Source organism: Marinobacter sp. CHS3-4, from assembly GCF_030053415.1.
Classification (GTDB): Bacteria; Pseudomonadota; Gammaproteobacteria; order Pseudomonadales; family Oleiphilaceae; genus Marinobacter.
Window position 1 is genome coordinate 1,207,448 of record NZ_JASGBJ010000002.1, and the last position, 42,230, is coordinate 1,249,677.

Annotated in this window: 40 protein-coding genes, 1 rRNA gene and 1 other RNA gene (1 of these 42 cut by a window edge); 5 read left to right on the plus strand and 37 right to left on the minus strand. The window is 56.0% G+C overall.

Going from position 1 to position 42,230, the window contains the following annotated elements:
* Positions 1-688: the 3' end of a 1-deoxy-D-xylulose-5-phosphate synthase gene (gene dxs, locus QLQ17_RS13485; RefSeq protein ID WP_283210094.1), read on the plus strand. Its footprint begins 1,247 nt before the window's first position; the window shows 688 of its 1,935 coding nt (coding positions 1,248-1,935); its start codon lies beyond the left edge, outside the window; it ends in the stop codon at positions 686-688.
* Here the strand turns inward: dxs and ribA are convergent.
* From ribA to QLQ17_RS13515, 6 genes are all read right to left on the minus strand, one after another.
* On the minus strand, positions 681-1,295 hold the full coding sequence (ribA, locus tag QLQ17_RS13490; RefSeq protein ID WP_283210095.1) for a GTP cyclohydrolase II: 615 nt from the start codon (positions 1,293-1,295) through the stop codon (positions 681-683). The two genes, dxs and ribA, sit on opposite strands and share 8 nt — an antisense overlap.
* 107 nt (positions 1,296-1,402) lie before the next feature.
* Complete coding sequence (gene moaC / locus QLQ17_RS13495; RefSeq protein WP_283210096.1) at positions 1,403-1,891, minus strand: cyclic pyranopterin monophosphate synthase MoaC; 489 nt, start codon at positions 1,889-1,891, stop codon at positions 1,403-1,405.
* 33 nt (positions 1,892-1,924) lie between these two features.
* Entirely contained in the window at positions 1,925-2,899 is a 975-nt protein-coding gene (locus QLQ17_RS13500; protein WP_283210097.1) for a Nudix family hydrolase, read from the minus strand.
* A 2-nt stretch (positions 2,900-2,901) separates the two neighbouring features.
* Entirely contained in the window at positions 2,902-4,119 is a 1,218-nt protein-coding gene (argJ, locus tag QLQ17_RS13505; RefSeq protein WP_283210098.1) for a bifunctional glutamate N-acetyltransferase/amino-acid acetyltransferase ArgJ, read from the minus strand.
* 2 nt (positions 4,120-4,121) lie between these two features.
* The gene (gene secA / locus QLQ17_RS13510) at positions 4,122-6,872 is read right to left on the minus strand and encodes a preprotein translocase subunit SecA (RefSeq protein WP_283210099.1); all 2,751 of its coding nucleotides are present in this window, start codon (positions 6,870-6,872) and stop codon (positions 4,122-4,124) included.
* A gap of 175 nt (positions 6,873-7,047) precedes the next feature.
* Positions 7,048-7,983 carry a peptidoglycan DD-metalloendopeptidase family protein gene (locus QLQ17_RS13515; RefSeq protein ID WP_283210100.1) on the minus strand — a complete coding sequence of 312 codons (936 nt, stop codon included), beginning with the start codon at positions 7,981-7,983 and terminating at the stop codon, positions 7,048-7,050.
* 337 nt (positions 7,984-8,320) lie between these two features.
* Between QLQ17_RS13515 and QLQ17_RS13520 the strand changes: the two genes are divergently transcribed.
* Complete coding sequence (locus QLQ17_RS13520; protein ID WP_283210101.1) at positions 8,321-8,767, plus strand: DciA family protein; 447 nt, start codon at positions 8,321-8,323, stop codon at positions 8,765-8,767.
* 11 nt (positions 8,768-8,778) lie between these two features.
* Here the strand turns inward: QLQ17_RS13520 and lpxC are convergent, their stop codons facing one another.
* The 18 genes from lpxC to rsmI form a co-directional block, all read right to left on the minus strand.
* Positions 8,779-9,693, minus strand: coding sequence for a UDP-3-O-acyl-N-acetylglucosamine deacetylase (lpxC, locus tag QLQ17_RS13525; protein ID WP_283210102.1), 915 nt, complete (start codon positions 9,691-9,693; stop codon positions 8,779-8,781).
* A 194-nt stretch (positions 9,694-9,887) separates the two neighbouring features.
* Complete coding sequence (gene ftsZ, locus QLQ17_RS13530; RefSeq protein WP_283210103.1) at positions 9,888-11,045, minus strand: cell division protein FtsZ; 1,158 nt, start codon at positions 11,043-11,045, stop codon at positions 9,888-9,890.
* Between the two features lie 130 nt (positions 11,046-11,175).
* Positions 11,176-12,411, minus strand: a complete 1,236-nt coding sequence (gene ftsA, locus QLQ17_RS13535) for a cell division protein FtsA (protein ID WP_283210104.1) — start codon at positions 12,409-12,411, stop codon at positions 11,176-11,178.
* 36 nt (positions 12,412-12,447) lie between these two features.
* Positions 12,448-13,287 carry a cell division protein FtsQ/DivIB gene (locus QLQ17_RS13540; RefSeq protein ID WP_283210105.1) on the minus strand — a complete coding sequence of 280 codons (840 nt, stop codon included), beginning with the start codon at positions 13,285-13,287 and terminating at the stop codon, positions 12,448-12,450.
* Positions 13,280-14,269 carry a D-alanine--D-alanine ligase gene (locus QLQ17_RS13545; RefSeq protein ID WP_283210106.1) on the minus strand — a complete coding sequence of 330 codons (990 nt, stop codon included), beginning with the start codon at positions 14,267-14,269 and terminating at the stop codon, positions 13,280-13,282. The genes QLQ17_RS13540 and QLQ17_RS13545 overlap by 8 nt, the downstream gene beginning before the upstream one ends.
* Positions 14,262-15,707, minus strand: coding sequence for a UDP-N-acetylmuramate--L-alanine ligase (murC, locus tag QLQ17_RS13550; protein ID WP_283210107.1), 1,446 nt, complete (start codon positions 15,705-15,707; stop codon positions 14,262-14,264). The genes QLQ17_RS13545 and murC overlap by 8 nt, the downstream gene beginning before the upstream one ends.
* Positions 15,700-16,785: an undecaprenyldiphospho-muramoylpentapeptide beta-N-acetylglucosaminyltransferase gene (gene murG / locus QLQ17_RS13555; protein ID WP_283210108.1), complete on the minus strand. Its 1,086-nt coding sequence runs from the start codon at positions 16,783-16,785 to the stop codon at positions 15,700-15,702. The genes murC and murG overlap by 8 nt, the downstream gene beginning before the upstream one ends.
* Positions 16,778-17,980 carry a putative lipid II flippase FtsW gene (ftsW, locus tag QLQ17_RS13560; protein WP_283210109.1) on the minus strand — a complete coding sequence of 401 codons (1,203 nt, stop codon included), beginning with the start codon at positions 17,978-17,980 and terminating at the stop codon, positions 16,778-16,780. The genes murG and ftsW overlap by 8 nt, the downstream gene beginning before the upstream one ends.
* On the minus strand, positions 17,980-19,320 hold the full coding sequence (gene murD, locus QLQ17_RS13565; RefSeq protein ID WP_283210110.1) for a UDP-N-acetylmuramoyl-L-alanine--D-glutamate ligase: 1,341 nt from the start codon (positions 19,318-19,320) through the stop codon (positions 17,980-17,982). Before murD ends, ftsW begins: the two co-directional genes overlap by 1 nt.
* A 16-nt stretch (positions 19,321-19,336) precedes the next feature.
* Positions 19,337-20,422, minus strand: coding sequence for a phospho-N-acetylmuramoyl-pentapeptide-transferase (gene mraY, locus QLQ17_RS13570; RefSeq protein ID WP_283210111.1), 1,086 nt, complete (start codon positions 20,420-20,422; stop codon positions 19,337-19,339).
* The gene (locus tag QLQ17_RS13575; RefSeq protein WP_283210112.1) at positions 20,407-21,798 is read right to left on the minus strand and encodes a UDP-N-acetylmuramoyl-tripeptide--D-alanyl-D-alanine ligase; all 1,392 of its coding nucleotides are present in this window, start codon (positions 21,796-21,798) and stop codon (positions 20,407-20,409) included. Before QLQ17_RS13575 ends, mraY begins: the two co-directional genes overlap by 16 nt.
* On the minus strand, positions 21,795-23,279 hold the full coding sequence (locus QLQ17_RS13580) for a UDP-N-acetylmuramoyl-L-alanyl-D-glutamate--2,6-diaminopimelate ligase (RefSeq protein WP_283210113.1): 1,485 nt from the start codon (positions 23,277-23,279) through the stop codon (positions 21,795-21,797). The genes QLQ17_RS13575 and QLQ17_RS13580 overlap by 4 nt, the downstream gene beginning before the upstream one ends.
* A 4-nt stretch (positions 23,280-23,283) precedes the next feature.
* Positions 23,284-24,996 (minus strand): peptidoglycan D,D-transpeptidase FtsI family protein, encoded by a 1,713-nt coding sequence (locus QLQ17_RS13585; RefSeq protein WP_283210114.1) that lies wholly within the window; start codon positions 24,994-24,996, stop codon positions 23,284-23,286.
* Positions 24,997-25,049: 53 nt separating this feature from the next.
* Positions 25,050-25,457, minus strand: a complete 408-nt coding sequence (ftsL, locus tag QLQ17_RS13590) for a cell division protein FtsL (protein ID WP_283210115.1) — start codon at positions 25,455-25,457, stop codon at positions 25,050-25,052.
* Between the two features lie 36 nt (positions 25,458-25,493).
* A complete protein-coding gene (gene rsmH / locus QLQ17_RS13595) occupies positions 25,494-26,459 on the minus strand; it encodes a 16S rRNA (cytosine(1402)-N(4))-methyltransferase RsmH (RefSeq protein WP_283210116.1) in 966 nt (321 codons plus the stop codon).
* A complete protein-coding gene (gene mraZ / locus QLQ17_RS13600; protein WP_283210117.1) occupies positions 26,456-26,908 on the minus strand; it encodes a division/cell wall cluster transcriptional repressor MraZ in 453 nt (150 codons plus the stop codon). The genes rsmH and mraZ overlap by 4 nt, the downstream gene beginning before the upstream one ends.
* A gap of 313 nt (positions 26,909-27,221) precedes the next feature.
* Positions 27,222-27,575: RNase P RNA component class A (gene rnpB / locus QLQ17_RS13605), an RNA gene on the minus strand.
* A gap of 60 nt (positions 27,576-27,635) precedes the next feature.
* Positions 27,636-28,487: a 16S rRNA (cytidine(1402)-2'-O)-methyltransferase gene (gene rsmI / locus QLQ17_RS13610; protein WP_283210118.1), complete on the minus strand. Its 852-nt coding sequence runs from the start codon at positions 28,485-28,487 to the stop codon at positions 27,636-27,638.
* 143 nt (positions 28,488-28,630) lie between these two features.
* Here rsmI and QLQ17_RS13615 point away from each other — a divergent pair, with 143 nt between their 5' ends.
* The 3 genes from QLQ17_RS13615 to QLQ17_RS13625 are packed head-to-tail and all read left to right on the plus strand — an operon-like array spanning position 28,631 to position 31,506.
* Positions 28,631-30,520 (plus strand): penicillin-binding protein activator, encoded by a 1,890-nt coding sequence (locus QLQ17_RS13615; protein WP_283210119.1) that lies wholly within the window; start codon positions 28,631-28,633, stop codon positions 30,518-30,520.
* Positions 30,521-30,534: 14 nt separating this feature from the next.
* A complete protein-coding gene (locus QLQ17_RS13620) occupies positions 30,535-30,912 on the plus strand; it encodes a YraN family protein (protein WP_283210120.1) in 378 nt (125 codons plus the stop codon).
* Positions 30,913-30,915: 3 nt separating this feature from the next.
* A complete protein-coding gene (locus tag QLQ17_RS13625) occupies positions 30,916-31,506 on the plus strand; it encodes an SIS domain-containing protein (protein WP_283210121.1) in 591 nt (196 codons plus the stop codon).
* 41 nt (positions 31,507-31,547) lie between these two features.
* On the opposite strand, the gene QLQ17_RS13630 is transcribed toward QLQ17_RS13625, so the two are convergent.
* The 13 genes from QLQ17_RS13630 to rrf all read right to left on the minus strand — a co-directional run.
* On the minus strand, positions 31,548-31,964 hold the full coding sequence (locus QLQ17_RS13630; protein WP_283210171.1) for a ClpXP protease specificity-enhancing factor: 417 nt from the start codon (positions 31,962-31,964) through the stop codon (positions 31,548-31,550).
* Positions 31,965-32,018: 54 nt separating this feature from the next.
* Positions 32,019-32,648 (minus strand): glutathione S-transferase N-terminal domain-containing protein, encoded by a 630-nt coding sequence (locus QLQ17_RS13635; protein ID WP_283210122.1) that lies wholly within the window; start codon positions 32,646-32,648, stop codon positions 32,019-32,021.
* 108 nt (positions 32,649-32,756) lie between these two features.
* On the minus strand, positions 32,757-33,512 hold the full coding sequence (locus QLQ17_RS13640; RefSeq protein ID WP_283210123.1) for a cytochrome c1: 756 nt from the start codon (positions 33,510-33,512) through the stop codon (positions 32,757-32,759).
* Positions 33,512-34,744 (minus strand): cytochrome b, encoded by a 1,233-nt coding sequence (locus tag QLQ17_RS13645; RefSeq protein WP_283210124.1) that lies wholly within the window; start codon positions 34,742-34,744, stop codon positions 33,512-33,514. The genes QLQ17_RS13640 and QLQ17_RS13645 overlap by 1 nt, the downstream gene beginning before the upstream one ends.
* A complete protein-coding gene (gene petA / locus QLQ17_RS13650; protein WP_283210125.1) occupies positions 34,744-35,340 on the minus strand; it encodes a ubiquinol-cytochrome c reductase iron-sulfur subunit in 597 nt (198 codons plus the stop codon). Before petA ends, QLQ17_RS13645 begins: the two co-directional genes overlap by 1 nt.
* Positions 35,341-35,574: 234 nt before the next feature.
* Positions 35,575-35,967: a 30S ribosomal protein S9 gene (gene rpsI, locus QLQ17_RS13655; protein ID WP_283210126.1), complete on the minus strand. Its 393-nt coding sequence runs from the start codon at positions 35,965-35,967 to the stop codon at positions 35,575-35,577.
* 12 nt (positions 35,968-35,979) lie between these two features.
* Complete coding sequence (gene rplM, locus QLQ17_RS13660) at positions 35,980-36,408, minus strand: 50S ribosomal protein L13 (RefSeq protein WP_283210127.1); 429 nt, start codon at positions 36,406-36,408, stop codon at positions 35,980-35,982.
* A gap of 215 nt (positions 36,409-36,623) precedes the next feature.
* Positions 36,624-37,412 (minus strand): TatD family hydrolase, encoded by a 789-nt coding sequence (locus tag QLQ17_RS13665; RefSeq protein WP_283210128.1) that lies wholly within the window; start codon positions 37,410-37,412, stop codon positions 36,624-36,626.
* Positions 37,413-37,439: 27 nt separating this feature from the next.
* A complete protein-coding gene (gene prfC, locus QLQ17_RS13670; protein WP_283210129.1) occupies positions 37,440-39,020 on the minus strand; it encodes a peptide chain release factor 3 in 1,581 nt (526 codons plus the stop codon).
* Positions 39,021-39,130: 110 nt separating this feature from the next.
* Positions 39,131-39,619, minus strand: a complete 489-nt coding sequence (gene rimI / locus QLQ17_RS13675; RefSeq protein WP_283210130.1) for a ribosomal protein S18-alanine N-acetyltransferase — start codon at positions 39,617-39,619, stop codon at positions 39,131-39,133.
* A 5-nt stretch (positions 39,620-39,624) separates the two neighbouring features.
* Complete coding sequence (locus QLQ17_RS13680) at positions 39,625-40,365, minus strand: hypothetical protein (protein WP_283210131.1); 741 nt, start codon at positions 40,363-40,365, stop codon at positions 39,625-39,627.
* Between the two features lie 82 nt (positions 40,366-40,447).
* Entirely contained in the window at positions 40,448-41,998 is a 1,551-nt protein-coding gene (locus tag QLQ17_RS13685) for a 2-isopropylmalate synthase (RefSeq protein WP_283210132.1), read from the minus strand.
* 120 nt (positions 41,999-42,118) lie between these two features.
* Positions 42,119-42,230: ribosomal RNA gene (gene rrf, locus QLQ17_RS13690) — 5S ribosomal RNA — on the minus strand; the annotation flags it as partial.

Sequence of the window (42,230 nt, forward strand, 5' to 3'; positions counted from 1 at the left end):
ACACGATGTCGCCATCCAGAACCTGGATGTACTGTTTGCTATCGATCGGGCCGGTCTGGTGGGCGAAGACGGCCCTACGCATGCCGGCGCATTCGACATCAGCTATCTGCGCTGCATCCCCAACATGGTGGTGATGACGCCTTCGGACGAAAATGAAACCCGCCAACTGCTGCAAACCGGGATGCTTTACGACGGCCCCGCGTCTGTTCGTTACCCTCGCGGAACCGGCCCCGGCGCGAAAATTGAACAGGAACTTACCCCCCTGCCCATCGGCAAAGGACGCCGGGTCAAAGAGGGCGCAGGCATTGCGATTCTGAACTTTGGCACTCTGCTAACCCCCGCATTGGAGGCAGCACAGTCACTCGGTGCCACCGTCGCGGATATGCGCTTCGTCAAGCCGCTGGATGAGGCGTTGATTCTCGAGCTGGCAGAGCAACATGACTTGCTCGTCACGCTGGAAGAAAATGCCATTGCCGGCGGCGCTGGCAGCGCGGTAACCGAGTTCCTTAATAGCCGCAACCTGCTTCAGCCAGTACTTCAACTTGGCCTTCCGGATACTTTCGTGGATCACGGCAAGCATGGCGAGCTGTTGTCAGAAGTAGGGCTGGATGTGGAAGGGATCCAGCGAGCCATTAAAACTCGCTGGGATCAGACCAAGCAGACCGACTTGCTGGCTGCCGTCAAATAGCCGGGTCGTCGTCCTGGTGGGTCTCGAGCCAGTGGCCCAGTTTACTTTGCTTGGTGTTCAGGTAATGCTCGTTGTGAGGATTTCGGCCCACGTGTAGAGGCACGCGTTCGGAGATCGTGATGCCCAGATCGGTCAACGCGTCTACTTTCCGGGGATTGTTGGTCATCAATTTCAGGCTACGGATATTCAAGTGCTCGAGCATGTCGCGGCACATGCTGTAATCCCGCAAATCTGCCGCAAATCCCAGTCGTTCATTGGCTTCAACCGTATCTGCGCCCTGATCCTGCAGGTTGTAAGCGCGGATCTTGTTCAGCAGGCCAATACCCCGACCCTCCTGACGCAGGTACATCAGAATGCCCCGACCTTCCCGTGCGATGCTGCGTAACGCTTCTTCAAGCTGATAGCCACAGTCACAGCGCATGCTGTACAGCGCATCACCGGTCAGGCATTCAGAATGGGTGCGAGCCAGCATCGGCTCAGGGTCGTCCAGATTTCCCAGTGTCAGGGCGATGTGTTCTTTACCAGTGTCCGGCTCTTCAAAGCCGTGCATGTCGAAGACACCGAAGGGCGTCGGTAGCCGACAGGTCTGGACATAACGAACAGCCACAGTATTTCCTCGTGGTTCAGTCAAACGGGCCGCGCATTCTATCATGGTGGCCTCGTCGTGGCGTAGTTTCTGCACCGCCCGATCCTCTGGTTATTGGTTTCAAAGGATTACGAAGTGGAGTCGGAAGCAGACCAGTGGCCGCTGCGCCCCCCGGATTTTTCCAGCAGGCGAATATCTCCAATCACCATGCCACGATCAACCGCCTTACACATATCATAAAGCGTGAGAGCGGCCACACTGACCGCGGTCAGTGCTTCCATTTCAACGCCGGTCTGGCCAGAAAGCTTACAGCGCGAACGGATAACGACGGTTTTATTATCCTGCCCCGGCGCCAGCTCCACCTTCACCGAAGACAGATTGAGTGAATGGCACAGGGGTATCAGCTCATGAGTTTTCTTGGCCGCCATGATGCCTGCGATCCTTGCCACCGCAAGCACGTCCCCTTTTGGGTGTCCGCCCTCGACGATCATCGCCAGGGTTTCCGGTGCCATCGTCACCACCCCTTCGGCCTGAGCCTCACGCTCGGTGACTGCCTTCGAACCGACGTCTACCATTCGGGCTTCGCCGCGGGCATCAAGGTGCGTGAGTTTGCTCATAGTGCTCTCCCGATTTCAGGATTCAGTCAGTCATTATTGTTGGGCTGCCACTGAAGGCCACCAGAAACCTATGCCGGCGATTCCCTGTGCGCCCAACGAAACAATGTCACGTTCATCTCCGATATTTAAACCGCCCAGGCCATAAATGACGATGGCAGACTGGGCAATCAGATCCCTGAACACCTCCGTCCCCAGTGCCGGAGCCCCCGGGTGTGACTCTGTGGGTCTGACAGGTCCCAGGGTAATAAAGTCCGCATCGAGCTTCATGGCATGCTCAATCTCATCGGCACTGTGACAGGATACGGCCAGCCAGTGATTGCTTCCAATGGGTCTTTGACGATGGCGCTGGGCCTCGCGCCAGGGCATGTGCACACCCGCCGCATCCGGAAAGCTTTCCAGCAGTGCCGGCTTTCCATGGAGCATCCAATTGACGTTCTGATGTCCCGCCTCACCCGAAAGCACTCGAGCTGCCACTTCCTGGTAGGAAGCCGCATCCAGCTCCGGCGCGCGAAGCAGGCACAGCGCCGACGACTTGCCGGGTACGCCGCGTTTGATTCTGGCGACATAATCATCGGCATCCCTCGCGCTGCCCGTGATGGCATATCGGCGCGGTAACCGGGCTGCTCGGATAATAGGACGGTTGGCGGCAGGAAATTCCTCATCCAGCAATAGCGAAGGAGATCGCCACTCCACCGACTGACCTTCCTTGCCCTCTGGCTCACCGGAGTGGGAGAAAGCCTCCCACACATCGAGAAACACGCGCTTGTCGCCATAATCATGGCGAATTCCGATGAGCGGGGTTAAATCAGCCGCAGACACGGTGAGCCCCGTTTCCTCGAGCGTTTCTCGCACCAGAGCCTGCTGAACCGTTTCACCGGGTTCAAGCTTGCCGCCAGGAAACTCCAGAAGCCCCCCCTGATGGAGGTGGTCCGGCCGGCGGGCAATCAGCACCTTGTCTCCCCGCCGAATGACACCAACGGCAACATGAACCTCTGCTACCGGCGCCATGCTCAGGTACGGTATTCCGCGTTGATGGTGACGTAATCGTGAGAAAAATCGCAGGTCCAGACGGTCTCACTGACGTCGCCGCGCTTGAGGTCAATGTGGATGGTAATGTCCTCACGGTCCATCACCGCCTGCCCACGCTGTTCACGGTAGTCATCCGCCCTGCCACCATTTCGAACAAGGCAGACATCACCCAGATAGATTTCAAGCGCCTGAAGATCCAGGTCTTCGATGCCGGCACGACCAACCGCTGCCAGAATACGCCCCCAGTTCGGATCAGAGGCAAACAGAGCGGTCTTGACCAATGGCGAGTGTGCGACGGTGTAGGCGACGTCTAATGCTTCCTTTACGCTTCCAGCGTGGCTCACTTCAATAGAGACAAATTTGGTGGCCCCTTCAGCGTCGCGAACGATGGCGTGCGCCAGCTCAAGATACACTTCCTGAAGCGCGACCTTCAGTTCGGCGGCGTGAGGGCTATCGGCGTGGATTTCAGATCCACCGTACTGCCCGGTCGACATCAACATGCAGGCATCGTTGGTGGAGGTATCTCCATCAACGGTAATGCGATTGAACGAACGCTCCCCAAGCTCCGAAGCCCACTGATTCAAAAGCGCCGGGGACAGCTTGGCGTCTGTCGCAATGAAGCCCAGCATAGTGGCCATATTTGGCCGAATCATGCCGGCGCCCTTGCTGATACCGGAAATGGTGACCAGATGTTCACCCAGACGAAGCTGACGGGTTGAGCCTTTGGGGCGCGTATCCGTGGTCATGATTCCGGATGCCGCTTCTTCCCAGCGATCCTCGCCCAGATTCGCCAGAAGCTCCGGCATGGCGGAGATAATCTTATCTGTGGGTAGAGGTTCGCCGATGACGCCAGTAGAGAAAGGAAGGACGGCCTCTGGCGGAACGCCCGCTTCTTTCGCGAGAGCTTCGCAACAGGCATTGGCATCTGACATGCCCTGGCGACCGGTACCGGCATTGGCGTTACCGGTGTTGATGATCAGGTAGCGAGGCTGCCCGGCGCCAAGATGTTGCCGGGCAACGTGCACAGGCGCAGCGCAAAACTGGTTCTGGGTAAAAATGCCCGCCACCTGACTGCCGGGCGCCAGCTCAAACACCACCAGGTCTTTACGCCCTGGCTTCTTAATACCGGCGCTGGCGATACCGATAGCCACACCGCGAACAGAATGGAAAGTCGGCAGAGCGCCGGGGCCTACTGCCATGATCAGCTAACCTTGCCGTGACACTGCTTGTATTTTTTACCAGAGCCGCAGGGGCAAGGCTCATTGCGCCCCACTTTGCGCCCATCACGGACGTAGGTATCTGGCGTGCTCTGGGGCTGGGAACCACTGCGTTGCGCGCCTTCATCGGCTTTTTCAGCCGTTGCACTGGTCTCGTCGTGACGAAGCTTGGCCTGGGCGAGCTCGCGCTCGAGTTCTTCCTTGCGGCGACGTTCGACCTCTTCCATTTCTTCCCGACTCTGCACTCGAACGCGGGACAGCACCCTGACCACGTCGCGCTTCATGGTCTCCAGCATATCTTCAAACAGGTTAAACGCTTCGCGCTTGTATTCCTGCTTGGGGTTTTTCTGGGCATAGCCACGCAGGTGGATACCACGACGCAGGTGGTCCATGTTTGACAGGTGCTCTTTCCAGAGCGTGTCCAGAACCTGAAGAAATACCTGCTTTTCAAACTTGCGCATGGACTCGGCGCCAGCCAGCTCTTCCTTGCCCTGATAGTCGGCGACGATGGCTTCCAGAATGCGTTGGCGCAGGCTCTCCTCGTAAAGCTTGGAATCTTCCTCCAGCCATTTCTGGATCGGCAGGTCGATCGCCAGCTCGGACTGCAGCTGGTTTTCCAACCCTGCCACGTCCCACTGCTCGGGCATGCTCTGGGGCGGAATAAACTCACTGATCAGCTGGTCAACCACGTCCTCACGGATGGTCTGAACCATGTCCGATACATCGTCGGAGGACATCACTTCGTTGCGCTGGTCGTAAATAACCGAGCGCTGGTCATTCGCGACATCGTCGTATTCGAGCAGTGTCTTACGCATGTCGAAGTTACGACCTTCCACCTTGCGCTGGGACTTTTCGATGGCGTTGGTGACCATGCGATGCTCAATAGCTTCGCCTTTTTTCATGCCCATGGCCTGCATCAGGCTCTTCACCCGATCCGGCGCAAAAATACGCATGAGATTGTCTTCCAGCGACAGGAAGAATCTTGAAGAACCCGGGTCACCCTGACGACCTGCGCGGCCCCGGAGCTGATTATCGATCCGGCGGGATTCGTGACGCTCGGTGCCGATGATATGCAAACCGCCAGCTTCCAGAACCTGGTTATGCCGCTCGGTCCACTCGGCTTTGATGCGGGCAACCTCTTCCTCGGAAGGGTTTTCCATATCCGCAACTTCAAACTCCCAGTTACCGCCCAGCACGATATCCGTGCCCCGGCCCGCCATATTCGTGGCAATGGTAACCGCGCCAGGACGGCCTGCCTGAGCAATGATGTGAGCTTCGCTTTCGTGCTGTTTCGCGTTCAGGATCTTGTGGTCGATACGAGCTTTTTTCAGCAGCATCGACAGCAGCTCGGACGCCTCGATTGACGCCGTGCCCACAAGAATCGGGCGGCCTTCGGCAGTGACGTCTTTGATTTCGTCAATAATGGCGTGGAACTTTTCTTCCTGTGTCAGGTAGATCAGATCGTTGTAATCAATACGCTGGATCGGCTTGTTGGGCGGAATCACCACCACGTCCAGGCCATAAATCTGGCGAAATTCGAAGGCCTCGGTGTCAGCGGTACCGGTCATACCGGCAAGCTTGTCGTAAAGGCGGAAATAATTCTGGAAGGTGGTAGACGCCAGAGTCTGGCTTTCCGCCTGGATTCGCACCCCTTCTTTGGCCTCAATGGCCTGATGCAGGCCTTCACTCCAGCGACGGCCGGGCATGGTGCGGCCGGTGTGTTCGTCAACGATGACGACCTGATCGCCCTGGACAATGTAATCCACATCTTTCTGGAACAGGTGGTGGGCGCGAAGCGCTGAATGAACGTGATGCAACAGGCTAAGGTTTGCCGCCGAATACAGGCTTTCATCCTCGCGTAGCAACTCCATGCTGCGCAACAGATCTTCAACCCGCTCGTGGCCGGCTTCAGTCAGTTCAGCCTGGCGAGATTTTTCATCAATGGTGAAATCACCGTCCGGCTCACCTTCCTCATCCTCTTTCACTTCGCCCTTGGTCAGCTTCGGCACCAACTCATTAATGGCCTTGTAGAGTTTGGAGCTGTCTTCTGCCGCACCGGAAATGATCAGCGGTGTCCGGGCCTCGTCGATCAGGATGGAGTCGACTTCATCGACGATGGCGAAATGCAGACCCCGCTGGACCTTGTCTTCCGTGCTGAAGGCCATGTTGTCACGAAGGTAGTCGAAACCGAATTCGTTGTTGGTACCGTAGGTAATATCTGCCTGATAAGCTGCGCGCTTCTCTTCGGGCGGCTGACCGGAGGCCACAACCCCGACCTGCAGGCCCAGGAAGCGGTAAAGCTTGCCCATCCACTCTGCGTCACGACGAGCCAGGTAATCGTTGACGGTAACCAGATGCACGCCCTTGCCGGTCAGAGCGTTGAGGTAGACGGCCAGGGTCGCCACCAGAGTTTTGCCTTCGCCGGTCTTCATTTCGGCAATACGGCCTTCGTGCAGGGTAATACCACCTATCATCTGCACATCGTAGTGGCGCATCCCCATGACGCGGCGAGCACCCTCACGCGCTGTGGCGAAGGCTTCCGGAAGCAGTTGGTCCAGCGTTTCGCCTTCTTCATAGCGACGTCGGAATTCGGCGGTTTTACCCTGCAATTCGGTGTCTGACAGATTGCCGTACTGTTCTTCAAGTTCGTTGATGCGCGAGACGGTTTTGCGCATACGCTTGATTTCCCTGGCGTTCTTACTGCCAAACATCTTAGTTGCAAGCTTCGTGAACATAGACCACTGCTTCTTTGATTAATCGGAGGAAGCGGCATTCTAACCTTATTTCGCAAGAGTACAAAAGTCAGGCTTCTCAGAAGCCTGACTCAGTCAAGGCGCTAAATCAGGGGAATGCAGCGGGGCCGGATGGCCCCAGAGACAAAGGGCAAGAAAAGATCGAGAAATAGACAGATCAGCGGCTGGCGCGACGGATGTAGGTCTCAGGGTTTTTGGACTTGCCGTTTTCCAGCACTTCAAAATGAACGTGCGGACCAGTAGAGCGCCCTGTGCTGCCCATGGCAGCCACAACCTGACCCTTCTGGATTACATCCCCAACGTTTACGTCAATGCTCTTGGCATGGGCGTAACGGGTCAGCAGGCCATCGCCGTGGTCAACTTCCACGAGGTTGCCGTAACCATAGCGTTCGCCGGCAAATGTCACGACACCTGCCGCTACTGAAATGATGTCACTGCCTTCACGCCCGGCAAGGTCCACACCATCGTGCCAGGTCCGCTTGCCCGTAAAGGGATCTGAGCGGTACCCGTACTTGGAAGACAGCCAACCCCAGGTGATGGGCCGACCTTCAACATAAAGCTCGTCTTCCAGCTTCTTCTGGGACGATACGATATCCAGCATGCGCAGCTGGTGCTCCCGGTCTTCAATACGGAGAGCCAGGCTGTCTATCATGTCAGTCAACTGAGGCGCAGTGAAAGACTCGCCGGAAATACCGTCTTCCGGGCCACCAACGGCAGCAGGCTGACTGAAATCAAATTCATCACTGGCCACAACGCCAGTTTCAACGAAACGCTGCCCCAGGGCATCCAGACGAAGCAAACGGCTCTGCATCTCACCCAATCGCAACGTCAACGCATCCACCTGCTGACGAACGTTCTGGCGAACCTGCTCAAGTTCGGCTTTCTGGGAATCAAGTTTTGATTGCCACTGGGAAACGAGCTCTGCCTCAGACGGAGACTGCTCTTTCACGTCGCTCACCGCCATCGAATAGCCAGACCACACAGCGGTTGCCAGCAAAGCAATGAAGAACAGAGACACACCGATAGCAATTGGTGCGTTGATGGGTAATGCGCGTGATTTCCCGTGGCGCTTGCCAACAAGAATAATGTTCATAGAGCTATCTGATGTCATGAGGGGCGCAACCTTGTCCTGTAGTGTTGCGCCCTGAGTTATCTGACCGGCCCTGCTTTGGGCATCCTTTGCCAGATTGCGGAGTTCCTCTCCGACTACTCAATCATGGGCAGCAGTGACCGCGTCCGAAAACGCGCGTGCCATCCTTTGCAACGACTACGTCCATCTAAAGTAGCAGCCGCCCGTAGACATGCACGCGCCGGACAATGTAAAACGAGTGTAATACAGGCGTCGCTGCTTAACCGTATTGAAGTGTAACCAATCGTAACCGTTGCCGTCGAGAACTACCTACCGGCTATTACGACTCTCAGAGACTGGCATGAAGAAAAAGAGCGATCTTGAATTAACACCGGATAGCTTCAGTCCCGCCAGCACGCTGCGGGAACTGATGGCCAAAGCTGACCAGCATTCACTGGCAGAACAACAGGTTATCGAGGCATTACCGCCCAATCTTGCCAAAGGTAGCCGTTTCGTGAGCTGCAAGGAAGGAGAGCTTGTGATCGCGGCAGAAAGCGCCGCAAAAGCCAGCCAGATTCGTTTCCGACAGCACGAAATCATGGCAGCCATAAGAGAAAACGAACTGTTCCGGTTTGTCTGGAAACTGAAGGTAAAGGTGGTACCGCCCCGCTATCAGGACAAACCCACAGCAAAAATCACCCCGCTCAGTAACGAAAATGCCCGGCTCCTCAAAGAGGAAGCCGGGCACACGAAGGATCAACAATTACGCGAGGTTCTCGAAAAACTCGCAAGCCACGTCAGGGACTGAAGTTTCCCGCTTCAGCCCGCCGCCAGCACAGGTTTCATATAGGAAATGGGAGCAGTGGCCTCGTCATCGAAGGTAACCACTTCCCAGGAATCCTCTTCCGCCCGCAGCTTACGCAGCAGCTTGTTGTTCAGGTCGTGACCGGATTTGATGCCGCGGAACTCGCCAATCAGGCTGTTGCCAAGCTGGTAAAGATCGCCAATGGCGTCCAGAACCTTGTGCTTAACAAACTCGTCGTCGTAGCGAAGACCGTCCTCGTTAAGGATCTTGTAGTCGTCAACGACAATGGCGTTATCCACACTGCCCCCCAGGGCCAGATTCATCGCCCGCAACTGCTCGATGTCTTTCATGAAGCCGAACGTGCGAGCACGGCTGACTTCTTTCACAAACGATGTGCTTGAGAAATCAACCGTCGCCGTCTGAGCACGACCCTTGAACACCGGGTGATCAAAGTCGATGCCAAAACTCACCTTGAAGCCTTCAAAAGGCAGCAGGGTGGCTTTCTTGCCATCTTCTTCGATCGTTACTTCACGCTTGATGCGGATGAATTTCTTGGCTGCTTCCTGCTCGGCAATGCCCGCCGACTGAAGCAGGAACACAAACGGACCTGCAGACCCATCCATGATGGGCACTTCTGCGGCGCTGAGTTCCACGTAGCAGTTATCAATCCCGAGACCAGCCATGGCTGACAACAAATGCTCGACTGTCGCCACCCGGACACCATCCTTCAACAGTGTCGTCGAGAGCATGGTCTCACCCACGTTTTCGGCACGTGCCTGGATCTCGACCACCGGATCAAGGTCAGTACGGCGGAAAACAATTCCGGTCTCTACCGGAGCAGGTTTCAACGTCAGGTATACTTTTTCACCTGAGTGAAGACCCACACCGGTGGCCCGGATGGTGTTTTTAAGTGTCCGTTGTCTGATCATTGGTACATATTTCCGTCACAAATAAGCGATATAAACTGGGCAAAGATATGCCCCGAGAATATCAGAAAGCCAGACTGAATACCATTTAACCAATTTTTAGAAAAGTCTTGGCCACGGCATTCGCCAACTGAAATTAGGTTACATTCGTTATTTAGTCGGACAACCATGCCTGACTAAACGATTGCAAGACTCTATCAGTCGGCCTGACGACGGAGGAATGCGGGAATATCGAGATAGTCCACACCTTGTTCCTCACTTTCCTTACTCTGGTCAATCGCTACGTTACCGTGTGAAACGGCGCGACGACGCAGTACTGCCGGGCGATCCAGCTGGTTGTAATCCGTGGTGCCATCCAGCGTCCGGGTGTTATCCACCACCTTGGTTGGCTTCTCACGATCACCACCCAGTCCAGTGGCAACAACGGTTACTTTCAGCTCATCCGTCATTTCCGGATCAATCACCGTACCGACCACAACAGTTGCAGAGTCGGAGGCGAACTCACGCACAATGTCGCCAACCTCGGAGAACTCGCCCAGGTTGAGGTCCATACCCGCAGTAATGTTGACCAGGATGCCCTTGGCGCCCTGCAGGTTGATGTCTTCCAACAGTGGGCTGCGCACGGCGGCTTCGGCGGCTTCCCGCGCACGGTTCTCGCCAGTGGCGCGAGCGGTGCCCATCATTGCATTGCCCATTTCCGACATTACGGTTTTCACGTCGGCGAAGTCGACGTTGATCATGCCGTTCCGGGTGATCAGATCCGCGATACCCTGAACCGCACCCAGCAGAACGTCGTTGGCTGAGCCGAACGCATCCAGCAGGCTGGTCTTCTTGCCCATGACCGCCAACAGTTTTTCGTTCGGAATAGTGATCAGCGAGTCGACAGTTTCTTCAAGCTCCTTGAGGCCTTCTTCGGCCACGCTCATGCGCTTGCCGCCTTCGAACATAAACGGTTTGGTAACGACGGCGACCGTCAGGATGCCCATTTCGCGAGCCACTTCTGCAACAACCGGCGCGGCCCCTGTGCCTGTGCCACCGCCCATGCCGGCGGTAATAAAGACCATATCCGCGCCCTTGAGGGATTCGGCAATACGGTCGCGATCTTCCAGTGCCGACTGACGACCGACTTCCGGATTGGCACCAGCGCCCAGCCCCTTGGTGATATTGCCACCCAGCTGGATGATCTGGCGCGCGTCCAGGTCCGTCAGGGCCTGTGCGTCTGTGTTGGCGCAGATAAAGTCCACACCTTCAATGTCACTGTTGAGCATGTGACGAACGGCATTGCCGCCACCACCGCCAACGCCAACTACTTTGATGACAGCGTTTTGCTGCACATTATCGACGAGTTCAAACATTCCCCTACTCCTTCGTGCTGTGTTCGGCTTTCTTGTGAAACCGATTTTTTCGAGATTTTATGGTTCGAGAACTTTTCACATACCCGTCGCAGACAAGCTGCTACCGATACGCCTTACCCTGGACTGCCGGTCAGAACTGACCGGTAAACCAGGCCTTCATACGCTCAATCAGTGAGGGAGCATCCTCACCTTTGAGCGCAGGCGCCCTGCCAAGATCCATTTGGCGGAAGCCATGAATCAGCAACCCGACGCCTGTGGCGTAGATCGGGTTGTTGACCACTTCCGTCATGCCGGAAACCGCCTGCGGACAGGCCAGCCTCACCGGCATGTGGAAGATTTCCTCGGCCAGCTCCACCACCCCTTCCATGGTGGAGGAGCCGCCGGTAATGACGATGCCCGCCGGGATCAGATCCTCAAACCCCGAGCGACGCAATTCCGACTGCACCAGAGTGAACAGCTCCTCGTAACGCGGCTCCACCACCTCGGCCAGGGCCTGGCGGGACAAATCCCGCGGCGCCCGGTCGCCCACGCTGGGCACCTTGATGGTTTCTTCCGCGCCGGCGAGCTGAGTCAGGGCGCAGGCATACTTGATCTTGATCTCTTCAGCGTTCTGCGTGGGTGTCCGCAGTGCCATGGCGATGTCGTTGGTCACCTGATCGCCGGCAATCGGTATCACCGCGGTGTGACGAATAGCACCGCCGGTAAACACCGCAATGTCAGTAGTGCCACCACCGATATCCACCACGCAGACACCAAGCTCTTTCTCGTCTTCCGTGAGAATGGCGTGACTGGAAGCCAGCTGTTCCAGAATGATGTCATCTACTTCCAGGCCACATCGCTTCACGCATTTTTCAATGTTCTGTGCCGCATTCACCGCGCAGGTCACCAGATGCACCTTGGCTTCCAGGCGCACCCCGGACATGCCCATTGGCTCCTTGATGCCCTCCTGGCTGTCGATCACAAACTCTTGCGGCAGAATATGAAGAATCTTCTGATCCGCCGGGATAGCAACGGCCTGCGCCGCATCGATCACCCGGTCGATGTCCGCCTGGGTGACTTCACGATCGCGAATGGCCACGATCCCGTGGGAGTTCAAGCTCTTGATGTGGCTGCCGGCTATGCCCGCGTACACTGAGTGAATGCGGCAACCGGCCATCAGCTCGGCTTCTTCCACCGCCCGCTGAATGGCCTGAACCGTGGTCTCGATATTGACGACCACACCACGCTTTAGCCCACGGGACGGGTGCGATCCGATGCCCACCACCTCGATGGTCCCATCCATTTTTCGTTTGCCGACAATCGCAACCACTTTCGAAGTTCCGATATCGAGGCCGACAATCATGTTTTCCGTTTCAACCGATGACATGCGTACCACCAAACCGTAGGTCTGAATTATTCGTTGCTATGAATTCTTGCCAGAAACCGCTTCGTCCAGCTTCCATTTCACCGCTACCCCGTTGCTGTAGCGTGCATCTACTCGTTTTACTTCACTGGCCCGCGATACCAATCGTTCCTGGTAAACCGTCACGAACCGGTCAAACCGCTCATTCACCTGATCTCGCCCCAACACCACTTCGATGCCGTTGGAAAGTGTCAGAGTCCAGGCACCACGCTGTTCAAGGCTCAAACCTGCAAAACCCAGCTCGTATTCCGCCAGGGTGTCCGACATTGTCTGAGCCATGCGAATCACTTCCATCACGCGTTCGTCCGGGCCGGAAAGCATGGGCAGCTTGCCCGCCACTTCCGGGTTAGGCGGTGCAAACACTTCGCCCGCACGGCTCACCAAACGACCATCACTCCAATAGGCCAGAGGCTTTTTCTCACGAACCTCTATGGCCAGCCGGTCTGGCCAGACGCGTTTCACGGCGGCTGTTTCCACCCAGGGACGCTGCTCCAGTTTTTCCTTCACGTCGGACAGATCAGTCGCAAAGAAACTGCGGCCGACCCACTGTCCCGCACTGCGTTCAAGCGCGACCCGGCTTTCTCCAACCAGGTCACCGGTGATGTCGATAGCCATCACCTGGCGATCCATGGCGCTGAGCACCTGGCCCGTGCCCCAGGGCACCAGCGCAGCGAGCAATACAATGGCTGCGCCAATCACCACCTGACTCCAGGGCACTGCAGCCAGAATGGCCTTGAACAGCTGAAAACGGCTAGGCGAGGTTTCCAGCGATGTCGCTCCACGACGCCTCGGCGGATCGGACGGAATGGGCCGACTCTTGATCAGGATGCTTCTAATCATCGGCGGCCTCCTGAGCGTCAGCGGGTTCGAGCGTGTCTTCCAGAATCCGAACCACCAATTCTTCAAAGCTGATGCCTGCCGCTCTTGCCGCCATCGGCACCAGACTGTGGTCGGTCATGCCCGGCACCGTATTGACTTCCAACAGCCAGAAGTCACCGGCGGCGTCCTGCATGACGTCAACCCGCCCCCAGGTGCGACAGCCCAGAACGCGGAATGCATCCAATGCAAGATGCTGGAGCTTTAGCTCTGACTCCGGGTCCAATCCGCACGGGATCTGGTAGCGAGTGTCATCAGCCAGATATTTGGCTTCATAGTCATAGAAGGCGTGGTCAGTGCTCAGACCAATCGCCGGCAGCGCCTCGTCCTGAAGCAGGCTGACCGTAAATTCCGGGCCTTCAACCCATTCCTCGACCAGCACCAGAGGGTCCAGGGCGGCAGCTTCCCGATAGGCAGACAGCAACTCATCCCGATTAGTCACTTTGCGAATGCCAATACTCGATCCTTCGTGGGATGGTTTGACTCCCAGAGGCGGGCGCAATGTCAGCAGGATTCGGTCCGCATCGGCCTCTGACCCCATGGCGCTGAAGCGAGGCGTCGGGAGATTGCAGCCTTCCAGGACGTACTTGGTTCGCAACTTATCCATGGCCAGAGCCGAAGCCATCATCTCACTGCCGGTATAGGGAATGCCGGCCTGAGAAAGAATCGCCTGAAGGGTGCCGTCTTCTCCGCCGCGGCCGTGCAGGGCAATAAATACCCGATCGAATTCCGGATTATCCACGGTGCGCAGCAGACATCCCTGAACATCCACAGCGTAAGCGTCCACGCCTGCCGAAAGCAGAGATGAAAGCACTGCCTGACCACTTTTAAGAGAAACTTCCCGCTCGGCAGAATCGCCCCCCATAAAGACAGCTACGCGACCCAGCGCTTTCACTGTGGCCGGATCTGCCTGATAGGCCGGAATATCCATGCGTTTGTCACTCATCAGCAATCACCCCCGCGGCGCCCAGTCGGGCAGCGACACCACCAATATCGCCGGCGCCCTGGGTAATCAGCAGGTCGCCATCCTGCAGGGTATTGCCCAACAGGTGTTCAATTTCGCTGTTGTCTTCCACAAAGATGGGTTCGACATTCCCGCGCTGACGAATGCTGCGACACAATGCGCGGCCATCGGCACCCGGAATGGCAGGTTCGCCGGCAGAGTAAACATCCATCAACAGCAGGCCATCGACTTCCGAAAGCACTCTGACAAAATCTTCGTAAAGGTCTCGGGTGCGGGAATATCGGTGGGGTTGATAGAGCATGACAAGACGACGGTCTGGCCAGGCATCCCGCGCGGCGCGAATCACGGCCTCTACCTCGGTGGGATGATGGCCGTAATCGTCTATAAGGGTGATGGTTCCCTTGCGCGTTTCATAATCACCGTAAACCTGAAATCGACGTCCAACGCCCGCGAATCCGGCCAATCCACGACAGATGGCGGCATCCTCCACGCCTTCATCCGTGGCAACCGCAATAGCAGCCAGCGCATTCAGGACATTGTGTCTGCCCGGCATTTTTAGCTCGACGTCCAGATTCGAGCGATCACCTGGGCGGCGCACCACAAAACGGGTTCGAAGGCCATCCGATTCGATGTTCTCTGCTCGGTAGTCGGCGTCCGGGTTGTCAATACCGTACGTGATAATGGCCCGGGAAATCCTTGGGATGATTTCCTGAACATAGGCATCGTCCACACACATCACCGCCACACCGTAAAACGGAAGGTTGTGCAGGAAATCCACAAAGGTCTGTTTCAGCCGGCCCACATCACCGCCATAAGTGTCCATGTGGTCCGCTTCAATATTGGTGACCACCGAAATGACCGGTGTCAGGTGCAAGAAAGACGCGTCGCTCTCGTCAGCTTCGGCAACCAGATATCGTGAGCCACCGAGCTGGGCATTGGTACCTGCGCTGTTAAGCTTGCCGCCGATCACGAAGGTCGGGTCCAGGCCGGCTTCGCCCAGCACAGAGGCAATCAGGCTGGTCGTTGTGGTTTTGCCGTGTGTGCCCGCAACCGCAATACCGTGGCGATAGCGCATGATTTCCGCCAGCATTTCCGCACGAGGCACAATCGGCACCCGGCGACTGCGGGCAGCAGTCACTTCCGGGTTGTCACCGCTCACAGCAGTGGAGACCACCACAACGTCAGCATCGGCGCTATTGGCTTCCTGATGGCCAATAAAGATAGAGACATCCATGGCTTTCAAGCGATCGGTCACAGCGCTTTCGCGGATATCCGAACCTGACACGTCGTAGCCCTGGTTCTTCAGCACCTCGGCAATACCGCTCATTCCTGCGCCACCAATGCCCACGAAATGTATGTTCCGTATGCGGCGCATTTCAGGTACCTGATACACCAATGGTGGATTCGTCGGCTCAGCCATGGGCAGCCTCCAGGCAATAGTTCACAACTCTCTCCGTGGCGTCCGGACGGGCCAGCGATTTCGCCGCTGTCGCCATCCCGAGGATTCGTTTACGGTTCTGCGCCAGGTCAGACAACGTCTGGGCTAACGCTTCCGCTGTAAATTTGGGTTGAGGCACCAGAATGGCAGCCCCGGCTTTGACCATCTGCTGGGCGTTTTCAGTCTGGTGATCATCAACGGCATGGGGGAACGGCACCAGTACAGCGCCGACACCGGCAACGCAAAGTTCAGACACCGTCAAAGCCCCTGCTCTGCATAACACCAGATCTGCCCATTCATAGGCTTCCGCCATATCTTTGATAAACGGCTGAACACTGGCCTCGATGCCCGCTTCACGGTATGCGAGCTGGGCATCTTCAATGTTCTTTTCGCCACACTGATGGCGAACGATTGGCCGCTGTTCTTCGGGAATCAGTGCCAGCGCCTTTGGCAACGTCTGATTAAAGACCTGCGCTCCCAGACTTCCACCAACGACCAGCAAACGAAGCGCTCCGGACCGACCCGCCAGACGCTTTTCCGGATCCGGCAGCTCTGCCAGGTCCTGGCGTATCGGATTACCCGTGCAACGGGTAATGACATTCGGCCCAAAGCTCCCGGGGAATGCTTCCAGTACCGTCTCGGCAAACCTCACCAGTATCCGGTTTGTCATTCCGGCAATGGCATTCTGTTCGTGAATCACCAGAGGCGTTTTGGTCAGCCAGGCCGCAACACCACCGGGGCCCGTCACAAAGCCACCCATGCCCACCACACATTGGGGCTGGATCCGACGCAGCTCCGTGAACGCCTGCCCCAGGGCACGCATCAACCGGAACGGCGCCAACACAAGCGCCAACGCGCCCTTACCCCGCAGGCCCGACACCTGTATCAGCGACAGCGGAATATCAGTGTCCGAGATCAACCGTTCTTCCATACCACCAGCAGACCCCAGCCAGAACACTTCGTGGCCCCTGCTCTGCAACAACCGTGCTGTCGCAAGCGCCGGGAACACATGGCCGCCAGTGCCACCTGCCATCATCAGAAACCTGCGGGAATCAGCCATACGAGGCACCTCCCCGTGATTTCTTGGACGGCTTTTCCTTGTCGTCCGTGGCTTCGCGATCCGCACGCTCGAGTTCCACACGGGCAAGAACACCAATGCAAACCGCGGTGATCATCAAACTGGAACCCCCGTAGCTAATCAGCGGAAGCGTAAGACCCTTGGTGGGCAACAATCCCGTACTCACTGACATGTTGATACAGGCCTGCAGCCCGATCAGCAGAGTGATGCCGTAAGAGAAGCAAGCAGCGAACGGCATACCGTCTTTCTCAGCCCGACGGGCAATCACGAAACCGGATAGGACCAGCGCGGTGAACAGCCCCAGAACCATCAGGGAACCGAACAGACCGAACTCCTCGGCAATGATGGCGAAGATAAAATCCGTATGGGCCTCTGGAAGATAGAACAGCTTCTGCACCGAATTACCCAGACCAGTGCCCGCCCAATCACCACGACCAAAAGCAATCAGGGACTGGGTCAGCTGATAGCCCGAATCAAACTGGTCCTTCCAGGGGTCCAGATAGCTGACAACCCGTTTGAGGCGATAGGGCTGGGTCACGATCAATGCAGAGCCCAGAACAACCAGAACGCCAATCAGAGGCATAAAACGGCTCAAACGCACGCCGCTCAGAAAAATCATCCCGGCCGCCGCAGCCACCAGAACCACCGTGGCTCCGAAATCTGGCTCGATGACCAGCAGCACAGAGGCAACGCCCAATACCGCGATGGGCTTCAGGAATCCAGCCCAGGTATTCAGCAGCTCGTCACGGCGACGAACCACATAGCCCGCCAGATAGGCAATCAGGCAAAGCTTGGCAATCTCCGATACCTGGACATTGAACAAACCAAAAGGAATCCATCGGGTGGAACCGTTCACCGTGCGTCCCAGCGGCGTCAGCACCAGCAACAGGGAAAGCAGGCCGATGCCCAACAGCAGCCAGCCGCTGCGCTCCCACCAGGAAATGGGCACGTTCACCGCGATCAGCGCAAAGACACACCCAATACCGGCGAAAATGAGCTGTCGAATCACGTAGTGGTAGCCGTTGCCCATGGTTTCAGCCGCCATATCCATGGAGGCTGAAGAGATCATCACGATGCCCATAACCAGTAGTGCAGCGGCACTGATAATCAGTACCGGCAGCGGGCTCAGGTCGCCTAACAAACGGTTGCGGTGGTTAAGGGCGATATCAGCCTGCATCAGAGCCCCTCCACCAGTTGTCGAAACTGATTACCGCGATCCATGTAGTCGCGGAACATATCGAAACTTGCACAGGCCGGTGACAGCAACACCCGATCCCCAGCCTTTGCGATATCGGCAGCTCGGCTAACTGCGGCCGCCAGCGAATCTTCGCGGTGGATCGCGATGGAATCTCCCAATGCTTCAGCCATCCGCCCGGCATCAACCCCAAACAGAACAGCGGCGCGGCAACACGTGCGAACCGGCTCCACCAGAGGCGAGAAATCCGCGCCTTTACCGTCACCACCCGCCAACAACACAATTTTGCCGTTGTCAGGCGCCAGGCTCTGGATGGCCGCCGCCGTGGCGCCGACATTGGTGCCCTTCGAATCGTTGATGTAGTCAACGCCTGCCACCTGTCGCACCCACTCGCAGCGATGAGGCAGGCCTTTGAATTCCCGGGCGGTCTGCAGCATTACCTCCATGGGAAAACCTGCCGCATGGCCGAGCGCCAGAGCCGCCATCACGTTGCTGATGTTGTGGCTGCCCATCAGACCCAGCTCGCTGGCCAGAATCAGGTTGTCAAAACCGAAGGTGATCCAGGTGCCGTGCTCGTCGTCGCGAGTGCTGAAGGTTTCCGGGTTCACCCGATAAAATCCGAAACACAGGAACCTGAGATTGTCGCGCGCCATGGGGGTGCTCAGGGCGTCATCGAGATTCACGATGGCATTCTTGCAGCCGTTGAAAATGCGCTGCTTGGCCTGGAAGTAGTCCATCTTGGAGTCGTACCGGTCCATGTGGTCGTCCGATACGTTCAGCACGGTTGCCGCCAGCGCGTTAAGTTCATGGGTGGTTTCCAGCTGAAAACTGGAGACTTCCAGAACGTAGAGGTCCGCGCCTTTGCCCAGCAATTCAAGAGCCGGAGTGCCAATATTTCCACCAACGGCCACCTTGCGACCAGCGGCCTTTGCCATCTCGCCGACCAGCGAGGTCACCGTGGTTTTACCGTTGGAACCAGTGATGGCAATGATCGGCGCATCTGCCGCTTCAGCAAACAAGTCGATGTCGCCGCGAATTGTCGCACCTTGATGTGCGGCGTGACGGATCGCTGGCTCGGCGATGCTGATGCCGGGGCTTACAACGAGTTCGTTGAACCCGGCAAAGGTGTCAGCATCAAATTCACCGAGATAGATCGGCATGTCCGGGAACTGGTCGCGCAGCTCCTGCAGACCCGGCGGCTGGGCTCTGCTATCCGCCACGGCCAGATCGCGATCTTTTCCAGACAGATAGCGAACGCAGGAGAGCCCGGTAGCACCGAGTCCCACAACCAGCGTTCGACGATCTGAAGCGATCACACTCATGGCGATAGCGTTCCCTTTATCTCAACTTGAGGCTGGCCAATCCAACCAGGACGAGCACAACGGTGACCACCCAGAATCTCACGATGACTCGTGGCTCTGGCCAGCCTTTCAATTCAAAATGATGATGCAGCGGCGCCATCCGGAAGATGCGGCGGCCGGTCAGGCGGAAAGAAGCCACCTGAAGAATCACCGATATCGTTTCCATGACGAACACGCCGCCCATGATGAACAGCACGATTTCCTGCCGCACGATCACGGCAACCACGCCAAGCGCAGCGCCCAGTGCAAGGGCGCCGACGTCACCCATAAAGACCTGGGCGGGATAGGTGTTAAACCATAAGAATCCGAGACCGGCACCAACGAGCGAGCCGCAGAACACAATCAGTTCACCCGTGCCCGGCAAATGTGGAATCAGCAGATAATCAGCAAATTGTGCGTGGCCGGAGACATAGGCGAAGATGCCAAGGGCCGCTGCCACCATCACCGTTGGCATGATCGCCAACCCGTCCAGGCCATCCGTCAGGTTGACCGCATTGCTGCTACCCACGATCACGAAATAACTCAGCAACACGAAAATCACCGGGCCGAGCGTAATGGATACGTTTTTGAAAAAGGGCACATACAACGACGTTTCCTGCGGCAGCACCGAACTCCAGTACAGCGCGATCGCAGCCGTTGCACCGATCACTGACTGCCAGAAGTATTTCCAGCGCCCTGGCAAGCCTCGCGGGTTACGCTCAACCACCTTGCGGTAATCGTCGACCCAACCAACGGCACCAAACAGCAAGGTAACCAGAATGGTGACCCACACATAGCGATTGCCCAGATCAGCCCATAACAGGGTGCTGATGCCAACCGCCACAAGAATCAGGGCGCCGCCCATGGTGGGCGTGCCTGCTTTGCTCAAATGAGTCTGCGGTCCATCGTCACGAACAGCCTGACCAATTTGGTACTGGCTCAGTTTGCGAATCATGAACGGCCCGATAATCAACGAAATTAATAGAGCCGTCAGCACGCCGAAAATGCCCCGAAGTGTCAGATACTGAAACACAGTCAGGGCCGAGAAGTATTGTGATAGAGCCTCTGTCAGCCAGAGCAGCATGCGTCACCCACCTTTTGTTTTATTCCCTCCACCACGCGATCCATGGCGGAACTGCGAGAACCTTTTACCAGAACCGTCTGCGAATCAGCACTGCTCTCAAACAGACGACGCACGGCTTCATCGTGGGTTGCACAGGCATCCGCCCCGGCGCCAAACCCATCCACATATCCCTCGCTTCCAGCACCGACCGCCAACAACCGGTCAACGCCCTGATCTTTCGCGTAAACACCAATATCACGGTGCATGTCATAAGCACCGCTACCCAACTCGGCCATCGCGCCCAGCACGGCAATCCTATGCCCAGGCCTAGATGCCAGGACCTTGAGCGCTGACCTAATAGAGGAGGGGTTGGCGTTGTAGCTGTCGTCGATCACCGTCCAGCGAGATGAAAGATTCAATGTCTGTAAACGACCTGTTACTGCCTGAAGACCAGCGAGTCCCTGCTGGATCGCTTGATCTGTCGCGCCGACCGCCTGGGACGCCGCTATGGCGAGCAACGCATTGGTTATGTTGTGCTCACCCTGAAGGGATAACCGGATATCGCAATGCCATCCTGCCGGACCGTGGGCCGTAAAGCGCTGCTCGGGGCCATCAATCTGTACATCCGAAGGCCGGTAATGAGCGTCACGGTTACCACGTCCGCTCACAGTAACCACACGTCGATTTCCTGCGCGCTTTTGCCATTGCTCAAATGCAGGATCGTCGTAGTTCAGAATTGCGATCCCGTTGTCTGCCAGGCCATCGATGATTTCACCTTTACCCTGAACAATATTCTCGTAACTGCCAAAACCCTCCAGATGGGCTTGTCCGGCGTTGGTGAGGATCGCCACGTCCGGGCGCACAATGCCTACGGTGTGGGCAATCTCACCCAGACCGCTTGCACCCAGCTCAATAGCCGCATATTTATGCTCTGGCGTCAGCCGGAACAGTGTCAGTGGCACGCCAATGTGGTTATTCAGGTTCCCAGACGTGGCCAACGTACTGCCCATTCGGGACAAAATAGCGGCGACCATTTCGCGAACCGTGGTTTTGCCATTGCTTCCAGTCACCGCAACAAACCGCGCCTTACTCAGATCGCGATTACCGGCAGCCAGCGCCGCCAGGGCATTCACGGTGTCCTCAACGACCAGTTGAGGCAACTGCTCAGACTCATCAGCCTGGTCTACTACAGCAGCAACGGCACCGGATTCACGCGCAGCACCAATAAACCGGTGGCCATCAAAGTTATCGCCCCTCAGTGCAACGAAGAGGTCACCGGCGCCGATATTGCGGGTATCGGTAGACACATTTTCAAACCGCACGTCGTCCTGCCAGGCGCCAGACGGCTGCCCGCTGACCCAGCTCAAGGCTTGCTTTAGATCAAAGGTCGACATCATGCAACACCTCCATTAAGAGACAACGCATGACGCACCTGCTCCGCATCACTGAAAGGAATTCGTTGGGTTGCAGTTTCCTGCCAGGCTTCATGACCCTTTCCTGCAATCAACACAATGTCGCCTTCCTCAGCCATGGCAATGGCCTGACGGATGGCATCGGCGCGATCGTGAACCACCATGGCTTTATCAGGGGCGCTGAATCCCGCCATGATCTGATCGGTGATCTGATCGGGGGCCTCACTGCGGGGGTTGTCATCCGTCACGAATACAACGTCAGCACCCTGCTCCGCTTCCCTGGCCATTTCTGGCCGCTTGCCCGTGTCACGGTCGCCGCCACAGCCGAATACACAGATCAGCCGGCCGGAGACGTGGGGCCGCAATGCCTCAAGCGCACTGTTCAAAGCATCTGCGGTATGGGCATAGTCCACGACGACTCGCACGCCGTTAGCGCCCGTAAAGGGCTCGAGGCGACCCGGAGGCGGCACCAGACATTCCACGGCAGACTGCACACGTTCAACCGGCACACCCAGACTCAGAACAGCTGCCATAGAGGCCAAAAGGTTACTGACATTGAAGCTGCCCAGAATGGACGCAGAAAACTGGAACTGGCCCCACAAGCCGTCTACCGATGCAGAAAAGCCGGCATTGGTCTGTTCGATGCCGGTTAGCCAGATTTCCGTCTGGCTCTCGTGAAGGCTGTAACGAACACGATCACATTGGCCATCCAGCTGCTCGTATAGCTGGCGCCCGAACGGGTCGTCAAAATTGATCACCGCAAAGTGCAGCTCTTCGCGCTTGAACAACCTAGCCTTGGCCGCCCCGTATTCTTCCATCGATCCGTGATAGTCAAGATGATCACGCGTGAGATTGGTAAATACCGCACCTGTCATGGTCAGCCCATCCACGCGCCCCTGATCAAGGGCGTGCGAAGACACTTCCATGGCGGCTGCACGTCCACCCTGGGCAAGTATGCGTGAAAGCACCCGGTTCACCTGAACCACATCCGGCGTGGTGTGTGATGCTTCCTGAAGGGCGTCCGGCATACCGTAACCGAGCGTCCCAATGACACCGCATGGTGTTCCCGTTTCTTGGAGAAGTCTGGCGATATAATGAGAGACCGATGTTTTGCCGTTGGTGCCAGTCACACCAATCACTCGCAAACGCTGGGACGGATGCTCAAAGAATCGATCTGCAATACGCCCAAGCTGGCTGCGAAGACCTACCACCGGCACGATCAGAGCACCGTTCTGCTCGTGGCATTCGTCTGCCTGAGACGATTCCAGGAGAACAACGGTCGCGCCCGCCTCGATGGCCTGTCCCACATACTGGTCAGCCGTCGTTCGCTGCCCTGAAAGCGCAACAAACGCATCTCCCGGAGACACTCGACGACTGTCAGTCGACAAACCATGAATCGTGACATCAAAGACCGACGGCACGTCCTTGATCCCCTGAAGCAATGTGCTGAGTGATGTGATGCACATAACGTTAACCCCGCTCACCAGAGGCCGGTTCAGGTTTGCCAGCCTGACCCAACTCCAGTTCCGGTTTGACGTTCAGCAGCCTGAGCGCATCACCCATAACTCTCGAGAAAACAGGCGCTGCAACTTCACCGCCGTAATACTCGCCAGACTGAGGTGCATCCACGGCCACTACCGTAACGATTCTCGGGTGATCAATGGGCGCCATGCCTGCAAAGATCGCCTTGTACTGACTGTCTTCATAGCCATCCTTGCCTACAAGATGAACGGTGCCGGTTTTACCGCCCGCACTATAAAACCCCGGCTGCGCACGGGTACCCGTGCCTCTTTCAACAACTTCACGAAGCATCTGGCGAATTTCGAAGGCCACCTGTTCCGACAGAACTCGCTGCCCAACAGGCTTGTCTCCAATTTTCAGCAGGCTCAGCGGGTAACGAATGCCACCATTGGCCAATACCATATAGGCCTGGGCCAGTTGCAGAGCATTCACGCTCATGCCATAGCCATAGGACAATGTGGCTTCCTCAACGGGTCGCCACTTCGGAGGCGCCGGCAATACACCAACCGCTTCACCCGGGAAGCCAATACCCGTCGGCTGGCCAAATCCCAGTCTGGCGTATAGGTCGCGAATCACATCACCGCCCAGATCCGTGGCAATCTTGCTGATACCCACGTTGCTGGATTTTGCGATCACGTCAGTCAGGTTGATGACGCCGTAATTACGATGATCACGAATGGTAAAACGCCCGAAACGCCGAAATCCCGGTGAAGTATCAATCGTGCTGGACGCCTTGAATCGGCCGGACTCCAGCGCCGCAGCCATGGAAATCGGCTTCATGGTAGAACCCGGCTCGAACAGATCGGTAATTGCCTTGTTGCGGAGTCGATCGGCACTCAGCTGGCTGCGATCATTAGGGTTATAGGCACCCTGATTTACCATGGCCAGCACTTCACCGGAATCCACATCCAACATCACCAGCGTGCCGCCTCTGGCATTATGAGCGCCAACAACCGCTTTGAGTTCCCGATAGGCAAGGTACTGAAGCCGAAGATCGATGCTGAGAGAAAGGCTCTTTCCGGGCCTGGCATCACGAATCAGGGTAAGGTCCTTGATCGTTCTTCCGCGGTTATCCTTAAGAACGCGCTTTTTGCCACGCTCGCCACTCAACCACTCGTTATAGGCGAGCTCCATGCCTTCCTGACCAGACTCGTCGATGTTGGTAAAGCCAACGACGTGGGAGGTAACTTCACCCGCCGGGTAGTAACGGCGATATTCCTGGCGACTGTATATGCCGGGCGCACCCACATCCATTACCTGCCTTGCCAACTCGGGCTGAATCTTGCGCCGCAGATAGATGAACTCTCGACCCGCGTACTTGCGAAGCCTGGCTCGCAACTGCCCTTCACGCAGGCCCAGCTGCCGGGCTACCGCGGTCAATCTTGGATCGTCAGCGTCTACCTGCGACGGATTGGCCCAGACAGTCTGAACCGGCGTACTGACCGCCAGTGATTCACCGTGCCGATCGGTAATGACACCCCGATGAGCGTCAATCTTCTCGACACGAATGGTGCGCACGTCGCCCTGCTGCCGAAGGAATTCCTGATCGACAACGTGTAGATCCACCAGACGCCAGGCCAGAACCGAAACAACCGCCAGAAAAACACCCAGAACCGTGCCGTACCGCCAGGCTTTCAGCCCCGCGATCAGTCTACGACCCATTGTTGTCTTCCCTTTCTCGGACACTGCTCTCACCTTCCGATTGGTTGCTATTGCTAGCGGGAACCCACAAGCGGAGCCATCACAGGCACCAGCTCAATGTCCTGTTTACCAGGTACCGACATTCCAAATCGCTCTGACGCCAAACGCTCGACCCGGCCGTGCGCACTAAGCGCGCTTTGCTCGAGCAACAATTGACTCCACTCGCGCTGATAACCGTCGCGTTTCTCCTGCAACTCAGACAGCGTGTTAAACAGATGGCGGTTCTGGTGCGCACCGGCCACAACCCCCAGCGCCGACACCAACAACAGCGCCACCAGCACCACCGAAATGATCGCCTGTCGCTGTTGGAGAGCAACGAAGACCTGACGTGACAATCGCACTGCGGTCGACAGACCATCGCGCATACGCTGCCTGTTCAGCCTGGCCGTTTTGGATTTCGGTTCTACAGCTACGGCGCCCATGATCATGCGCTCCTTGTCTTGCCCGTCGCCGGGCCGCTACCTATTTACAGAAACGCGCTCGAGCACCCGCATAACGGCGCTTCGAGCGCGAACGTTTTCATTCACTTCATCGTCATCGGCTTTCAGGGCTTTGCCCACCAATCGGAAGGCCGATGCTTCCTGCTCTGCCGTCACCGGGACGCCCTTTGGCAGCCGGGGACCGCGAGCCAGATCCCTCATAAAACGCTTCACAATTCGATCTTCGAGCGAGTGGAAGCTAATCACCACCAGTCGCCCTCCTGGCAGAAGCCTGTCGACTGCAGACTTCAGACCCAACTCCAGGTCTTCCAGCTCACGGTTAATGAAAATCCGAATGGCCTGGAAGGTTCGCGTTGCCGGGTGCTTGTGCTTTTCTTTTTTGGGCACCGCTTCAGCGACCAGCTCCGCCAGCTCATGAGTCGTTTGAAGCGATTTCTCGGCCCTCCGCTCTACCACCAGGCGCGCGATGCGACGAGAAAACTTCTCCTCGCCGTAACGCCAGATCACATTTGCTATTTCCTTTTCTTCTGCCTCGGCCAACCACTGAGCGGCGCTGGGCGGCTGCTCTGGATTCATCCGCATATCCAGAGGCCCATTGCGCATAAAGCTGAACCCGCGCTCAGCGTCATCCAACTGAGGCGACGACACACCGAGATCCAAAAGTACCCCGTGGACCTGCTCCCAATTCTGTTGCTCAATGGCGTTGTCCAGCTCTGCAAAAGAGCCGTGAAACACTCGAAAGCGTGAATCTTCCTGCCCCAGTGCCGCTGCAGACTCAATGGCCTGAGGATCCTTATCGATACCCAACAGCACGCCCTCTGAATTCAGCTGACCCAGAATCAACCGGCTGTGCCCGCCCCGCCCAAACGTCCCATCGACGTAGCGACCGGAAGGGTCAGTGACCAGGAGTTCTACCGCGGAATCCAACAGGACAGAGCGGTGGCGGTACTGCTCCGCCGAACCCTCTCTGCGCCCGACGGTCATAGAGACAGTGCCTCCATCTCTGGCGGCATCTCGTCTTCGCCATCAGATTCATCCAGCCACTGGAACCAGCGCTCTTCGCTCCAAAGCTCCATCTTCTTGCCCTGCCCGATCAGCATCAGCTTTTTTTCAAGCCGGGCGTAACTGCGCAGCGTTGGCGGAACCAGAATGCGGCCGGCGGAATCCAGCTCCAATGGCGTGGCATGGCCCAGCAGCAGTCTCTGCAGGCGCCGTGCGGCTTTGTTCATGTTGGGCAAGGCTTCTATTTGTGGCCTCAGCGCTTCCCACTGAGGTTCCGGATACACCAGAAGGCAGCGCTCCTCATCAGCATTGGCCGTCAATACAATGCGCCCACCACAAGCATGCGCGAGCTCTTCGCGCACCTTGGCGGGGATCGCCAGGCGACCCTTCGCATCCATATTGATGGCATGACTGCCAAGAAAGTTGCTCATTCGCTCTTATTCCGGGGTTCAGAAACCACAAAAAACCACTAGAAACCACTTTTTCCCACTAATGCACACTATAGGAACACGCAATTGACAATGCAAGCAGCAAAATCAGCGCAGCACTGGCAAAAGTTTCTTTAATGACAAGGAGTTACAACGAGTGGCATGAAGGATTGCTCAGGTTTTCCATAAGAAAAACCCAAAAATCAAGAACCTGCAGATAAAACTGCATATGACAAGTAAGGAGTAAGATTAATTCGCTATAAGAAGGTGGTTTTGATATTTCTAGGATGCAGTCGTAACAGGACAAAGGAAGTAAAAAAAGAGCTCGCCGATAAGCCGGGTTCTGTCTTGGACAGTCATTCATCTAGGGCCTGCGTTGCCACAGGCCTCAAGCGACCTACCCGAATCCAGCGCGGGCCGCGCCATTGGATTCCTATTTGGTCTTGCTCCAGGTGGGGTTTACCATCGCCGTGAACTGTTGCCAGTCACGCGGTGCGCTCTTACCGCACCTTTTCACCCTTACCGGTGACCGCAAGCGGCCACTTAGGCGGTTTCCTTTCTGCTGCACTTTCCGTCGGCTCACGCCGCCCAGGCGTTACCTGGCACCTTGCCCTGTGGAGCCCGGACTTTCCTCCCCCGGTAAACCGGCGGCGACTGTCTGGCGAGCTCGGGCGAGACGATACGTCAGGGCGCCTTTACAGGCAAGCAAAACCAGAGGCGACGTAAGGAATCAGGCCTCCTTCAATGACAATGCTCGCTGGTAGAGATCGTTTTTACTTTTGCCCGTTATGTCAGCCACGATTTTGGCAACCTTCTTCACTGGAAGCTCTGGCAGTAACAATTTCAGCAGCCGGTCTGCCTCCTCCATACCTTCGTCCGCCGCGTCTTTGACAGCACCCGCCACCATGATCACAAACTCCCCCCGACTGCCGTGTGGATCTTGCCTGAGTGACTGAAGCACTTCGGAAGCAGCACCGGAATAGAAGGTTTCAAAGGTTTTGGTCAGCTCCCGGGCAATCACCAGCTCCCGGTCAGCGCCCATAACCTCGGCAATATCGGCTACCGAATCCAGAATCCGATGGGGGGATTCGTAAAACACCAGGGTGGCGGATTCTGAAACGAGACGCTCCAGGATAGCGCAGCGCCCGCCTTTTTTGGCGGGCAAAAACCCTTCGAACGCGAATCGGTCTGTTGGAAGCCCCGCTGCGCAGAGTGCAGAAATGATGGCACTGGGTCCCGGAACCGGAGAGACCTGGAGACCTCGTCGGCGAGCCTCGCGAACTAGTACGAATCCGGGATCTGATATCAGCGGCGTGCCGGCATCGGATATCAGCGCGATATCCTCGCCGCTCTCCAGCTTACTGAGCAGCTGCTGAGCACGATCACGCTCATTGTGATCATGCAGAGCCATCATTCGGGTATCCACCCCAAGCGCCTGCAAAAGCCGCCCGCTATGCCGGGTATCTTCGGCCGCAATCAGAGAAACGCTGGACAGCACAGCAATGGCTCTGGCGGAAATATCCTCCAGATTACCAATTGGTGTCGCCACTATATAAAGAATACCGCTGGTTTCCGTGTTCACTTGCGCCTCTCGCCGCCTGATCCGATGACATTGCCGTCATGTGAAACTGATTGGGAACTGGTAAACTTGCCTCTGCCCTGGCGCATGATGCAGCCGATCCTATGGCACAACAAGCGTATTTACCGGAGTTTTGCGAGCCACCCATGACTATAGACAGATCCCAGCCTGTTCATTGCCGTTTATCTGCCGCTGTGGTGGCTTTAGTGCTGCTAGTGTCCGGTTGCGCCAGCGTCAACCTGAACTCATTCAGCGCCCCCACATCACAGGAAGCCCTGAGCGCCGCCGCTGGCGAATCAGATCGCGCGCTTGCGACAGACTATCTGCTGCGAGAGGCTGACCGTTTCGTCGCCAGAAAACAACCTGCGGCCGCCAGAACCATCCTTCAAAGCGACCAGCTTTCAGGTCTCACCGGGAAGAACCTCCAGGAGCAGCAACTGTTATCGATGGAGGCCGCCGTTGCTCTCGAGGACTCGGACTGGTCTCAGCAGATTGCTTCTGACATCAAACCTGCGCAGTTTCTGAACTACAGCAGAAGCCAATTGAGCCGGGTTGCTGACCTTCAAGTCAATGTGTATCAGTTGGCAAATCTCCGATTACAGGCAGCCATGACACTCATTTTGCTGGCCGAATCCGACACCAGCGCGGATGTTCAGTCACTGCACGATCGAATCTGGGAGAATCTGAGACAGACACCGGACGGTGCCCTGGCGCGAGAAACAGGAACCGCGATTGGCTACGAATCTCAGGGTTGGCTGGAACTGGCCAGCGTGTTGCGCGACAGCGAACTGACGGTGGAAGAACAAGGACGAGCCATTCGCCGCTGGCAAAGCAACTGGCCGGGGCACCCCGCCGTAGAGACACTACCCGAAGACCTGCGCCTGATCGCAAACCTGGCTGACAGTCGCCCGGAGAAAATCGCCCTCGCATTGCCATTGAGCGGACCACTGGCCAGCGCTGGCGCCGCGATCAGAGACGGATTTTTCGCCGCCTATTTTGAAGACAGTGCCAACGACCCTTCCAAAGTCAGCATTCAGGTAGTAGACACATCCGACCGTCGTTTTGATGACCTCTACCGCGAGCTCGTCGCAGAGGACTACGACCTGATTGTCGGCCCACTTGAAAAAGACGCGCTGTCTACACTGGCAAAAACGGATTCTTTGCCTGTATCTGTATTGGGATTGAATTACCTGCCGGAGGGTGTTTCTGCGCCGTCTGGCCTTTACCAGTATGGGCTATCTGCAGAAGACGAAGCGCGCCAGATTGCGGACCGGATGATTGACAAAGAGGTAAAGCAGATCCTCGCCCTCATCCCCATGGGCAACTGGGGTGACCGCCTTGAGAAAGCGCTTCTGAAACGCCTCACCGATCAGGGCGGCCTTGCACTGAACATTGAGCGTTACTTCCGTGAAGACAACCTGAGAGCCGTCACAGCGGACCTGCTCGGAGTGACGGTTTCCAGAGAACGAGCCATTGATGTGGAACGTACCGCCGGCATTGATGTGGAGTTCGAGCCCAGACGGCGGCAAGACGCTGATGGCATTGTGATGGTGGCCGAACCAACGATTGCCAGGCAATTCAAACCGCTTTTCGCTTTCTATTTTGGCGGTGACTTACCGGTCTATTCTCCGTCGATGGTCTACGAGGGCAACCCTGACCCGTCTCGCGACAGAGACCTGAACGGCGTTACATTTACCGATACCCCCTGGACGCTGGGCGAAGAAAACGACTTCCGCCAGACCGCACAGCAGGCTATGCCAGAAGTAGGCGGCCAGATAGGTCGCCTTTTTGCCATGGGCGCAGATGCCTGGACACTCAGTAATCGGCTGTCACTGCTCCGATACATGAACGATGCCTTTGTGGACGGACAGACTGGCCGGCTTACCATGGACACTCAGGGCAGCGTTCATCGCGAGCAACTCTGGGCAAGATTTGAGAACGGCACACCCAACCTACTGGCGTCCGAGCCGCGGCCGGGAACACCTGCGGATGAAGCGGTTAATATTGAAGAATTGCTAGAGACCCGATCTGACTGACAAGACGCTCTGCTATGGACGGCAAACAAATAACGCGAAAAGCAGCCGGTGATCACGCCGAGGGCGTCGCCGCACGCTACCTCGCCAGCAAAGGCGTGCAGATACTGGAGAGGAACGTTTTTAATCGGGGCGGAGAGATAGACCTGATTGGCCGCGACTCTGGGGGCTGCCTGGTATTTTTTGAAGTTCGCTACAGAGGGGCTGGCAGCTTTTCTGGCGCGGCGGAATCAATTACAGCAGTTAAACAGAAGCGCCTGATGAACGCAGTACAGTTCTATCTTCATCGGCGCAAATTGTGGGACACCGACTGCCGCATCGACGTGGTCGCCGTTGCGCCGGGGGTGAGAAAAAAATATCGGATACAATGGATTAAAAATGCGATCCAGGCCTGACCTATGAGCAATTCGGAAAATACAATTAATCAATGGTTTGCCAGCCACATGGAGCACATTGCCCACGCGGCAAGCGCTACAGCAACCAACATTGACAGTGCCGCTGATGCATTGGTCGAAACCCTACTGGCAGACGGAAAAATACTGACCTGCGCCAACGGCAACGCCAACATTGTCACTCAGTATTTTTGCACCGCCTTGCTGAATCGATTTGACCAGGACCGGCCTGCGCTTCCTGCCATCAATCTGGGCGCCGATGCGACCACCTATTCTGCGATATGCAGAGACAACCGGTTTAACGATACGTTTTCTCGTCAGGTCCGGGCTATTGGCAAGCCGGCTGACTTACTTCTGGTGGTGGTGGACGATGGCCACAAAGCCAATCTGATTCAGGCGATTCAGGTAGCCCATGACCGGGAAATGACCGTCGTGGTTCTGAGCGCGAAGGAAAAAACAGACATCACATCCTTGCTGCATCCTGAAGACCATGAAATTGCATTGGACAATCTGTCACCGGCCAACGCAACGCCCATTTTCCTCTTAATCATCAATGCACTGTGCTCATTGATCGATGAAAAAATATTTGGAGGCTAGACATTAAAAAAGCCAGCTGACTAAAGCTGGCTTTTGCATCACTACTTCACAACTTTGAGCGTTGGCCTGCCTGATGGCCTTTCACCATCGCCGCCCTCTCCGCTGGCCTCCTTGTCTTTCGTGCCGGGGCCATCCGGGTCCGGAGATCCGGGCTCGCTACCGAACACCATACCTTCGCCATTTTCTTTGGCGTAAATCGCCATGACAGCCTGCAAAGGAATGAAGACCTGCATAGGCACGCCACCGAAGCGGGCGCTGAATTCCAGCGAACCATTACCAATAACCAGACCTCGCACAGCGCCCGGACTGATGTTCAGAACAATCTGCCCGTTAGCAACATGTTCGGTTGGCACCTGTACGCCCTGGACGCCTGCATCCACAACAATATAGGGGGTACAGTCATTATCCAGGACCCATTCGTTGAATGCCCGGACCAGGTAAGGCCGACTGGATGTCATCGTGATCTTGCTGTCGGTCACTGCCGCTCTCCTGTACCTCTCTCTGGCATTGCCTTAGTTGCGAATGTCTTCTTCCAGGTCAGACAGGCTGGCCTTGAAACCTTCACGCGCAAACATACTTTCCATGTATTTCAACAAAGGCTTGCCCTGCTTGTCATTCAGCTCAATCCCTAACGACGGCAGGCGCCAAAGGATGGGAGCAATGCAGCAGTCAACAATGGTGAATTCTTCGGAAAGGAAGAACGGCATTTCACCAAACAGCGGCGCAGTCGCCAACAGGCTCTCACGGAGCTCTTTGCGGGCCGCATCAGAAGCCTTGGCATTGGGCTGAGCCAGAATCTGATCAACCAGCCCGCACCAGTCTTTCTGGATGCGATGAATCATTAAACGGCTATTGGCCCGCGCGACCGGATAGACAGGCAGCAACGGAGGATGCGGAAACCGCTCGTCCAGGTATTCCATCATGATGTTCGGCTCGTAAAGCACCAGATCACGATCAACCAGCGTCGGAAGCGCGTTATACGGATTCAGATCGGCAAGTTCACCCGGAGGGTTATCAGGGTCAACGTTGACAACATCAACGGTTACCCCCTTTTCTGCCAGCACAATGCGGACTCTGTGGCTGTAGTGACTGGCCGGGTCCGAGAAAAACGTCATTGATGACCGCTTGGTCACAACGCCCATAGAACTACCTCACGAATTAGCTAACCGAATTGATCCTGAAAAACGCAAAAATCCAGCGGGCCGTCTAATGCCCGCTGGAACTCAGGGTTCTGCAGTATACCTGAAAACTCAGTGTACGTCCTTCCAGTACTCGCGATTGAGCAGGTAGGCAAAGATAAAGAAGATCGCCACAAAGATCAGGGCAAACGTGCCGAGTCTTTCACGCTCCAGCTTCACCGGATCGCCCATATACGACATGAAGTTGGTCAGGTCATACATGGCACTGTTGAATTCCTGAGGTGTCATGGAACCCTCCGACGCCCACTCCGAGCAAACGCTGCCATTGCGCACATCGCCACTCAGAGGATCCACGCTCGGATCAACACCGATTTTCGGCTCTACTGCACACAGGCCCTGAAGGTCTGACAAGACGTGAGGCATACCCACGTTCTCAAACACAACGTTGTTGACTCCAAGCGGACGCGAATCGTCCTTGTAGAAACCCCGAAGATAAGAATAGATCCAGTCTTCACCACGCAGGCGGGACTCAAGCGTCAGATCGGGTGGCGGCGCGCCAAACCAGTCTGCCGCCATGTCCTTGTTCATGGAGTTTTTCATCAGCTCGCCAATTTTCGCGCCTGTGAAAATCAGGTTCTCTTCGTAAAGATCAGCAGGAATACCCAGGTCTTCGGAAACACGCTTGTATCGCGCGTATTCCATGGAATGGCACCCCATGCAATAGTTGGTAAAAAGCGCGGCGCCACGCTGGAGAGAAGCCTTGTTCGCATGATCCGGCTCCATGGTATCCAGTGGGACGGCGGCCCCTGCTGCCAGCGTCAAAGCTGGCAGGACTGAGATGAAAAGACCAACGATCAGCTTTTTCATTATCCTGTCACCCTCTCTGGCACTGGCTTTGTTTTCTCCATGCGCGTGTAGAACGGCATAAGAATGAAGTAGAGGAAGTACAGGGTGGTCAGAATCTGTGCCACCGTAGTACGACCTTCTGTGGCCGGAACAATACCCAGATAGCCGAGCACAATGAAGCTGATGACGAAGAGGGTCAACGCGACTTTGCTGATCATGCCTTTGTAGCGCATGGAGCGAACCGGGCTGCGATCAAGCCAGGGCAAGACAAACAGAATGGCAATGGCGCCACCCATCACAACCACGCCCCAGAACTTGGCGTCGAGACCGAACAGGTCAACTGTCACCGCGCGCAACATGGCGTAGAACGGCGTGAAGTACCAGACCGGCGCAATGTGATCCGGCGTCTTCAGTGCGTTGGCAGGTTCAAAGTTCGGCTTTTCCAGGAACAGGCCACCCATTTCCGGGAAGAAGAACACCACAATGAAGAAGATGAAAAAGAACACACCCACACCCAGCAAATCGTGCACGGTGTAGTAAGGATGGAACGGAATGCCGTCTTTCGGGATACCGTTTTCGTCCTTGTTCTTTTTGATGTCAATGCCGTCGGGGTTGTTGGACCCAACTTCATGCAACGCAAGAATGTGCAGCACTACCAGGCCAAGCAGAACAATCGGCAAAGCCACAACGTGCAGCGCAAAGAAGCGGTTCAGGGTGATGCCGGAAATCAGGTAGTCACCGCGGATCCACAGCGACAGATCATCACCAATGACCGGGATAGCACCGAACAGGTTAACAATGACCTGTGCGCCCCAGTAGGACATCTGTCCCCAAGGCAGCAGGTAACCCATGAAAGCCTCAGCCATCAGCACCAGATAAATCAGCATGCCAAAGATCCAGATCAGCTCACGGGGCTTCTTGTAAGAGCCATACATCAGGCCACGGAACATGTGGAGGTAGACGACGACAAAGAACGCAGATGCGCCGGTGGAGTGCAGGTAGCGCAGAAGCCAACCCCACTGGACGTCCCGCATAATGTATTCAACGGATGCGAAAGCACCTTCAGCTGAAGGGTTATAGCTCATGGTCAGCCAGATACCGGTAATCAACTGATTGACCAGAACCAGCATTGCCAGCGAGCCGAAGAAATACCAGACGTTAAAGTTCTTGGGCGCGTAGTACTTGCCAACGTGCTTATTCCAGGCATCAACGACGGGCAGTCGCTCGTCAACCCAGTTCAATAACTTGTTCATTACGCAGCCCCCTCAGGATCAAGACCCACGGTGATGGTCGACTCGTCGTCGTACCGGTACGGAGGTATTTCCAGATTCTGCGGCGCTGGCTGATTGGGATAAACCCGACCGGCAAGGTCGTAACGCGAACCATGACAGGCGCAATAGAAACCGCCGAGCCAGTTCTCGCCAAGATCTGCTGGAGCCACCTCTGGCCTGAATTGTGGGGAACAGCCAAGGTGAGTACAAATGCCCACAACCACTGCGTAATCGTCTTTGATCGCACGCAGCTCACCTTCGATGTAGGCGGGCTGGCTGGCATCTTTGGACAGAGGGTCCTTAACGCGATCATTCATCTGCAGGATATTTTCATTCATCTCTTCGGTTCGACGAATGATCCAGACCGGCTTACCTCGCCATTCGACGGTCATTTGCTGACCCGGCTCAAGCTTACTTACGTTGACGGTGACCGGTGCACCGGCTGCTTCCGCTTTGGCACTGGGATTCCAGGATGCCACGAAAGGAACGGCCGCACCGACGACGCCGACACCACCCACCACAGACGTGGCACCGATGAGGAATCGGCGCCTGCCCTGGCTAACGTCGCCATTGTTCATTATGGTTTTCTCCCATCAGGCGACATACAGCTTTGTGATCCAAAAACTGCATATCGAAAAGGACTTCACAACCCAAAATTATAAGCGCTCAAATGGTAATGAAATTACCCTGTCCTTACAAGTCGGAAAGCTTGGGCTCTACCGAGTAAACCTTGATAAAGGAAGCGGTTTCCGAACCATTCAGACACAAAAAAACCCGGCAAAAACCGGGTTTTCGAGGCCTGCCAAGCAACATTAACGCTTGGAGAACTGAGGACGCTTACGCGCCTTGCGCAGACCAATCTTCTTCCGCTCAACCGCACGAGCGTCGCGGGTAACGTACCCGGCGTCACGCAGAGCAGGACGCAGAGTTTCGTCATAATCCATCAGAGCGCGAGTCAGACCGTGGCGAATCGCGCCAGCCTGACCACTGATACCACCACCCTTAACAGTGATGTTGATATCAAAGCGATCCGTGGAGTCAGCAACGACCAGCGGCTGACGAACGATCATCCGCAGAGTGTCACGACCGAAGAACTGGTCCAGTGAACGCCCGTTGATAGAGATGTTACCGCTTCCCGGCTTGATAAAGACCCGAGCCGTGGATGTTTTGCGGCGACCAGTACCGTAATTTTGTGCTACAGACATATCCGCCTTCCGTTAAATGTCGAGTTCTTTGGGCTGCTGGGCTGCATGAGGATGCTCAGCGCCGGCATAAATTTTCAGCTTCTTGAACATGGCACGACCAAGCGGGCCATTGGGAAGCATGCCTTTAACAGACTTCTGAATGATCTGCTCAGGAGCCTTGTCGACCAGCTTCTCGAAGTTGATGGATTTGATACCACCCGGAAAACCGGTGTGACTGTAGTACATCTTTGCAGATGCTTTTTTGCCGGTAACCCGTACCTGGCTGGCGTTGATAACCACAATGTAATCGCCAGTATCGACATGAGGGGTGTACTCAGCCTTATGCTTGCCCCGCAGACGACGGGCGATTTCGGTTGACAGACGACCCAGCGTCTTGCCGGCTGCGTCTACAACGTACCAGTCACGTGTTACTGTTTCTGGTTTCGCACTCAGAGTCTTCATTGATTCCGCCTTGAACGCTATATAAGAAACGTTAAAAACCACCGCCGGCGCAAACTGCACCCGGAGGAAGCTCTTTACCTGTATGTATGCGGCATTGACATCATTCGGGGCTGAGATGATGGCATCGCCTTGAAAAGCCAGGGCGCGAAGTATATCCGAACAGATTCAGAAAACCAACCCCGGAACGCCTTGTTTCGAGATTCCCCTATGCCCGGTCAGCGCTCCGACGGACCAATCTCGTCCCAGCCGTAAAACCGCTGGACATTACACAGCAACGATCGCCCCAGATCCTCGAGGTCTGCGTCACGCACGTCGGCCAGCGAGGCCAGAATCTGACGCAGATAAACCGGTGAGTTATGACCCGGCTCCACTCCGCTGGGAGACATGTCAGGTGCATCGGTTTCAAGAATCAGCGAGTCCACCGGCACCTTCCTGAGTGCTTCACGGGTTTTGGAGGCATGGCTGTGTGTCGCAACACCACCTACGCCGAGAAAACACCCCAGATCAACCAGTTTTGCCGCCTGCTGATAACTTCCGGAAAACCCATGGATCAGCACTCGCCCGGAAAACTGCTTACGCTTGAGCACTTCAACGACTTCATCGTGGGTTCTGACCGAATGAACCACCAGGGGGACACGGTATTTCGCCGCAATGTCGATCTGAGCTTCAAACCAGGGGGACTGCTCTGTCAGGTTTCCCCGTATTCGATCCAGGCCGCACTCCCCCAGACCGACACAGCGCTCCGCACGCAGCTCGAACGACTGCTCCAGCGCCCGAAGATCCTCTTCCGAATGCTCCTGCACAAACCAGGGATGAATTCCCAGGCAGTAGTAAAGACCTTCATATTCCGACGCAACTCGGGTCACCCGCCCCCAGTCAGCCCGGCGAACCCCCGGAATAACCAGATGGGATAATCCCATTGTTCGAGCCTCTTCCAGAATTGCGCGCCGGCGCTGGTCGAACTCTGGAAAATCAAAGTGGCAATGTGCATCGATCAGGCGCATGCCATACTCCCCGGGTCAAATGCTGGGCTAGTGCTCTCGGGTCTTGTGGAACTGGATATCGGGATACCGTTCCTGAGCCAACTGAAGGTTTACCATGGTCGGGGCGATGTATGCCAGCCGGTCACTGCCATCCAGAGCCAGATTATCATTGGCCTTGCGCTCAAATTCATCCAGCTTCCGCTCGTCGTCACTGGTTACCCATCTTGCCGTCGCTACGTTGATCGGCTCATACATGGCGTCCACCTTGTATTCGCTCTTCAACCTGCTGACGACCACATCAAACTGCAGGACACCAACGGCGCCCACGATCAGGTCATTATTGGCGAGCGGCCTGAACACCTGCACGGCGCCTTCTTCCGCCAACTGGATCAGCCCCTTCTGGAGCTGCTTGGCCTTGAGAGGGTCTTTCAGGCGAATACGGCGGAAGAGTTCCGGAGCAAAGTTTGGTATGCCGGTAAACTTCATGTCCTCCCCGCCGGTGAAGGTATCGCCCAGTTGAATCGTGCCGTGGTTATGCAAACCGATAATGTCGCCGGCATAGGCCTCACCCGCATGATCGCGATCGCCGGCCATGAAAGTCAGCGCGTCTGAAAACCTGACCTCTTTACCGATACGCACGTGGCGGGCCTTCATGCCCTGGCTGTATTTTCCCGAAACAATGCGGAGAAACGCCACTCGATCACGATGCTGCGGATCCATATTTGCCTGAATTTTGAAAACGAAGCCGGAAAAACTGTCCTCTGCGGGCTCCACCAGCCGGGCGTCTGTCTCTCGGGGTTGCGGAGTCGGCGCCCATTCCACGAGCCCGTCAAGCATGTGGTCCACACCAAAGTTGCCCAGTGCGGTACCGAAAAAGACAGGTGTGAGTTCACCCGCCAGAAACGCCTCTTGATCAAACTCATGAGAGGCGCCTTTCACCAGTTCGATCTCGTCGCGAAGATCAGACGCCCAGGCTCCGATGGCGTCATCCAGTTCAGGGCTATCCAGCCCCTTGATGACCCGCTTTTCCTGGATGGTGTGGCCCTGACCGGATTGATAGAGGATGATTTCATCCCGCATCAGGTGATATACCCCTTTGAAGTTCTTCCCATTACCGATGGGCCAGGTCACCGGCGCACAGGCTATCTTCAGCACTTCTTCTACTTCGTCCATCAGCTCGACCGGATCTCGGGTATCACGGTCAAGCTTGTTCATAAAGGTTAGAATAGGCGTATCACGGAGCCGGGTTACCTCCATCAGCTTGATGGTTCGCTCCTCAACGCCTTTTGCCCCATCAATCACCATCAGGCAGGAATCCACTGCCGTCAGTGTGCGGTAGGTATCTTCCGAGAAATCCTCGTGGCCAGGCGTGTCCAGCAGATTCACCAACCGACCACCGTAAGGGAATTGCATCACCGAGGTCGTGACCGAGATACCCCGCTCTTTTTCCATCTCCATCCAATCAGATTTAGCGTGCTGACCAGATTTCTTGCCCTTGACCGTACCCGCCTTCTGAATGGCCTGACCAAACAGCAAGACCTTTTCGGTAATGGTGGTTTTACCGGCGTCCGGGTGGGAAATGATGGCAAAAGTACGACGGTTTTCGACTTCGCTGGAAAGGCTGGTCATAGGTGGTAAAAACCTGCTTGGAAGAGACTGTAAAAACGGGCGACATTATAAGGATATTAGCCCAAGGACGCGAACTGAGGCAGATTGGCATGCCCGGGCCACACCAGATTTCAATGGTCTGGTCCGGATAGGGTGAGCGAAAGAACCCGGGCATCTTCACGACCGGAAGAAGACGGATAATAATTTGGACGCCGTCCTATTTCGGAAAACCCTTCGGACAAATACAGATCTGCGGCTGACTGATTACTCTCCCGTACTTCAAGAATAAGCTGAACCATGCCATCTTTTGCCGCCTCGCAGACCAGGTAGCGAAGCAGGTAGCGCGCAAACCCATGGCGTCGATGACGGGAGGACACACAGATATTCAGCAAATGCGCCTCGTCGACCAGGTAGGCAACAACGGCATAACCAACCAACTCTCCTGACAATTCCACACCCCACAGGCGATAGTTCGGTCGAAAACAATCCCGAAACACAGATTCCGCCCAGGGAAACGAGTACCCCATCCTCTCAATGTCGAGAACCTCCGGCAGATCTTCGATTTGGAGAAGCCGGACTTGCCTGGCTAGCGATTCAATGGCCCGATAGGAAGCAGACACCGTGACTATCCTGAAAAGCGGGCTTTCAGGGCGTTCCACAACCCCCTCTTGTGAGCAGGATTTGCGGATAACGCGGCGAGGGAGTGCTCAAAATCCAGGGCTGTCTCAGACAGCAACGCACGCAACAGGTCAGAACGCCGTTCTTCGGACTCGTCGCCCAACACGCCTAACAAGATAATGGACTTCCCCGTGTGCGAGGAGACCAGGCGGTTCAGCACTGACTGAAAATCCTTGGCCGAGTTGCCAGGAATCCGCGGACTGCGAAAAACCGGCCACTGTAGATTCTGACGATCGTTAATCTCGGTTTGGCCCAACGCCTGGAGTATGTTTGTTGCCAAGGTATCCTGAAGCTTGTCACTGGCCTCAGTAGACCACTGGCTAACCAGCAGGTAGGGCCCGGCAGACCAGAAACCCAGATTTGCCGTTACAGAACCCCCAACCAAAGCACCTTGTTCTTCAGCCGGCAACGCCGCTGTTTTTGCAGGTTCTGATGTTTCCTGTAACTGATCGGGCTCATTTTCAGGCGTCGACTCAGGCTCCTCAACGGTTGGCGTCATTAACGCCTGGAGATCGACCGATCTAGCCGGAGTACCCTTGCTGGTTTTCGGAGCAGGATCAGGGAATGGAACAGATTCATTCAGCCGCTCTGAATCCGCAGCTACCGTTATCTCAGGGTCCGGAACTCGCGAGAACGAGAATTCGGGACTCGGCGCAGCACCGGGCAGTGGCTTTTTTGCATACCACATCCGAACACCGGCAGATGCCAAGTAGAACTGTCTTTGCTCTTCGGTATGTATCATAAAGCTGCTTATTCACTCGGAATCGCGGTTATACGTCTGCGCCCTGCGGATGACGGCGCTCTGCACCTTTGCTGATCAGGTTCAAGGCTTCAATGTAGGCTTTGGCTGAGGCAATAATGATATCAGTGTCAGCCCCGACGCCATTAACAATTCGGCCACCACGCTCCAGCCGCACAGTGACTTCACCCTGTGCGTCAGTGCCGCTGGTAATGGCATTGACAGAATACAGTTGCAAGTTACATCCAGAATCGACCAGCGACTCGATCGCTTTAAACGTGGCGTCCACAGGGCCACTGCCTTCGGCGTTCACCTTGTGCTCCTTGCTGTCCACGGTCATGGTGAGACTTGCCCTGGGAATCACACCGGTTTCTGAAGACACCTGCATACACACCAGACCATAAGGTCCGTCTTCTTCTTTTTGGCGGGTATCACTGGCAATTGCCTGGAGATCCTCATCAAAGATTTCGTGCTTTAGATCCGCCATTGCCTTGAAACGGGTAAACGCTTCATTGAGCTCTGTTTCGGTCTCAAACTGAATGCCAAGCTCCAGCAATCGGGAGCGAAAGGCATTTCGGCCGGAATGCTTACCTAACACCAGACTATTGGTGTGCCAGCCCACATCCTGAGCCCTCATGATTTCGTAGGTCTCGCGATGCTTGAGCACGCCATCCTGATGAATACCGGATTCGTGGGCAAACGCGTTGGCGCCGACAATGGCCTTATTCGGCTGCACAGGGAAACCCGTTATGGTAGAGACCAGTCGCGAGGCCGGAACGATGTGACTGGTATCAATTCGGGTATCAAATGGGAAAAAATCCTGGCGGGTACGAACCGCCATCACGATCTCCTCTAAAGCCGCATTGCCGGCGCGTTCACCCAGGCCATTAATGGTGCATTCAACCTGACGAGCGCCATGGGACAGGGCCGCGAGAGAGTTGGCAACAGCCAGCCCGAGATCGTTGTGACAATGCACCGAGAAAATGGCTTTGTCCGCATTTGGTATCCGATTCAGCAGCTGTTCGATGGTCTGCCCGAACTGTTCTGGAATGGCGTATCCAACGGTATCCGGGATATTAATGGTTCGCGCGCCTGCATCGATTGCAGCCTCAATAATCCGACACAGAAAATCCAATTCCGAACGACCCGCATCCTCACAGGAGAACTCCACATCCTCAACGTGGCTTCTGGCTCTTTTAACCGCACGAACTGCCTGAGCAACAACTTCATCCGGCTGCATCTGAAGCTTGTGTTTCATGTGGATAGGCGATGTGGCAATGAAGGTATGAATACGACCACGTTCAGCCGGTTGAATGGCTTCTGCCGCGCGATCGATGTCCTTATCAAGGGCACGAGCCAGGCTACAAACGGTAGAGTCCTTGATGGTTTCTGCGATGGATTTAACCGCCTCAAAATCGCCCTGGCTTGCGACAGCAAAGCCCGCCTCAATCACATCGACTCGAAGCTTCTCCAATGCCCTGGCAATACGGAGCTTTTCTGCCTTGTTCATAGTCGCGCCAGGACTCTGCTCACCATCGCGAAGAGTCGTATCGAAGATAACCAGATGATCGGTGGTGGGCATAGCCGGACTCCGTGCTGGGATTGAATGGTCTTGGACAGAGTATATCACCGGCGCACCAAATCTTTTGGCCGGGCAATAAAAAACCCCAGCACTTGAGGTGCTGGGGTTAGGGTATTAGGAGCCTGACGATGACCTACTCTCACATGGGCAGAAGCCACACTACCATCGGCGCTGGTCTGTTTCACTGCTGAGTTCGGGATGGGATCAGGTGGTTCCAGACCGCTATGGTCGT

Bases quoted from the DNA above. Each gene is read 5' to 3' on its own strand.
- ftsA (WP_283210104.1), bottom strand. From the start codon at position 12,411: ATGTCATCGGTTGAAACGGAAAACATGATTGTCGGCCTCGATATCGGA.
- prfC (WP_283210129.1), bottom strand. From the start codon at position 39,020: ATGACCAGCCTTTCCAGCGAAGTCGAAAACCGTCGTACTTTTGCCATC.
- rpsI (WP_283210126.1), bottom strand. From the start codon at position 35,967: ATGTCTGTAGCACAAAATTACGGTACTGGTCGCCGCAAAACATCCACG.
- QLQ17_RS13620 (WP_283210120.1), top strand. From the start codon at position 30,535: ATGGACGGCAAACAAATAACGCGAAAAGCAGCCGGTGATCACGCCGAG.
- QLQ17_RS13635 (WP_283210122.1), bottom strand. From the start codon at position 32,648: ATGGGCGTTGTGACCAAGCGGTCATCAATGACGTTTTTCTCGGACCCG.
- QLQ17_RS13540 (WP_283210105.1), bottom strand. From the start codon at position 13,287: ATGATTAGAAGCATCCTGATCAAGAGTCGGCCCATTCCGTCCGATCCG.
- QLQ17_RS13685 (WP_283210132.1), bottom strand. From the start codon at position 41,998: ATGCCCACCACCGATCATCTGGTTATCTTCGATACGACTCTTCGCGAT.
- QLQ17_RS13515 (WP_283210100.1), bottom strand. From the start codon at position 7,983: ATGAACATTATTCTTGTTGGCAAGCGCCACGGGAAATCACGCGCATTA.
- murD (WP_283210110.1), bottom strand. From the start codon at position 19,320: ATGAGTGTGATCGCTTCAGATCGTCGAACGCTGGTTGTGGGACTCGGT.
- murG (WP_283210108.1), bottom strand. From the start codon at position 16,785: ATGGCTGATTCCCGCAGGTTTCTGATGATGGCAGGTGGCACTGGCGGC.
- ftsZ (WP_283210103.1), bottom strand. From the start codon at position 11,045: ATGTTTGAACTCGTCGATAATGTGCAGCAAAACGCTGTCATCAAAGTA.
- QLQ17_RS13680 (WP_283210131.1), bottom strand. From the start codon at position 40,365: ATGTGGTATGCAAAAAAGCCACTGCCCGGTGCTGCGCCGAGTCCCGAA.
- argJ (WP_283210098.1), bottom strand. From the start codon at position 4,119: ATGGCAGTAGGCCCCGGCGCTCTGCCGACTTTCCATTCTGTTCGCGGT.
- QLQ17_RS13580 (WP_283210113.1), bottom strand. From the start codon at position 23,279: ATGTGCATCACATCACTCAGCACATTGCTTCAGGGGATCAAGGACGTG.
- QLQ17_RS13615 (WP_283210119.1), top strand. From the start codon at position 28,631: ATGACTATAGACAGATCCCAGCCTGTTCATTGCCGTTTATCTGCCGCT.
- QLQ17_RS13500 (WP_283210097.1), bottom strand. From the start codon at position 2,899: ATGGCGCCGGTAGCAGAGGTTCATGTTGCCGTTGGTGTCATTCGGCGG.
- lpxC (WP_283210102.1), bottom strand. From the start codon at position 9,693: ATGATCAGACAACGGACACTTAAAAACACCATCCGGGCCACCGGTGTG.
- QLQ17_RS13640 (WP_283210123.1), bottom strand. From the start codon at position 33,512: ATGAAAAAGCTGATCGTTGGTCTTTTCATCTCAGTCCTGCCAGCTTTG.
- rsmH (WP_283210116.1), bottom strand. From the start codon at position 26,459: ATGACCGTCGGGCGCAGAGAGGGTTCGGCGGAGCAGTACCGCCACCGC.
- rplM (WP_283210127.1), bottom strand. From the start codon at position 36,408: ATGAAGACTCTGAGTGCGAAACCAGAAACAGTAACACGTGACTGGTAC.
- QLQ17_RS13665 (WP_283210128.1), bottom strand. From the start codon at position 37,412: ATGCGCCTGATCGATGCACATTGCCACTTTGATTTTCCAGAGTTCGAC.
- QLQ17_RS13545 (WP_283210106.1), bottom strand. From the start codon at position 14,269: ATGAGTGACAAACGCATGGATATTCCGGCCTATCAGGCAGATCCGGCC.
- ftsL (WP_283210115.1), bottom strand. From the start codon at position 25,457: ATGGGCGCCGTAGCTGTAGAACCGAAATCCAAAACGGCCAGGCTGAAC.
- ftsW (WP_283210109.1), bottom strand. From the start codon at position 17,980: ATGCAGGCTGATATCGCCCTTAACCACCGCAACCGTTTGTTAGGCGAC.
- moaC (WP_283210096.1), bottom strand. From the start codon at position 1,891: ATGAGCAAACTCACGCACCTTGATGCCCGCGGCGAAGCCCGAATGGTA.
- QLQ17_RS13630 (WP_283210171.1), bottom strand. From the start codon at position 31,964: ATGACATCCAGTCGGCCTTACCTGGTCCGGGCATTCAACGAATGGGTC.
- QLQ17_RS13625 (WP_283210121.1), top strand. From the start codon at position 30,916: ATGAGCAATTCGGAAAATACAATTAATCAATGGTTTGCCAGCCACATG.
- secA (WP_283210099.1), bottom strand. From the start codon at position 6,872: ATGTTCACGAAGCTTGCAACTAAGATGTTTGGCAGTAAGAACGCCAGG.
- mraY (WP_283210111.1), bottom strand. From the start codon at position 20,422: ATGCTGCTCTGGCTGACAGAGGCTCTATCACAATACTTCTCGGCCCTG.
- QLQ17_RS13585 (WP_283210114.1), bottom strand. From the start codon at position 24,996: ATGGGTCGTAGACTGATCGCGGGGCTGAAAGCCTGGCGGTACGGCACG.
- mraZ (WP_283210117.1), bottom strand. From the start codon at position 26,908: ATGAGCAACTTTCTTGGCAGTCATGCCATCAATATGGATGCGAAGGGT.
- petA (WP_283210125.1), bottom strand. From the start codon at position 35,340: ATGAACAATGGCGACGTTAGCCAGGGCAGGCGCCGATTCCTCATCGGT.
- QLQ17_RS13575 (WP_283210112.1), bottom strand. From the start codon at position 21,798: ATGATGTCGACCTTTGATCTAAAGCAAGCCTTGAGCTGGGTCAGCGGG.
- murC (WP_283210107.1), bottom strand. From the start codon at position 15,707: ATGGCTGAGCCGACGAATCCACCATTGGTGTATCAGGTACCTGAAATG.
- QLQ17_RS13520 (WP_283210101.1), top strand. From the start codon at position 8,321: ATGAAGAAAAAGAGCGATCTTGAATTAACACCGGATAGCTTCAGTCCC.
- QLQ17_RS13645 (WP_283210124.1), bottom strand. From the start codon at position 34,744: ATGAACAAGTTATTGAACTGGGTTGACGAGCGACTGCCCGTCGTTGAT.